The organism is Streptomyces sp. NPDC059989, from assembly GCF_042736975.1.
Taxonomy (GTDB): Bacteria; Actinomycetota; Actinomycetes; order Streptomycetales; family Streptomycetaceae; genus Streptomyces.
Map to the genome: position 1 here is coordinate 139,509 of NZ_JBHWUO010000001.1, position 56,649 is coordinate 196,157.

52 protein-coding genes and 1 riboswitch (2 of these 53 running past the window's edge) are annotated in these 56,649 nt (G+C 71.3%); of the genes, 31 read left to right on the top strand and 21 right to left on the bottom strand.

Going from position 1 to position 56,649, the window contains the following annotated elements; genetic code table 11:
* Positions 1-67, top strand: partial view of an aminopeptidase P family protein gene (locus ACFWBN_RS00700; RefSeq protein ID WP_385168321.1) — the 3' end only. The gene continues 1,400 nt to the left of window position 1, outside the view; only the last 67 of its 1,467 coding nucleotides appear in the window; its start codon lies off the left edge, out of view; it ends in the stop codon at positions 65-67.
* Between the two features lie 73 nt (positions 68-140).
* On the opposite strand, the gene ACFWBN_RS00705 is transcribed toward ACFWBN_RS00700, so the two are convergent.
* Positions 141-584: an ATP-binding protein gene (locus ACFWBN_RS00705; RefSeq protein WP_385168324.1), complete on the bottom strand. Its 444-nt coding sequence runs from the start codon at positions 582-584 to the stop codon at positions 141-143.
* Positions 585-837: 253 nt separating this feature from the next.
* Between ACFWBN_RS00705 and ACFWBN_RS00710 the strand changes: the two genes are divergently transcribed.
* The 9 genes from ACFWBN_RS00710 to ACFWBN_RS00750 all read left to right on the top strand — a co-directional run bounded on the left by ACFWBN_RS00710 (position 838) and on the right by ACFWBN_RS00750 (position 10,693).
* A complete protein-coding gene (locus ACFWBN_RS00710) occupies positions 838-1,689 on the top strand; it encodes a hypothetical protein (RefSeq protein ID WP_385168326.1) in 852 nt (283 codons plus the stop codon).
* Positions 1,690-1,799: 110 nt separating this feature from the next.
* Positions 1,800-2,531, top strand: coding sequence for a YcnI family protein (locus tag ACFWBN_RS00715; RefSeq protein WP_385168329.1), 732 nt, complete (start codon positions 1,800-1,802; stop codon positions 2,529-2,531).
* A 99-nt stretch (positions 2,532-2,630) separates the two neighbouring features.
* Positions 2,631-3,284 (top strand): SCO family protein, encoded by a 654-nt coding sequence (locus ACFWBN_RS00720; RefSeq protein WP_385168331.1) that lies wholly within the window; start codon positions 2,631-2,633, stop codon positions 3,282-3,284.
* Positions 3,281-3,772, top strand: coding sequence for a copper chaperone PCu(A)C (locus ACFWBN_RS00725; protein ID WP_385168334.1), 492 nt, complete (start codon positions 3,281-3,283; stop codon positions 3,770-3,772). The genes ACFWBN_RS00720 and ACFWBN_RS00725 overlap by 4 nt, the downstream gene beginning before the upstream one ends.
* Positions 3,773-3,794: 22 nt before the next feature.
* Positions 3,795-5,819 carry a copper resistance CopC/CopD family protein gene (locus ACFWBN_RS00730; RefSeq protein WP_385168337.1) on the top strand — a complete coding sequence of 675 codons (2,025 nt, stop codon included), beginning with the start codon at positions 3,795-3,797 and terminating at the stop codon, positions 5,817-5,819.
* Positions 5,744-7,102 (top strand): iron uptake transporter deferrochelatase/peroxidase subunit, encoded by a 1,359-nt coding sequence (gene efeB, locus ACFWBN_RS00735; RefSeq protein ID WP_385168339.1) that lies wholly within the window; start codon positions 5,744-5,746, stop codon positions 7,100-7,102. The genes ACFWBN_RS00730 and efeB overlap by 76 nt, the downstream gene beginning before the upstream one ends.
* A 42-nt stretch (positions 7,103-7,144) precedes the next feature.
* Positions 7,145-8,080, top strand: a complete 936-nt coding sequence (gene pheA / locus ACFWBN_RS00740; protein ID WP_385168342.1) for a prephenate dehydratase — start codon at positions 7,145-7,147, stop codon at positions 8,078-8,080.
* 526 nt (positions 8,081-8,606) lie between these two features.
* Positions 8,607-9,884 carry a serine--tRNA ligase gene (serS, locus tag ACFWBN_RS00745; RefSeq protein WP_385168344.1) on the top strand — a complete coding sequence of 426 codons (1,278 nt, stop codon included), beginning with the start codon at positions 8,607-8,609 and terminating at the stop codon, positions 9,882-9,884.
* A complete protein-coding gene (locus tag ACFWBN_RS00750) occupies positions 9,881-10,693 on the top strand; it encodes an HAD family hydrolase (RefSeq protein WP_385168347.1) in 813 nt (270 codons plus the stop codon). Before serS ends, ACFWBN_RS00750 begins: the two co-directional genes overlap by 4 nt.
* Before the next feature lie 136 nt (positions 10,694-10,829).
* Here the strand turns inward: ACFWBN_RS00750 and ACFWBN_RS00755 are convergent, their stop codons facing one another.
* Positions 10,830-11,411: a hypothetical protein gene (locus ACFWBN_RS00755; protein ID WP_385168350.1), complete on the bottom strand. Its 582-nt coding sequence runs from the start codon at positions 11,409-11,411 to the stop codon at positions 10,830-10,832.
* A gap of 169 nt (positions 11,412-11,580) precedes the next feature.
* On the opposite strand from ACFWBN_RS00755, the gene ACFWBN_RS00760 reads away from it, so the two are divergent.
* Both ACFWBN_RS00760 and ACFWBN_RS00765 read left to right on the top strand, forming a co-directional pair.
* Positions 11,581-12,564: a sensor histidine kinase gene (locus ACFWBN_RS00760; RefSeq protein ID WP_385168912.1), complete on the top strand. Its 984-nt coding sequence runs from the start codon at positions 11,581-11,583 to the stop codon at positions 12,562-12,564.
* 10 nt (positions 12,565-12,574) lie between these two features.
* Entirely contained in the window at positions 12,575-13,219 is a 645-nt protein-coding gene (locus tag ACFWBN_RS00765; protein ID WP_385168352.1) for a response regulator, read from the top strand.
* On the opposite strand, the gene ACFWBN_RS00770 is transcribed toward ACFWBN_RS00765, so the two are convergent.
* From ACFWBN_RS00770 to ACFWBN_RS00790, 5 genes are all read right to left on the bottom strand, one after another.
* On the bottom strand, positions 13,216-13,878 hold the full coding sequence (locus tag ACFWBN_RS00770; RefSeq protein ID WP_385168355.1) for a rhomboid-like protein: 663 nt from the start codon (positions 13,876-13,878) through the stop codon (positions 13,216-13,218). The two genes, ACFWBN_RS00765 and ACFWBN_RS00770, sit on opposite strands and share 4 nt — an antisense overlap.
* Before the next feature lie 93 nt (positions 13,879-13,971).
* On the bottom strand, positions 13,972-14,691 hold the full coding sequence (locus tag ACFWBN_RS00775; protein WP_385168357.1) for an ABC transporter permease subunit: 720 nt from the start codon (positions 14,689-14,691) through the stop codon (positions 13,972-13,974).
* A gap of 14 nt (positions 14,692-14,705) precedes the next feature.
* Positions 14,706-15,617, bottom strand: coding sequence for an ABC transporter ATP-binding protein (locus tag ACFWBN_RS00780; protein ID WP_385168360.1), 912 nt, complete (start codon positions 15,615-15,617; stop codon positions 14,706-14,708).
* Positions 15,614-16,501, bottom strand: coding sequence for an ABC transporter permease subunit (locus tag ACFWBN_RS00785; RefSeq protein WP_385168362.1), 888 nt, complete (start codon positions 16,499-16,501; stop codon positions 15,614-15,616). The genes ACFWBN_RS00780 and ACFWBN_RS00785 overlap by 4 nt, the downstream gene beginning before the upstream one ends.
* Positions 16,491-17,480, bottom strand: a complete 990-nt coding sequence (locus tag ACFWBN_RS00790) for an ABC transporter ATP-binding protein (protein WP_385168365.1) — start codon at positions 17,478-17,480, stop codon at positions 16,491-16,493. Before ACFWBN_RS00790 ends, ACFWBN_RS00785 begins: the two co-directional genes overlap by 11 nt.
* 245 nt (positions 17,481-17,725) lie before the next feature.
* Here ACFWBN_RS00790 and ACFWBN_RS00795 point away from each other — a divergent pair, with 245 nt between their 5' ends.
* The 4 genes from ACFWBN_RS00795 to ACFWBN_RS00810 all read left to right on the top strand — a co-directional run bounded on the left by ACFWBN_RS00795 (position 17,726) and on the right by ACFWBN_RS00810 (position 22,245).
* Entirely contained in the window at positions 17,726-18,583 is an 858-nt protein-coding gene (locus ACFWBN_RS00795) for a M24 family metallopeptidase (RefSeq protein ID WP_385168368.1), read from the top strand.
* Positions 18,580-20,370 carry an SDR family oxidoreductase gene (locus ACFWBN_RS00800; protein WP_385168371.1) on the top strand — a complete coding sequence of 597 codons (1,791 nt, stop codon included), beginning with the start codon at positions 18,580-18,582 and terminating at the stop codon, positions 20,368-20,370. Before ACFWBN_RS00795 ends, ACFWBN_RS00800 begins: the two co-directional genes overlap by 4 nt.
* A 62-nt stretch (positions 20,371-20,432) precedes the next feature.
* The gene (locus ACFWBN_RS00805; protein ID WP_385168914.1) at positions 20,433-21,320 is read left to right on the top strand and encodes a metal-dependent hydrolase; all 888 of its coding nucleotides are present in this window, start codon (positions 20,433-20,435) and stop codon (positions 21,318-21,320) included.
* Positions 21,321-21,330: 10 nt separating this feature from the next.
* Entirely contained in the window at positions 21,331-22,245 is a 915-nt protein-coding gene (locus ACFWBN_RS00810; RefSeq protein WP_385168373.1) for a MerR family transcriptional regulator, read from the top strand.
* Positions 22,246-22,400: 155 nt separating this feature from the next.
* Here ACFWBN_RS00810 and ACFWBN_RS00815 read toward each other — a convergent pair whose 3' ends face one another.
* The gene (locus ACFWBN_RS00815) at positions 22,401-23,189 is read right to left on the bottom strand and encodes an aquaporin (protein WP_385168376.1); all 789 of its coding nucleotides are present in this window, start codon (positions 23,187-23,189) and stop codon (positions 22,401-22,403) included.
* Between the two features lie 134 nt (positions 23,190-23,323).
* On the opposite strand from ACFWBN_RS00815, the gene ACFWBN_RS00820 reads away from it, so the two are divergent.
* The 3 genes from ACFWBN_RS00820 (at position 23,324) to ACFWBN_RS00830 (ending at position 28,951) form a co-directional block, all read left to right on the top strand.
* Positions 23,324-23,863, top strand: a complete 540-nt coding sequence (locus ACFWBN_RS00820) for an RNA 2'-phosphotransferase (protein ID WP_385168379.1) — start codon at positions 23,324-23,326, stop codon at positions 23,861-23,863.
* 193 nt (positions 23,864-24,056) lie between these two features.
* Positions 24,057-25,889 carry an HSP90 family protein gene (locus tag ACFWBN_RS00825; protein ID WP_385168381.1) on the top strand — a complete coding sequence of 611 codons (1,833 nt, stop codon included), beginning with the start codon at positions 24,057-24,059 and terminating at the stop codon, positions 25,887-25,889.
* Entirely contained in the window at positions 25,886-28,951 is a 3,066-nt protein-coding gene (locus ACFWBN_RS00830; RefSeq protein ID WP_385168384.1) for a tetratricopeptide repeat protein, read from the top strand. The genes ACFWBN_RS00825 and ACFWBN_RS00830 overlap by 4 nt, the downstream gene beginning before the upstream one ends.
* Positions 28,952-29,005: 54 nt before the next feature.
* Here the strand turns inward: ACFWBN_RS00830 and ACFWBN_RS00835 are convergent, their stop codons facing one another.
* Positions 29,006-29,911 (bottom strand): LLM class flavin-dependent oxidoreductase, encoded by a 906-nt coding sequence (locus tag ACFWBN_RS00835; protein ID WP_385168387.1) that lies wholly within the window; start codon positions 29,909-29,911, stop codon positions 29,006-29,008.
* Positions 29,912-29,988: 77 nt separating this feature from the next.
* On the opposite strand from ACFWBN_RS00835, the gene ACFWBN_RS00840 reads away from it, so the two are divergent.
* Positions 29,989-30,876: a Cof-type HAD-IIB family hydrolase gene (locus ACFWBN_RS00840; protein ID WP_385168389.1), complete on the top strand. Its 888-nt coding sequence runs from the start codon at positions 29,989-29,991 to the stop codon at positions 30,874-30,876.
* An 82-nt stretch (positions 30,877-30,958) separates the two neighbouring features.
* Here ACFWBN_RS00840 and ACFWBN_RS00845 read toward each other — a convergent pair whose 3' ends face one another.
* From ACFWBN_RS00845 to ACFWBN_RS00860, 4 genes are read right to left on the bottom strand one after another with little or no spacing between them, the layout of a single operon-like run.
* Positions 30,959-32,695, bottom strand: a complete 1,737-nt coding sequence (locus ACFWBN_RS00845; protein ID WP_385168393.1) for a GAF domain-containing sensor histidine kinase — start codon at positions 32,693-32,695, stop codon at positions 30,959-30,961.
* Positions 32,696-32,705: 10 nt separating this feature from the next.
* Positions 32,706-36,326 carry a thiol reductant ABC exporter subunit CydD gene (gene cydD / locus ACFWBN_RS00850; protein ID WP_385168397.1) on the bottom strand — a complete coding sequence of 1,207 codons (3,621 nt, stop codon included), beginning with the start codon at positions 36,324-36,326 and terminating at the stop codon, positions 32,706-32,708.
* A 43-nt stretch (positions 36,327-36,369) separates the two neighbouring features.
* Complete coding sequence (gene cydB / locus ACFWBN_RS00855; RefSeq protein WP_385168400.1) at positions 36,370-37,371, bottom strand: cytochrome d ubiquinol oxidase subunit II; 1,002 nt, start codon at positions 37,369-37,371, stop codon at positions 36,370-36,372.
* Positions 37,372-37,389: 18 nt separating this feature from the next.
* Positions 37,390-38,895 (bottom strand): cytochrome ubiquinol oxidase subunit I, encoded by a 1,506-nt coding sequence (locus tag ACFWBN_RS00860; RefSeq protein WP_385168403.1) that lies wholly within the window; start codon positions 38,893-38,895, stop codon positions 37,390-37,392.
* A gap of 190 nt (positions 38,896-39,085) precedes the next feature.
* Here ACFWBN_RS00860 and ACFWBN_RS00865 point away from each other — a divergent pair, with 190 nt between their 5' ends.
* On the top strand, positions 39,086-39,454 hold the full coding sequence (locus ACFWBN_RS00865; protein WP_385168406.1) for a cyclophilin-like fold protein: 369 nt from the start codon (positions 39,086-39,088) through the stop codon (positions 39,452-39,454).
* A gap of 8 nt (positions 39,455-39,462) precedes the next feature.
* Here ACFWBN_RS00865 and hisC read toward each other — a convergent pair whose 3' ends face one another.
* A complete protein-coding gene (gene hisC / locus ACFWBN_RS00870) occupies positions 39,463-40,542 on the bottom strand; it encodes a histidinol-phosphate transaminase (RefSeq protein ID WP_385168409.1) in 1,080 nt (359 codons plus the stop codon).
* Positions 40,543-40,903: 361 nt separating this feature from the next.
* Between hisC and ACFWBN_RS00875 the strand changes: the two genes are divergently transcribed.
* The 3 genes from ACFWBN_RS00875 to ACFWBN_RS00885 all read left to right on the top strand — a co-directional run bounded on the left by ACFWBN_RS00875 (position 40,904) and on the right by ACFWBN_RS00885 (position 44,470).
* Positions 40,904-42,019: a LacI family DNA-binding transcriptional regulator gene (locus tag ACFWBN_RS00875; protein ID WP_215013179.1), complete on the top strand. Its 1,116-nt coding sequence runs from the start codon at positions 40,904-40,906 to the stop codon at positions 42,017-42,019.
* 217 nt (positions 42,020-42,236) lie between these two features.
* Positions 42,237-43,502: a metallophosphoesterase gene (locus tag ACFWBN_RS00880; RefSeq protein WP_385168916.1), complete on the top strand. Its 1,266-nt coding sequence runs from the start codon at positions 42,237-42,239 to the stop codon at positions 43,500-43,502.
* A 149-nt stretch (positions 43,503-43,651) separates the two neighbouring features.
* Entirely contained in the window at positions 43,652-44,470 is an 819-nt protein-coding gene (locus ACFWBN_RS00885; RefSeq protein ID WP_385168413.1) for a hypothetical protein, read from the top strand.
* A 10-nt stretch (positions 44,471-44,480) separates the two neighbouring features.
* Here the strand turns inward: ACFWBN_RS00885 and thiC are convergent, their stop codons facing one another.
* Entirely contained in the window at positions 44,481-46,268 is a 1,788-nt protein-coding gene (gene thiC / locus ACFWBN_RS00890) for a phosphomethylpyrimidine synthase ThiC (RefSeq protein ID WP_385168416.1), read from the bottom strand.
* Positions 46,263-46,406: riboswitch (TPP riboswitch) on the bottom strand. (Overlaps the previous gene by 6 nt.)
* Before the next feature lie 72 nt (positions 46,407-46,478).
* On the opposite strand from thiC, the gene ACFWBN_RS00895 reads away from it, so the two are divergent.
* The gene (locus tag ACFWBN_RS00895; RefSeq protein ID WP_385168419.1) at positions 46,479-47,873 is read left to right on the top strand and encodes a YibE/F family protein; all 1,395 of its coding nucleotides are present in this window, start codon (positions 46,479-46,481) and stop codon (positions 47,871-47,873) included.
* A 172-nt stretch (positions 47,874-48,045) separates the two neighbouring features.
* Here ACFWBN_RS00895 and ACFWBN_RS00900 read toward each other — a convergent pair whose 3' ends face one another.
* The 4 genes from ACFWBN_RS00900 to ACFWBN_RS00915 form a co-directional block, all read right to left on the bottom strand.
* Positions 48,046-48,495: an SsgA family sporulation/cell division regulator gene (locus ACFWBN_RS00900; RefSeq protein ID WP_382635541.1), complete on the bottom strand. Its 450-nt coding sequence runs from the start codon at positions 48,493-48,495 to the stop codon at positions 48,046-48,048.
* 97 nt (positions 48,496-48,592) lie between these two features.
* A complete protein-coding gene (locus tag ACFWBN_RS00905; RefSeq protein WP_385168919.1) occupies positions 48,593-49,330 on the bottom strand; it encodes an IclR family transcriptional regulator in 738 nt (245 codons plus the stop codon).
* A gap of 291 nt (positions 49,331-49,621) precedes the next feature.
* Complete coding sequence (locus ACFWBN_RS00910) at positions 49,622-49,849, bottom strand: DUF5326 family protein (RefSeq protein WP_385168922.1); 228 nt, start codon at positions 49,847-49,849, stop codon at positions 49,622-49,624.
* A 184-nt stretch (positions 49,850-50,033) separates the two neighbouring features.
* On the bottom strand, positions 50,034-50,351 hold the full coding sequence (locus ACFWBN_RS00915; RefSeq protein ID WP_385168423.1) for a cupin domain-containing protein: 318 nt from the start codon (positions 50,349-50,351) through the stop codon (positions 50,034-50,036).
* Between the two features lie 89 nt (positions 50,352-50,440).
* On the opposite strand from ACFWBN_RS00915, the gene ACFWBN_RS00920 reads away from it, so the two are divergent.
* From ACFWBN_RS00920 to ACFWBN_RS00940, 5 genes are all read left to right on the top strand, one after another.
* The gene (locus ACFWBN_RS00920; protein ID WP_385168426.1) at positions 50,441-50,821 is read left to right on the top strand and encodes a phage holin family protein; all 381 of its coding nucleotides are present in this window, start codon (positions 50,441-50,443) and stop codon (positions 50,819-50,821) included.
* An 11-nt stretch (positions 50,822-50,832) separates the two neighbouring features.
* Positions 50,833-51,324, top strand: a complete 492-nt coding sequence (locus tag ACFWBN_RS00925) for a low molecular weight protein-tyrosine-phosphatase (protein WP_385168429.1) — start codon at positions 50,833-50,835, stop codon at positions 51,322-51,324.
* A complete protein-coding gene (locus ACFWBN_RS00930; protein WP_385168432.1) occupies positions 51,321-52,472 on the top strand; it encodes a cystathionine gamma-lyase in 1,152 nt (383 codons plus the stop codon). Before ACFWBN_RS00925 ends, ACFWBN_RS00930 begins: the two co-directional genes overlap by 4 nt.
* 188 nt (positions 52,473-52,660) lie before the next feature.
* A complete protein-coding gene (locus tag ACFWBN_RS00935; protein ID WP_385168434.1) occupies positions 52,661-53,566 on the top strand; it encodes a LysR family transcriptional regulator in 906 nt (301 codons plus the stop codon).
* A 72-nt stretch (positions 53,567-53,638) separates the two neighbouring features.
* On the top strand, positions 53,639-54,118 hold the full coding sequence (locus tag ACFWBN_RS00940; protein WP_385168437.1) for an NUDIX domain-containing protein: 480 nt from the start codon (positions 53,639-53,641) through the stop codon (positions 54,116-54,118).
* 36 nt (positions 54,119-54,154) lie between these two features.
* Here ACFWBN_RS00940 and ACFWBN_RS00945 read toward each other — a convergent pair whose 3' ends face one another.
* A complete protein-coding gene (locus tag ACFWBN_RS00945) occupies positions 54,155-55,342 on the bottom strand; it encodes a globin domain-containing protein (RefSeq protein WP_385168440.1) in 1,188 nt (395 codons plus the stop codon).
* Between the two features lie 142 nt (positions 55,343-55,484).
* Positions 55,485-56,135: an HAD family hydrolase gene (locus ACFWBN_RS00950; RefSeq protein WP_385168443.1), complete on the bottom strand. Its 651-nt coding sequence runs from the start codon at positions 56,133-56,135 to the stop codon at positions 55,485-55,487.
* 175 nt (positions 56,136-56,310) lie between these two features.
* On the opposite strand from ACFWBN_RS00950, the gene ACFWBN_RS00955 reads away from it, so the two are divergent.
* Positions 56,311-56,649: the beginning of a GNAT family N-acetyltransferase gene (locus ACFWBN_RS00955; protein WP_385168446.1), read on the top strand. Its footprint extends 561 nt past the window's final position; 339 of the gene's 900 nt are visible here — the first part of the coding sequence; it begins with the start codon at positions 56,311-56,313; the stop codon falls past the right edge of the window.

A 56,649-nucleotide genomic window follows, 5' to 3' on the forward strand; every position in this document is an offset into this window, starting at 1 on the left:
CCTGTCGGCCGGGCTGCCCCGCACCTCGGTCGAGGTCGAGGCCTGGATGGCGCGGCTCAAGGGCTGACGCAGGGCCGACGACAGCGCTCGCGCGTGACGAGGGGCGGGCTCCCGACAGGGGGCCCGCCCCTGCGGCGTTCCTACGACACCTTCAGCAGCGCGTCGTCGCGCCACTTCAGCATCTTGTCGAAGCTCACCACCGCGCCGCGGCCCGGCCTGTTGCGGAAGCGGACGTGGTCGGCGAGTTCCGCGATCAGGTGCAGGCCCCGGCCGTGCTCGGCCAGCGAGGGTCTGAGGCGGGCCACCGTCGCGGGCGGGAACCCCGGGCCCGAATCGGTCACCTCGATGCGGCAGCAGTCCCCGTCCAGATAGGCCGTGACGTGGTACGCCCCGGTCTCGTCCGGGAGGCCGCCGCCCCCGCCGTGCTCCACCGCGTTCGCGCACGCCTCGCTCAACGCCACCGAGAGATCGAAGGAGATGTCCGGGTCCACCCCCGCGGTCTCCATCGTCCCCAGCAGCAGTCGCCTGGCGAGCGGCACGCTCGCGGCTTCGCGCCTCAAGTGGAGAGACCACCAGATGCTCATACGGATACCTATTGCCGCCCGCGGGGGGCCGTAAGCGCCCGGGCGGCCGCCGGAGCACTCATTGCCCTCGTTCGGCCGATGCGACTCTCCCGGGCATCGGTGTATGCGGGGTGGGCAGGGCGATGCTGGTGCGTGCGGCCGTGCCCGCGGAGGCGCGTGGTGCGCCGCGTGAGGGGAAGTTCGAGGGGGACTCAAGGGACCTTCCGGACCTGCCGTATGAAAGCCCTAAGCGCAGTGCGATGATGGCCCGGCCATGACTGCCCCCCACGCGACGCACGCCGGAGCCGGCCTCCGGCTGATCCGGGCCGCGGTGTTCACCGCGGTCTGTGTCGTGCTGTCCGCGGCCGGGCACGCCCTGGCATCCTGCGCCACCGTGCCCTGGTGGTCCCTGTGCCTCGGCTTCCTCGTGGTCTTCGCGGTCGCGGCCCCGCTCGCGGGACGCCGGCGCGCGCTGCCCGGCATCGCCGCCGGGCTCACCGTCGGACAGCTCGCACTGCACGTGCTGTTCGGCCTCGGCCAGCACGACGCCGCGACGGCCCAGGTCCCGGCCGGGACCTCCGACGGCTCGCTCGCGGCGCTCGCCGCCCGGCTGGTGTGCGGGGGCAACTCCGTACCGCTCAGCCCGGCCGACGCCCGGCAGATCCTGGAGACCGCCGGCCTGGACCCGGCCGCGCTGGCCGAACAGGCCGCGCAGGCCGGACAGCTCACCGAGGCGGGGCAGATCGCGGTGCAGGGCCACGGCGCACATGCCCACCTGGCCCAGGCCGCCACCACCGCGCCCGTGACCGGCCTCTTCAGTCCGGCCATGCTGCTCGGCCATCTGCTGGCCGCGCTCGCCGCCGGCTGGCTGCTCGGCCGCGGCGACGCCGCGCTCTTCCGGCTCGTCGAGCTGTCCCGGCTGTCCGCCGAAGCCGATCCCGTACGGCCGCTGCGCGCCGCGCTGGCCTTCGTACGGGCCCTCGGCGCAGGTCTCCCGGGGGCGCCCGCCCGTACACCGCGGGCCCCGCGGGCCGATGCGGCATTCCCGGCGGCAACCGGCCGGGAGGCACTCCAGCACACGGTGATCAGGCGCGGGCCGCCCACGGCGCTCGCCCTCGCAGCCTGACGCGGCACCCTCCTCCCCGGGACACACGGTGGGAGCACCGGTGCCGCGAACTCCGCGCGCGCCCGTGCGCGGAGCCACCGTCACCACTGCTTCCGTGGAGTGTTTCTGCCATGAAGACCTCTCGCATCTCCTTCGCCGCCGCCCTCGCCGCCGGTAGCGTCCTCGTCCTGTCCGGTACCGCCTTCGCGCACGTCAGCGTGCAGCCCGGCGAGGCCACCAAGGGCGGCTACGCGACGATCAACTTCAAGGTCCCCAACGAGCGTGACAACGCCGCGACCACGCAGCTCGAGGTCAACTTCCCGGTGGACCAGCCGCTCACCTCGGTCATGCCGCAGGACATCCCCGGCTGGACGTCCAATGTCGAGAAGACCAAGCTCGACAAGCCGCTGACCGTGCACGGCAAGCAGGTCAACGAGGTCGTCACCAAGGTGACCTGGTCCGGCGGCAAGATCGAGCCCGGCAAGTTCCAGCAGTTCCCGGTCTCCGTCGGCAAGCTCCCCGACAACGCCGACCAGATGGTCTTCAAGGCGATCCAGACGTACGACAACAACGAGGTCGTCCGCTGGATCGAGGAGGCCAAGGAGGGCGCCCCGGAGCCGCAGACCCCGGCTCCGGTCCTGAAGCTGACCGCCGCCAAGGCCGCGGACGACCACCACGACGCCGGTGACAAGAAGACCGACGCCAAGAACTCCGGCACGGACGGGAACGACGGGCACGGCCACGACAAGGCCGCCGGCGACCACGGCTCCGACACGACCGCGCGCGCCCTCGGCATCGCCGGCATCGTCATCGGGCTGGGCGGTGTGGCCTTCGGCGTCGCCTCGCGCCGCCGCTCCGCCTGATCCGTCCCTCCGCCCGATCCGCCGCGCCTGCGGACCCGCAGCGCCCCGGACCCGTCGCTCAAGACCATCCGTAACATCCCCGATCCCAGGGACATTTCCATGCGCACCACACGTGTCACGGTCGCCGCTCTCCTCGCGGCGGCCGCGCTCACCCTCACCGCCTGCGGCGGCGATCCCGCCAAGACCGACTCGGTGACCCAGATCAGCGGCGGCCGCAACAACGCCAAGCCCGCGACCGTCCTGGACCGCCCCTTCACCAAGCCGGAGCTGGTCCTGACGGACACCACCGGCAAGCCGTGGAACCTGCGCGAGCAGACCAAGGGCAAGCCGACGCTCATCTACTTCGGCTACACCCACTGCCCCGACGTGTGCCCGCTGACGATGAGCAACATCGCCGTGGCCAAGAAGGCGCTCCCGAAGGCGGACCAGGACAACCTCCAGGTCGTCTTCGTCACCACCGACCCCGAAAGGGACACCCCCGCCGCCCTCGGCCCGTGGCTCAAGGCCCAGGACCCGGCCTTCATCGGACTGACCGGGGACTTCGCCACCATCCAGGCCGGCGCGCGCTCGCTCGGCATCGGCATCGAGGCCGCCAAGACGGAGGCCAACGGCGACGTCGTCTCCATGCACGGCGCCCAGGTCATCGCGTTCTCGCCCAAGACCGACGAGGGCTACGTCCTCTACGGCGAGGGCACCACCGTCGACGACTACGCCAAGGACCTGCCGAAGATCATCAAGGGGGAGAACCCGTGAACGCCCGCACCACCCGCACCCTGGCCGCCGCCCTCTCCCTGACGGCAGCCTTCGCGATATCCGGCTGCTCCGCCTCCTCGGACGACGCGGCCAAGCCCACGATGAAGGTCAGCGGCGCCTTCATGCCCCAGCCCGTCAACGACAAGATGGCCGGCGCGTTCATGGTCATCGAGAACGAGTCCAAGACCGCCGACAAGCTCACCGGCGTCACCTCCACGCTCTCCGACGATCTCCAGATCCACGAGACCAAGGACCAGAAGATGCAGCAGGTCCCGTCCCTGGACGTGCCTGCCAACGGTGAGCTCAAGCTGGCGCGCGGCGGCAGCCACGTCATGTTCATGGGACTCAAGAGCACCCCGAAGGTCGGCGACAAGGTGACCGTCGAGCTGCGCTTCGAGAAGGCCGACCCCGTGAAGGTCGAACTCGACGTGAAGGAACGGACGTACAACCCGCAGGCTTCGGCACCCACCGACGGCAACGCCCACTGACGGACCGAGGAACCGACACGCCATGACGGCCATCGCCCCCGCCCCCTCCCTGGCCCGCGCCCGCGCCACGGCACTCCTGCCGCGGCTCGCGCTGGTCCTCGCAGCCCTGCTGGCAACCCTGTTCACCGCGGCCTCCCCGGCCACGGCGCACGCCGCACTCACCGCGAGCGACCCCAAGGACGGGGCGGTGGTCGCCACGGCGCCCGCCCAGGTCACGCTCTCGTTCTCGGAGCAGGTCGCCATGGGGGACGACTCCATCCGCGTCCTGGACCCCAAGGGCAAGCGCGTGGACACCGGTGAGCTGCGCGACATGTGCAGCGGGAGCACCGTCCGCTACGGCACCGCCCTGCAGCCCGGCCTGCCCAACGGCACCTACACCGTGGCCTGGCAGGCCGTCTCCGCCGACAGCCACCCGATCTCCGGCGCCTTCACCTTCTCCGTCGGCGAGCCCTCCGCCACCGAGGTCGCCCTCCCCACCCGACAGGCGGGCGGCGGTCCGGTCGGCATCGCGTACGGGATCGCCCGCTACGTCGCCTACGCCGGCTTCACCGTCCTCGTCGGCGGCTCCGCCTTCATCCTGCTGTGCTGGCGGCGGGGCGCCGCCGAGCGGCCGCTCCAGAGGCTGGTCGTGCGCGCCTGGGTCACCCTGACCGCCGCCACCCTGGCGATGCTGGTGCTCCGCGGGCCGTACACAGGGTCCGGGAAGTTCGCCGACGCCTTCGACCTGGACGCGCTGAAGGCCGTCCTGGAGACCAAGGCCGGTGCCTCCCTGGTCTCCCGGCTGCTCCTGCTCGGCGCCGCGGCCCTCTTCATCGCGGTCCTCTTCGGCGTCTTCGCGCGGCGCGTGCAGGGCCCCGGCTCCGGATCAGGCTCCGGCTCCGGCTCCGGCTCCGGATCAGGCTCCGGATCAGGCTCCGGATCAGGCGAGGAGGGCAAGGACACCAGCGACCTCGCCTTCGGCCTGGCCATCGGCGGCGCCGTCGTGTCCGGCGGCATCGCCGCCACCTGGGCCCTGTCCGAGCACGCCTCGACCGGTATCCAGCCCGGCATCGCCATGCCCGCCGACATCCTGCACCTGCTGGCCGTCGCCGCCTGGCTGGGCGGGCTCACCGCGCTGCTCGTCGCCCTGCACAAGATCCCCGGTATCGAGCGGGCAGCCGTCCGGCGCTTCTCCCGGGTCGCCTTCATCAGTGTCCTGGTGCTCACCGTCACCGGCGTCTACCAGTCCTGGCGCCAGGTCGGCAGCTGGTCCGCCCTCACCGGCACCGACTACGGTCGGCTGCTGCTCGTGAAGGTCGGCCTGGTCGCCGTCCTCGTCGGGATCGCCGCCGTGTCCCGGAGGTGGACCGGACGGCTCTCCGAGGCCCAGGTGGTCGACGAGGCCGACGAAGCCGATGCCGGGCGGGCTCCGAAGGTCGTCGCGCAGCGCGATGTTTCACGTGAAACACAGTCCGTCACCGTCCCCGCCGACCCCAAGCGCGCCGCGCAGCTCGCCCGGCAGAACGCCGCCCGCGAGAACGCGCGCCAGAAGCAGGTCCGGGACGCCGACCCGGACCGCGCCGGACTGCGCCGCTCCGTCCTCGCCGAGGCGGGCGTCGCCGTGGTCCTGCTGGCCGTCACCACGGTCCTCACCAGCACCGAACCCGGACGCACCGTGGAACGGGAGGCCGGCCGCGGCGGCGCGGCCACCACCGCCGTTCCCGACCGCGCCGTCAAGATCACCCTGCCCTTCGACACGGGCGGCCAGAACGGCAAGGGCACCATCCGGCTCGAGCTCGACCCGGGCCGGGTCGGAGCCAACACCCTGCACCTCTGGGCCGAATCCGGCGACGGCCGGCCCTTCGACCTCCCCGAGGTCAAGGTGGCCTTCACCCTTCCGTCGAAGGACATCGGCCCCCTGCCCCTCGTCCCCGAGCAGGCCGCCCCCGGACACTGGACCGCGTCCGGGGTACAGCTGCCGCTCGCCGGCGAATGGCGCATCGACGTGACCCTCCGTACCTCCGACATCGACCAGACGACCGTCCAGAAGACCGTGAAGATCGGCTGAACAGCGTGACCGAGAGCAACCCCGACATCGAGATCTCCCGGCGCCGACTGCTGGGCACCGTCGGCGCCGCGGGCGCCGCCGGGCTCGCGCTCGGCGCCGCGGGCGGCGCCCTGGCGCACTCCGCGCTCGCCGACTCCGGGAGCGGCTCCGCCTCAGGGGCCCCCGGGAGCCTGACCTCCCTCGGCGCCACCCAGGTCGCCTTCCACGGCGACCACCAGGCCGGCATCACCACGCCCCTGCAGGCCAAGGGCCACGTCGTCGCCTTCGATCTCGTGGGCGGCGCGGGCCGCACGGAGGCCGCCGCGCTGATGCGGCGCTGGTCGGAGACCGCCCGCCGGCTCATGGCGGGCGAGCCCTCCGGTTCCTCCGACACCGGTGTCGCCCTCGACGCGGGCCCGTCCTCCCTCACGGTCACCTTCGGCTTCGGCCATTCCTTCTTCGAGCGCACCGGCCTCACCGCACGCCGCCCCGTCGCCCTGGACCCGCTGCCGGACTTCTCCTCCGACCGGCTCGACGCCCAGCGCAGCAACGGCGACCTGTGGGTCCAGATCGGCTCGAACGACGGGCTCGTCGCCTTCCACGCACTGCGCGCCCTCCAGAAGGACGCCGGGGACGCCGCCCGCGTCCGCTGGCAGATGAACGGCTTCAACCGGTCCCCCGGGGCCACCGGCACCCCGATGACCGCCCGCAACCTCATGGGCCAGATCGACGGCACCGGCAATCCGAAGCCCTCGGAACCCGACTTCGACAAGCGGATCTTCGTCCCCGGCGCGGGTCCCGGGCCGGCCGAGCACTCCTGGATGGCCGGGGGCTCGTACGCGGTGGTGCGGCGCATCCGGATGCTCCTCGACGACTGGGACAAGCAGTCCCTCGCCCAGCAGGAGCAGGTCATCGGCCGCACCAAGGCCACGGGCGCACCTTTGACCGGCGGCACCGAGACCACCGAGATGGCACTCGACAAGATCGGCACCGACGGCAAGCCGGTCATCCCGTCCAACGCCCACGCCCGGATCTCCGCCCCCGAGCAGAACGGCGGGGCCGCCATGCTGCGGCGCCCGTTCTCCTTCCACGACGGGATCGGTGCCGACGGCGCTCCGGACGCCGGGCTCCTCTTCATCTGCTGGCAGGCCGACCCGCTGCGCGGCTTCGTGCCCGTCCAGCGCAAGCTCGACCGCGGGGACGCGCTGTCGCAGTTCATCCGGCACGAGTCCAGCGGCCTGTACGCCGTCCCGCCCGGCCCCCGCACCGGGGAGTACGTGGGGCAACGCCTGCTCGAAGGATGAACAAGCGCCCCGGTGGGCACGGCCCCGGACTACGCTGATCGCATGTCGGCCACCCGCTTCACGTATCTCGGTCCCGAGGGCACTTTCACCGAAGCCGCCCTGCGCACACTGCCGGAAGCCGCCACCCGGGAGCTCATCCCGATGGTGTCGGTGCCGGCTGCCCTGGACGCCGTGCGCAACGGCGAGGCTGCGGCCGCCCTGGTGCCGATCGAGAACTCGGTGGAGGGCGGGGTCACCGCCACCCTCGACGAGCTGGCCTCCGGCGAGCCCCTGATGATCTACCGCGAGGTGCTGCTGCCCATCGCCTTCGCGCTGCTCGTCCGGCCCGGGACCACCCTGTCCGACGTCAAGACCGTCACCGGGCACCCGGTGGCCCAGCCCCAGGTGCGCAACTGGCTGCGGGCCAATCTGCCCGACGCGGTGTGGGAGTCGGCGGCCTCGAACGCCGACGGTGCCCGGCTGGTCCAGGAGGGCCGCTTCGACGCCGCCTTCGCGGGCGAGTTCGCCGCCGCCACCTACGGGCTGGTCCCGCTGGTCACCGAGATCCACGACGCGGAGAACGCCGAGACCCGGTTCGTGCTCGTCGGGCGGCCCGCCCGGCCCGCGGCCCCGACCGGCGCCGACAAGACCTCGGTCGTGCTGTGGCTCGGCGACGACCACCCCGGTGCGCTGCTGGAGCTCCTCCAGGAGTTCGCCGTGCGCGGGGTCAACCTGATGCTGATCCAGTCGCGGCCGACGGGTCAGGGCATCGGCAACTACTGCTTCGCGGTCGATGCCGAGGGCCATGTCTCCGACCGTCGGGTCAGCGAGGCGCTCATGGGCCTCAAGCGGACGTGCCCGCAGGTCCGCTTCCTCGGCTCCTATCCGCGCGCGGGCGTCGCTCAGGGTGACGTGCGCGCTCCGCGGCCGGGAACCTCCGACGGCGACTTCACGGCCGCCTCCGACTGGCTGACGCGCTGCCTCGACGGCCGGGCGTAGGACTTCTCCACTGTCCACAGAGTTATCCACAGGCCGAGATGGGGACCTGGGGACAAGTCGACACAGCGGCACGACAAGGTCGACATATCGGTCGGGGGGCCCAGGTTTCGCGCTGGGGAGCGGAAGGTGAACGGCGTCACCCCCGTATCACCGATCAACTCTTTGGAGCGAGTCATTCCCACCCGAATGAGTGTGTGAGGGTGGTTTGAACCCTGATTCGCCCGGGCGGCCCGCCGATCCGGAATGATCTATTTCCGTGTCCACAGATGCGGCACACAGCCTGTGGATAAAGTGGGGGTAGCGGGAATTCCTGTGGACAAGGAACGCCTTCCGGCCCTGCTCAGGGCCTCCTCGCCCGTCGGCCTTGTGCCCCTTTTCGGGGAATGGGCCACCTTTTATTGACCCCCCGAGAAGGCCCACTTCCGGCCGAGCGGCAATACTTATCCATTCGCCACAATTGGGACATAGCGGCACGCAGCGTGATATCGGTGTGATCCCAGGAACCCCAGCCCGGTAGCCTGGAGGGGTGATTGACCTCCGGCTGCTCCGTGAAGACCCTGACCGTGTCCGCGCCTCGCAGCGCGCCCGTGGAGAGGACGTCGAACTCGTCGACGCACTGCTCTCCGCCGACGAGCGCCGCAGGTCCTCAGGCATGCGCTTCGACGAACTGCGCAATGAGCAGAGGTCCCTCGGCAAGCTCATCCCCAAGGCCTCTCCGGAGGAGCGGGCGGAGCTGCTGAAGCGGGCCGAGCAGCTCAAGCAGAACGTCAAGGCGGCCGAGGCCGAGCAGAACGAGGCCGACGAGGCCGCCAAGCAGCTCCTGCTCCGGCTCGGCAACATCGTCCACGAGGACGTCCCGGTCGGCGGCGAGGAGGACTTCACCGTCCTGGAGACACACGGCACCATCCGCGACTTCGCCGCCGAGGGCTTCGAGCCCAAGGACCACCTGGAGCTCGGCGAGTCGCTGGGTGCCATCGACGTCGAGCGCGGCGCCAAGGTGTCGGGCTCGCGCTTCTACTACCTCACCGGCGTGGGCGCCCTGCTGGAGCTGGCCCTGGTCAACGCGGCCATCGCGCAGGCCACCGAGGCCGGCTTCATCCCGATGCTCACCCCCGCGCTGGTCCGCCCGCGCGCCATGGAGGGCACCGGCTTCCTCGGCCAGGCCGCGGAGAACGTGTACCACCTGGAGAAGGACGACTACTACCTGGTCGGCACCTCCGAGGTCCCGCTCGCCGCGTACCACATGGACGAGATCATCGACGCCGACAAGCTGCCGCTGCGGTACGCCGGCTTCTCCCCGTGCTTCCGCCGCGAGGCCGGTACGTACGGCAAGGACACCCGCGGCATCTTCCGCGTCCACCAGTTCGACAAGGTCGAGATGTTCTCGTACGTCGCGCCGGAGGAGGCCGAGGCCGAGCACCAGCGCCTCCTGGAGTGGGAGAAGCAGTGGCTGACCAGCCTGGAGCTGCCCTTCCAGGTGATCGACGTCGCCACCGGTGACCTGGGTGCCTCCGCCTCGCGCAAGTTCGACTGCGAGGCCTGGATCCCGACCCAGGGCAAGTACCGCGAGCTGACCTCGGCCTCGAACTGCGACAGCTTCCAGGCCCGCCGCCTGTCGATCCGCTACCGCGACGGCAAGAAGACCCAGCCGCTGTCCACGCTGAACGGCACGCTGTGCGCCGTGCCGCGCACGATCGTCGCGATCCTGGAGAACCACCAGCAGGCCGACGGTTCGGTACGGGTGCCCCAGGTGCTCCGTCCGTACCTCGGTGGCCGCGAGGTCCTGGAGCCGATCACCAAGTGAGCCCGGCCCCGTTCCCGTACAAGCTCGTCGCGACCGATCTCGACGGCACGCTGCTGCGTGGCGACGACACCGTCTCGGAACGCACCCGTGAAGCGCTCGTCGCGGCCACCGCGGCGGGCGCGGCACACATCATCGTCACCGGCCGCGCCGTGCCGTGGACCCGGAGCGTGCTGGACGATCTCGGCTACGAGGGGATCGCCGTGTGCGGGCAGGGCGCGCAGGTCTACGACGCGGGTGCGCACCGGCTGCTGACCTCGGTGACGCTGGACCGACAGCTGGCCGGCCTGGCGCTGTCGAAGATCGAGGCCGAGGTCGGTCCGCTGGCCCTGGCGGCCAGCCGTGACGGGGTGGACGGCGAGGTCCTGTTCGGGCCCGGCTACCAGGTGCAGGAGGGCCTCCCGGCCCTCTACCTGGAGGACACCACCGCGGTGTGGACGGCTCCGCTGAACAAGCTGTACATCCAGCACCCCGAGCTGGACGACGACGCGCTCGTCAAGGTGGCCCGGGAGACCGTGGGCAGCCTGGTCGACATCGTGATGGCCGGTCCGGGCATCGTGGAGATCCTGCCGCTCGGGCTGACCAAGGCCACCGGCCTGTCCCTGGCCGCGCGCCGGCTCGGCGTGAAGGCCGCGGAGACCATCGCCTTCGGCGACATGCCCAACGACATCCCGATGTTCGGCTGGGCGGCGCACGGGGTGGCGATGGCCAATGCCCACGCGGAACTGAAGGCAGTGGCCGACGAGGTGACGACATCCAACGAGGAGGACGGCATCGCGGTGGTGCTGGAGCGACTGCTGGGCGCGGCGTAGCCGCACGACGTACGAGAGGTCCGGGGCAGCCCGCGCCATATGGCGCGCTCGAAGTGGCTGCCCCGGACCTTTTGTTGCTCCCCGCACGACTCACTCTGCCCCTCGCGCAGTCCCCGTACCAGCGAATTTCCGCACCTCAGCCGTGAATCCGGCGGCGGCGCCAGTAGGCGACCGTGACGACCGCGAGGAGGGGGCCCCAGAGCACCAGCGGGGCGTAGCAGAGGGTCATGAGCCACCAGCCGGCCCCGGTGGGTGCTCCCGGCGCCGCCATGTTGGTGCTCCAGTGGAAGGCCGCCAGAATGGTGACCAGGGTGACGGCGATGGCGCCGAGGGCGGCGGGCACGACGGCCGCGAGGGGCGGGATCCTGCGCCCGCCCAGCCAGGGGATCCAGCTCGGCACCACCTCGCCCCAGCGCTGTACGAGGCCGAGGGTGAGCAGGCCGAGGCCTTCGGCGAAGGCACTGAGGGCCACGAGGTAGAAGGACCACTTGCCGGGGAAGAGTTCGGCCTCCAGACCGCTGCCGACTCCCCAGCCGACGGGGATGCCGACCGCTATGGCGATCCGCCACAAGCCGCTGGGCAGCAGGGTGAGGGCGGCCGCGTGGGCGGCCCAGCGGACGGGGCGGCTGACGACGGGAGCAGCGGAGGCGGCGTGGGCAGGGGGAGCGGCGTGGGCAGGGGGAGCGGCGTGGGCAGCAGGAGTGGTGAGCACGGCCATCGTCCAAGTCCTTTTCGGGAGGCGGTTGGTGATGCCTCAAGCCTGGTCCGGCGGGCGCCGCGGAACCATCGGCCGATCAGCAGGTCGGCAGCGGCCCGGTGTCGGCCGTCTCTGCCGAACGGCAGATGGCAGGCTCAGGGGATGCGCTCGTAGGGTCGGCCTCGTGACCATGAACCCGCGTGTCGTGTATGCCCCGTTGCTGGCTGCGGCTGCCGTCGTCGGGATCGTCCAGTCGTTCCTGCGGGCGCCCGCGCCGTGGGTGATGCTGTGGGCGTTCCTGCTGCTTCCGCTGCTGGCTCTGGTGGCCCGCTGGTCGCCGGCGCGTTCCGGGACGGTCGCGGGCACGCTGGGCCTGGCGGCCGTAGCCCTGTGGCCGGTCCCGCTGGTGTGGGGGAAGGGGTCGTGGCTGGAGGCCTGCGGGGCGGCCGCGTTCTGGGCGGTGCCCGCGCTGGGCGCCTTGCTGGCCGGGGGACATCTGCGCCGGCAGGCGAGCCGGCTACGGCAGGCCGTACGCGACGGACGGCGCGACCAGCAGCTGGAACTGGCCCGGGATCTGCACGACTTCGTGGCACACGATGTGAGCGCCATCGTGGTGCAGGCCCAGGCGGCCAGGTTCGTGGCGGACAGCGATCCCGAGCAGGCCATCCGCGCGCTGGAGCGGATCGAGGCCGCGGGGCTCGGCGCGCTCGCCGCGATGGACCGGACGGTGCACGCTCTGCGGGACACGGCCGGCGGGCAGGCCCCCTCCCTCCCGGGCACGTCGGAACTGCCGGGGCTGGTGGAGCGCTTCGAGGGCGGGGTGCTGGACGTCGATCCGGCATCGGTACGGGAGTTGTCCCGGGAAGCGGACACCACGGCGTACCGGGTGGCCGTCGAGGCTCTCACGAACGTACGCCGGCATGCGCCCGGGGCATCCGTGGTGCGCGTCGCCGTACGCCGGGCCGGCGCGGGCATAGAGCTCAGCGTGGCCAATTCGGCGGCGCCCCGGGGTGCGCGCGGGCTGCTGGCCCGCCGGCTGCGGAGCGGGACCGGACTGGCGGGCCTGCGCGGCCGGGTGGAGGCGGCGGGCGGCACCCTGCGGGCAGGGGCGAGTGCCGATGGCGGGTGGCTCGTTTCCGCGGTGTTCCCGGCGGCGGCGCCCCAGCAGGGGTGATCATGGCGGCGTGACCACACGCATCCTGATAGCCGACGACCAAGAGGACATCCGCAGCGGATTCCGGCTGATCCTCGACTCGCAGCCGGACATGACCGTGGTGGGGGAGGCCGCTGACGGGGAGAGCGCGGTGGCGCTGGCCCGGGAACTGCACCCGGACGTGGTGCTGGCGGACATCCGGATGCCGCGGCTGGACGGACTGGAAGTGACCCGGCTGCTGGCGCCGCAGACGCGGGTCGTCGTGGTGACCACCTTCGACCTGGACGAGTACGTGCACACCGCACTGCGCAACGGTGCCTGCGGCTTCCTGCTGAAGCGGTCTGGCCCTGCGCTGCTGATCGAGGGCGTACGGGCGGCGATGGCCGGGGACACCCTGATCAGTCCGCAGATCACCGTACGGCTGCTGAGCCGGCTGACGCAGGCGGGTCCGGTGGCCCGGCCCGCGGCGCATCCGCTGACGGAGCGGGAGCTGGAGATCGTCCGGCTGGTGGCCCGGGGGCTGACCAACGCCGAGATCGGCGCGGAGCTGTTCATCAGCGCGGGAACGGCGAAGACCCACATCGCGAACGTCCAGGCGAAGCTCGGGGTGCGGAACCGGGTGGGGATCGCGTCGTGGGCCTGGGAACACGGCGTGGCGAAAGCGGAGGACCGCTAGCGAGGTTTCACGTGAAACGGGGGCTGTGTTTCACGTGAAACAAGGTGGCGGGTGAGCGGCCAGGCAAGCAGGCCGATGGCCAGCGAGATGGCGTGGCCCAGGTCGGTGAAGGTTCCGCCGGTGGCCAGGGGGAGACCGAAGAAGGCGACCGCCCCGGCCAGGTAGAACCATCTCCAGGGGCTGGGGATCCGGTAGGTGAGGACGCCCACGGCGGCCGCGAGTCCGTAGCTGACGCCGATGTCGACGACATGCGTCATGCTCCGCGGGGCGCGATGGTCCTGGATGGCCGTCAGCAGGACCTTCTGGCTGACCAGGGTGGCCACGATGTGGGCGGTCGCGACGATCACGAGCCAGCGCAGGGTGCCGAGCCAGCGTTCGACGTTGGCGTGGAAGAGCTCGAAGAGCACGGCGTAGAGGGCGAGCGAGGCCGGGTTCTCGATCCAGAAGGCGCTGCTGAGGAGTGCCCTGACGGGGTACTTCACGAGCTGGTGGATGTTGCTGCTGTTGCGGTGGAGCAGGACGCGCTCGATCTGGTCGGGCGCGATCACGACGATGATGCTGGTGATGGCGATGATCAGCAGCCATATGTGCGTTCCGGGCGACGAGCGTATCCAGGACCTCAGGGGCCTGGACGGCTCGGGCTCGAGGTGCTCGATCATGCACCGATGATGCCCCGCGAAGCTGTGCCCCGCCCGGCCGGTGGGCCGGGCGGGGCACAGCTTCGAGCAGGGTGCGTCGGGGCCGATCCGGACCTACTCCTCACCGGCCAGGGTGAGGCGGCGCAGCTTCTGCCCCGCGTAGACGGTGGCGCCGATGGTGACCACGGAGAGCAGGACCGCGGCGGTGGGCAGGCCGACGGTGGCGTCGACGTATCCGTCGCCCGCGACCTTCTCGGCGAGGGAGAGGGACCACTGCTGGACGCTGAGGGTCTTGGCGCCGGAGACCAGGCTGCCGAAGAGCGATTCCCAGATCAGGGCGTAGACCAGGCCGAAGACGACCGCGTGTCGGCTGACGGTGCCCAGCAGCAGGAACAGCGCGCTGTAGGCGATCGAGGCGACGAGGGCGGCGACGGTGTAGGCGACGGCGATCTGCTGGCCGTTGCCGTTGAGGATGAAGCCGGCGATCAGGGTGGGGATCGCGGAGAAGGCCATGGTGACGGCGATCGCGACGATCAGCTTGGTCATGATGATCGTCGGTCGCTTCACCGGCTTGGAGAGCAGGTAGACGATCGATCCGTCGTCGATCTCGGGGCCGATGGCGCCGGTGCCGGCGATGACGCCGATCAGCGGGACCATCGTCGCGAGGGCGAAGCCGCCGAGCAGATCGGCGGCGACCTTGTCGTCCACACCCGTGAGGGCGCGGACGGCGATGGAGATGAGGATCAGCAGGGCGGGCAGCAGGAAGAGGATCAGCGCCCGGCGGCGGCCGAGCAGGGCCCGGTAGGTGAGCCGGGCAACGGTGGGGTTGTACATGGGTGCCAGCTCCTTCAGGCCGCGACGAGGTAGGAGAAGACCGACTCGAGGGACTCGTCGGAGGGCGAGACCGTCAGCAGCCGGATGCCGTGCGCGCGGGCGACCCGCGGCAGCAGCTCGGTGAAGCGCCCGAAGTCGACGGCCTGGATGCGCAGGGCGCCTTCCTTGAGGTCGACCTCGATACCGGCCGTGGACGGGTCGGCGATCAGGGCCGCGGCGAGGGCCCGGTCGTCGGAGGAGCGGATGAGGTAGCGGTGCGGGCGGTCCGTCATCAGGCGGCGGATCTTGCGGAAGTCGCCGGAGGCGGCGTGCCGGCCGGCGACGACCACCTCGATGTGGGAGGCGAGCTGCTCGACCTCCTCCAGGATGTGCGAGGAGAACAGGACGGTGCGGCCCTCGTCGCCCATGCGCCGCAGCAGGTCCATCAGCTGCATGCGCTGGCGCGGGTCCATGCCGTTGAAGGGCTCGTCGAGGAGCAGTACGGACGGATCGTGGACCAGCGCGGAGGCCATCTTCACGCGCTGGCGCATGCCCTTGGAGTACGTGGAGATCTTGCGGTCCTGGGCGTACTCCATCTCGACGGTGGCGAGCGCCCGCTGGGCCGCCGCGTCGTCGAGCCCGTGCAGCTCGGCGTTGGCGACGACGAACTCCCGGCCGGTGAGGAAGTCGTACATCGCCTCGCGCTCGGGCACGACGCCGATCTGCTTGTAGACCTCCCCGTTGCGCCAGATCGGCGCGCCGTCGAGGGTGACAGTGCCCGTGGAGGGGGCGAGGAACCCGCCCATCATGTTGATGAGCGTGGACTTGCCCGCGCCGTTGGGGCCGAGGAGTCCGGTGACGCCGGGGCCGATGCGCATGGTCACGTCGTTGACGGCGACGACGTTCCCGAACCAGCGGGAGGTGTGGTCGATGTCGATGATGGTCACAGCCCGGCCTTCCGGTAGCGGGCCATCAGGGCGGCGTAGGAGCCGGCGATGAGGCCGAGGACGACGAGCAGGTAGACGGCGCCGGTGCCGGCCGAGGGACCCTCGCCGCCGGGGAAGGCGGAGGTCGCGCCGAGGAACGCCGTCTGGACGCCGTCGATCAGGGTGATCGGGGAGAACAGGCCCAGCCAGTCGATGGCTCCGGCGTTCCCGGTGTTGTAGGAGATGCCCTGGACGGCGGTCACCGCACCGTACGGGATGAGCAGTACCGCGATGATCGCGGCGACGCCGAACCCGCGGCGGGGGGTGAGGGCGGCCATGACCAGGCCCAGTCCCGCGAAGAGCAGCGAGAGCAGCAGTACCGACACGAGTCCCTGCCCGAATCCCTTGGTCTGGTCGCCGAAGTCGAACTTCGCCAGCAGCGAGCCGATCCACATGATCAGCAGCGGGGTGGCGGTGAGGATGAACAGGGCCGAGGCCATGGCGGCGTACTTGGCCACGACGTAGTCGACCCGCTCGATGGGCCGCGAGAAGTACAGCGGCACGGTCTTGAAGCGCAGGTCGCGGGAGACCGACTGGGGCGCCTGGGAGGCGAGGTAGAGGCCGATGACCACCTGGGTGGTCAGGGCGTACGTCGTGTACTTGATCGGCAGTTCGGTGGAGCCGGGGACGGCGATGGCCACCGCGACGAGGATCAATGCGGGAACGCACATCACCGCGAAGAGGATCATCGGCAGGACCTTGGACTTGGCGGAGCGGCCGAGTCCGTAGGCGCCGCGCAGGGACTGCGAGAACAGCGACTTGCGGGCGTAGGCGCGGCCGAGCCGGGGGCCGTCGTAGGACCGGTAGCCGATGTTGTGGATCTGGGTCGAGGTGTCAGGCGCCATCGGAACCGGCTCCCTTCTGGTGGATGGGCCGCGAGGGCTGGTCGTTGTCGCGGAAGACCTCCGCGATGTGGTGGCGGCGCTGCTCCATGCGGACCAGGCCGATGCCCAGGTCGGCGACGGTGTCGCGGACGGTGTCGTACGTGTCCTCGCCCGTGGCCTCGACCAGGAGGATGTGCCCCGCGCCGGGCAGGCCCTGCTCCTCGGCGGTGTGGAGCGCGATGCCCGCCTCGGTGAGCGCCTTGCGCAGGGCGGCGGTGCCGTCCGGGTGGGCGTCGGAGTCGGTGACCTCGACGGCGAGGGTCGTGGTGATCTGGGTGAAGTCGCTGGTGGAGCTGGAGCGCAGCAGCTTGCCGCCGTCGACGACCACGACGTGGTCGCAGGTCCGCTCCAGCTCGCCGAGGAGGTGGGAGGTGACCAGGACGGAGATGCCGAAGTCCGTGTGGATACGGCGGATCAGGCCGAGCATCTCGTCGCGGCCGACCGGGTCCAGACCGTTGGTCGGCTCGTCGAGGAGGACCAGCTGGGGGTCGTGGACGAGGGCCTGGGCCAGCTTGACGCGCTGCTTCATGCCCGTGGAGTAGCCGCCGATGGGGCGGTAGCGCTCCTCGTACAGCCCCACGTGGCGCAGGGTGTCTGCGGTGCGCTCACGGGCCGCGGTCGGCGGGAGGCCGGACATGCGGGCCATGTGGACGACGAACTCGGTGGCCGAGACGTCGGGCGGCAGGCAGTCGTGCTCGGGCATGTACCCGACGCGTTCACGGATGGCGCTGCCATGCGTGGCGACGTCGAGACCGAGCACGGCGGCACTGCCCTCGGTGGCGGGGGACAGTCCCAGCAGAATCTTGATCAGCGTGGACTTGCCGGCTCCGTTGGCACCCACGAGGCCGGTCACACCAGGCCCGATGTCCAGGGAGAGCCGGTCGAGGGCGGTCACTCGGGGGTACCGCTTGCTCAGGCTTTCGGTCGCGATGACAGTCACGGGTTCGACGTTAGTGGTGCGGACCGGCCCGATCGTCAGACTTCGAGCGGGACCCCGTCTCCGCCTTGAGGACTACGGACCCTGACGTAAGGCTGATGCGGAACCGCCGCCCCGGAGCGGGTTGATGCGGACCGGACAAGTTTGTCCACAGGTCTGTGCACGGCCCTTGACGTGATCTCCAGTCATTGTCACATTCATCAGTGTCAAGTTACGGGCGCGTACGGCTATAGGGACGGACGGCTGGCATGGCTGGGGACACCAAGCAACGCACCGCGCAACTCACGGCCGACCTGCGCGGGTTCAGGGAAGTACAACGGCTCTCCTACGAGTGCGCGGAGACCGTCGCCGCGCAGCTGCGCCCCGGGGTGACCGAGCGCGAGGCGGCCCGGATGCAGCGCGAGTGGCTGCGCGAGCGCGGCGTGCGCGACTGGTTCCACCTGCCCTTCGCCTGGTTCGGGGACCGCACCGCCTTCGTGAACTTCAAGATCCCGCTCCAGTTCTTCCCGACCAACCGGAAGCTGGAGCCGGGGATGCCGTTCATCCTCGACATGGCGCCGGTCTACAAGGGGTACGCGGCCGACATCGGGTACTCGGGCAGCCTCGGGCTCAATCCGGTGCAGGACCGGCTCATGTCCGATCTGCAGGCCCACCGCGCGCTGATCCTGGACCAGGTCCGCGAGCGGCGCTCGCTGCGCGAGATCTACGAGAACGTCGAGCGGCTGATGAACCGGCAGGGGTACGCCAACCGGCACCGCGCCTACCCCTTCGGCGTGATCGCGCACAAGATCGACCGCGTCAAGGAGCGGCGCTGGTCGCCGACCGCGTTCGGATTCGGCACCCAGTCGCTGAAGGGGCTGGCCTCCGACGCCCTGCACGGGCACCGCGAGGGCTGGTCGCCGCTGTGGAGCCCGTACCACTTCTCCGACCACCCGCCGCAGCCCGGCCTGTGGGCGGTGGAGCCGCATCTGGGCTTCCGGGGCACCGGCGCCAAGTTCGAGGAGATCCTGGTCGTCACCGACTCCCGGGATCCCCTGGAGAGCGCATTCTGGCTGGACGACGATCTGCCGCACGTGCGGCGCTGGGCTGAGGAGAAGGCGGCATGACCGGCATGAGCGGGGCGGGCACGGCGGGACCGGCGGGCGGGCGCGAGCGCTGGGTGAGCACGGGCGGGGTCGAGCTGTGCGTCGTCGAACACGGCGAGGCGGACCGGCCGACCGTGGTGCTGGTGCACGGCTACCCGGACAGCAAGGAGGTCTGGTCGGAGGTCGCCGAGCGGCTGGCGGAGCGCTTCCACGTGGTGCTCTACGACGTACGCGGACACGGGCGCTCCACAGCTCCCCAGCCGCTGCGCGGAGGCTTCACGCTGGAGAAGCTGACCGACGACTTCCTGGCCGTGGCGGACGCGGTCAGCCCGGACCGGCCGGTGCACCTGGTCGGGCACGACTGGGGCTCCGTACAGGGCTGGGAGTTCGCGACCGTCGCCCGCACCGAGGGCCGGATCGCCTCCTTCACCTCGATGTCGGGGCCCTCCCTGGACCACTTCGGGCACTGGATCAAGAAACGGATGTCGCGGCCCACCCCGCGCCGGGCCGCGCAGCTGCTGAGCCAGGGCGCCAAGTCCTGGTACGTCTACATGCTCCACACGCCCGTGCTGCCGGAGCTCGCCTGGCGCGGGCCGCTCGGCAAGCGGTGGCCCGCGATCCTCCAGCGCCTCGAGAAGGTTCCGGCCGGCTCCTACCCGACGGCCTCCCTGCCGTCGGACGCGGCGCACGGTGCCTGGCTCTACCGCGACAACGTGCGGCCCCGCCTGCGCCGGCCGCGCGCCGACGCGTACGCCCACGTACCCGTGCAGCTGATCACCCCGACCGGGGACGCCTTCCTGTCCGAGCGGCTCTACGACGAGCTGGAGCTGTGGGCCCCCGATCTCGTACGCCGCACCCTGCCCGCCAAGCACTGGGTGCCGCGGACCCGGCCCGACCAGCTGGCCGCCTGGATCGGCGAGTTCGTCACCTCCCGGGAGGAGCCGGCCACGCGGGCACCGGAGCAGAAGGCTCCGGGCCGGTACGCCGACCGCTTCGGCGGGCAGCTCGTACTGGTCACCGGTGCGGCCAGCGGCATCGGCCGGGCCACCGCCTTCGCGTTCGCCGAGGCCGGCGCGCGGGTGGTGGCCGTGGACCGGGACGCCGAGGGCGCGGCGCGCACGGCCGACATGGCCCGGCTGGTCGGCGCCCCCGAGGCCTGGGGCGAGTGCGTGGACGTCAGCGACGAGCAGGCGATGGAGAAGCTCGCCGCGAAGGTCGCCGCCGAGTACGGGATCGTGGACGTGCTGGTCAACAACGCCGGGATCGGCCTGTCCGGGGCCTTCCTCGACACCACCGCCGAGGACTGGAAGAAGGTCCTCGACGTCAACCTGTGGGGCGTCATCCACGGTTGCCGGATCTTCGGGAAGCAGATGGCCGAGCGCGGCCAGGGCGGGCACATCGTCAACACCGCCTCCGCCGCGGCCTACCTGCCCTCCAGGACCCTGCCCGCCTACAGCACCTCGAAGGCCGCGGTTCTGATGCTGTCGGAGTGCCTGCGCGCGGAACTGGCGTCGAAGTCCATCGGCGTCTCCGCGATCTGCCCCGGCATCGTGAACACCAACATCACCGCCACCTCGCGCTTCGCCGGGGTGGACGAGGCCGAGGAGAAGCGCCGCCAGGAGCGCTCCTCGCGGCTGTACGGGCTGCGCAACTTCCCGCCGGAGAAGGTCGCCGACGCGATCCTGCGGGCCGTGGTGCGCAACGAGGCCGTGGTGCCGGTGACTCCGGAGTCCAGGGGCGCCCTGTGGATGTCCCGCTTCGCGCCGCGCACCCTGCGGCGCATCGCGAAGCTGGAGCCCAAGCTGTGACCCGGGCCGGCGCCGGGGCCGGGGTCGAGTCCGGAACCGGGGCCGACACCGGGGCCTCGTACGTGATCAGTCCGCGGCGGGTGGCCTTCGACTGGAAGACCACCCCGCTGCACTGGATACCCGACGAGCCCACCGCCACCCACGTCATCAACGTGCTGCACCTGCTGCTGCCCGCCGGGGAGCGGTGGTTCGTGAAGGTCTTCAAGGAGGGCCTGCCCCTGGTCACCGACCCCGAGCTGCGCAAGGACGTCAAGGGGTTCATGGGCCAGGAGGCCACGCACAGCGTGCAGCACTCCCACGTACTGGACCACCTGGCCGAGCAGCGGCTGCCGACGGAGGCGTACACGAAGCACGTGGACTTCCTCTTCGAGAAGCTGCTCGGCGAGACCCCGCCCTTCGGGGCGCCCATCACGGCCCAGGAATGGCTGCGCTTCCGGCTCGCGCTGGTCGCCGCCATAGAGCAGTTCACGGCGGTCCTCGGGGACTGGGTGCTGCGCGCCGAGGAGCTCGACGAGGCCGGCGCGGACGAGATCATGCTGGACCTGCTGCGCTGGCACGGCGCGGAGGAGGTGGAGCACCGCTCCGTCGCCTTCGACATGTACCAGCACTGCGGGGGAGCGGGCCTGCCCCGGTACGCGCGGCGCGTCGAGGGGATGGTCGTCGTCGCGCCCGTACTGGCCTGGCTGTGGGTGTGGGGGGCCTCGTACCTCATACGCAACGACCCCGAGCTGGGCGGCCGGCTGCGCTATACGCTCCGCGCGCACAACCGGGCGGTGGTCAAGGGCCTATTGCCCACCTGGAGAGAGCTCGGCATGGCCATACCCCGCTACTTCCGGCGGTCGTACCATCCCTCGCAGGAGGGCTCGCTGCGCAGGGCGGTCGAGTACCTTGCGGCTTCACCTGCCGCCCGGGCCGCGGCGGGCGCGGTCGGCCGAGCCGCGATGTCGTAGGGAGCCGGGATTGTCCGATCAGGCGGTAGCCGAGTACCGGATCGAGGATCTGGCGCACCACAGCGGGGCGACGGTGCGCACGATCCGTGCGTACCAGGACCGCGGTCTGCTGCCGAAGCCGGAGCGGCGCGGCCGCTCCAACGTCTACCGGGACACGCATCTGGCGCGGCTGCGCCAGATCGCGGACCTGCTGGACCGCGGCTACACGCTGGCCTCCATCAAGGAGCTGCTGGAGGCCTGGGACGCGGGGCGCGGACTCGGCGGCGTACTGGGGCTGGTCGCCGAGGTGCACGGGCCGTGGACCGACGAGGAGGCGGCCCGGATCAGCCGGGAGGAGCTGAACGACCGCTTCGGCGGCCGGCCCGACGACGAAGCGGTGGACGAGGCGTGCGAGCTGGGGGTGCTGGAACGGATCCCGGGCCGCCCGGACCAGTTCCTCGTGCCCTCGCCGCAGGAGCTGGCCGTGGCCGCGGAGCTCTACGCGGCCGGGGTGCCGCTGTCGGCGATCACCGGCCATCTGCGGGAGCTGCGCGGGCAGGTGGAGCACATCGCCTCGCGGTTCCTGGAGTTCACCACCGAGCACGTCTTCGCGCGCTACCTCGGGCACGTGCCGCCGACCGACGCGGACGCGGCGGAGGCGGCGACGATGGTGCGGCGGCTGCGGCCGCTGGCCCAGCAGACCGTGGACGCGGAGCTGGCGCGGGCGATGCGGCTGTTCGCGACCCGGCATCTGCAGCGGCACCTGGGAGCAGCCGGGGCGACGCAGCCGTCGGGTCCGTCCTCGGTGGCGCTGCCGGCCGGGACGGTACGGGCGGTGCAGGACCTCGTCGGCGCCGATCACGTGGCGGAGTTCGTTCGGGCCGCGACGGAGCGGGAGCTCCAGGCCCGGACGATGAACGATCTGGCCCGCCGGGGCGAGCGGTAGCCCCGGGCGGTAGCCCCGAGCGGTAGCCCCGAGCGGCAGTCCCGCGCGGTAGTCCCGAGCGGTAGTCCACAGGGCGGATCACGCGTTTGCCGTCAAAACCCACCCAAAGGGCTGTGGACAAGTCCCCTTTGCCTGTGGGCAACGGGGGCGGCGTCTCAACCGATGGTCTCGTACGCCTCCTTGTCGGGCGCGGGCAGAGCCTCCGAGGCGGGCTCCGGCAGGGCGGTCGTCAGCACCTCCGCCCGCGCGGCCTGCGCGGAGCGGGCGGTCCCGTACAGCAGGCCGGCGAGGACCAGGCCGAGGATCGCGCCCACCAGCTGGGCGGCAAGGAATCCGGGCAGGGACTCGGGGGCGATCCCGGTGAAGGAATCGCTGAAGGAGCGCGCGATGGTGCCGGCCGGGTTGCCGAAGGAGCCGGACGAGGTGAACCAGATCGCGGCGGCGAAGTACGCCCCGACCGCGGCCGGGATCAGCTTCGCGCGACCGATGCGGTCGAGGCCCTGGATGAGGACGACCAGCCCGGCGGTGGCCACGACCTCGCCGATGAGCAGGTGGCCACCCTCGCGCACCTGTGTGGCGAAGGTGCCCGGGGCCCGGCCGAACATGGCCTCCGCGACGAGGGCTCCACCGATGGCTCCGACCGTCTGGGCCGCCGTGTAGACCAGCGCCTCCCGGCCGCCGAGGCCGTCGCCGCCGGTGCGCCGGGACCACCAGGAGGTGAGGGTGACCACCGGGTTGAGGTGGCCGCCGGACAGCGGCCCGAAGAGGGTGATCATCAGCACGAGGCCGATGGCCGAGGCGAGCGAGTTGGCGATCAGGGCGACACCGATGTCACGGCTGAGTGCGGCGGCCTGGATTCCGGAGCCGATCACGAACACGAGGAGGGCGGCGGTCCCGATCAGTTCGGCAGCCGCACGGCGTGGCAGAGAGGTATGGGCTGTCATGGTTTCTCCCCCAGGGCAGAAGTGGCAGCGGAAAATGTATTCCGTATCTTGGAATAGCGATAGGGGGTGTCCACCGTCGCCCCGGGCCCGGAAAATCCCTGCAAACAGGCCGTCCGGCCGGGCACGCTGGGACCATGGACGACAGACGCACCGTGAAGGTGTCCAAATACGTCTCGAAACACCTGCGGCATCAGCCGGAACGGATCGGACTGGTGCTCGACCCCCACGGCTGGGTGGAGATCGACGATCTCCTGCGCGCGGCCGCCGCCCACGGCTTCCCCTTCAGCCGCGCCGAGCTCGACCACGTCGTCGCCGCCAACGACAAGCAGCGCTTCGCCGTGGACGGCACCCGCATCCGGGCCAGCCAGGGGCACACCGTCGCCGTCGACCTGGATCTCCCGGAAGCCGAACCGCCCGCGTACCTCTACCACGGCACCGTCGCCGCCGCCCTGGACGCGATCCGCGCCGAAGGCCTGCGCCCGATGGCCCGCCACCACGTGCACCTGTCCCCCGACCGGGAGACCGCGACCCGGGTCGGCGCGCGGCGCGGCCGGCCCGTCGTGCTCTCCGTGGATGCCGGGGCGATGCGCACCGCCGGGCACGTGTTCCGGATCAGCGCCAACGGGGTGTGGCTGGTGGATGCCGTACCGCCGGAGTTCCTTCGCTTCCAGTAATCCCTCGCCGACGCGTCCCCGGCCCCGTCTCCGAGCACGCCTCAGGGCACGTCTCCGGGAACGTCTCCGGGCACGGGAATTCGCTCAGGGATTGTCGGACCATCCCCCTAATCTGTTCCCACTCCGGGATCTGTGAGGGGGGGGGACCTCGCGATCGCCGAACCATCCCCGTACGCACGCGAGGTGACGCCCCATGACGTCCACACCCCACAGCTTCCAGGTAGATCTGCGCGGCCTGGTCGACCTGCTCTCCCACCACCTCTACTCCAGCCCGCGCGTCTACGTCCGCGAGCTCCTGCAGAACGCGGTGGACGCCGTCACCGCCCGCCAGAACCTCGACCCGGATGCGGAGATCCACATCCGGCTGTCCGCCACCGACGGCCGGGTGACCATCGAGGACAGCGGCATCGGCTTGACCGCCGACGAGGCCCACTCGCTCCTCGCCACCATCGGCCGCAGCTCCAAGCGCGGCGACCAGCACAGCCTGGAGGCCACCCGCCGGGAGTTCCTCGGCCAGTTCGGCATCGGCCTGCTCGCGTGCTTCGTCGTGGCCCGCCAGATCCGCGTGGTCACCCGCTCCGCCCGCGACCCCCGGGCCGCGCCCGTCGAATGGCTGGCCTCGGACGACGGCTCGTACACCGTTCGCGAACTGCCCCACGAGGCACGCCCGGAGCCCGGCACCACCGTCGTCCTCGAAGCCCGCCCCGGCGCCGCCGAATGGACCGTCCCGGCCAAGGTCGAGGAGCTGGCCCGCGACTACGGCTCCCTGCTGCCCTACGACATCACCTTCGACGACGGCGAGGGCGGCGAGCCGCGCCCCGTCACCGACCGGCCCGCCGTATGGGACCGGCCCTTCCCGACGCCCACCGCCCGCCGCGCCGCCCTCGCCGGGCACTGCTCCCGGCTCTTCGGCTTCACCCCGCTCGACAGCATCGACCTCGACCTGCCGGTCGCCGGCGTGCGCGGAGTCGCGTACGTCCTCCCCGAGCCGACCAGCCCCGCGCACCGGGCCGGACACCGCGTCCACCTCAAGGGGATGCTGCTGACCGACCGGGCCGACAACCTGCTGCCGGACTGGGCGTTCTTCGTCCGCGTCGTCCTCGACACGGACACGCTGCGGCCCACCGCCTCCCGCGAGAACCTCTACGACGACGAGACCCTGTCCGCCGTCCGGGAGGCCCTCGGCGCCCGCGTCCGCAGCTGGCTCGCCGAGCTCGCGGCGAGCGAGCCGGAGCGGCTGGCCGCCTTCCTGCGCGTCCACCACCTCGGCGTGAAGTCCATGGCCCGGCACGACCCCGAGCTGCTCGGACTGATGCTGCCGTGGCTGCCCTTCGAGACCAGCGACGGCCCGATGAGCCTGGAGGAGTTCACGGCCGCCCACACCGACGTCCACTTCACGCGCACGGTCGAGGAGTTCCGCCAGATAGCGCCGATCGCCGCCGCGCACGGTCTCGGCGTCATCAACGCCGGCTACACCTACGACGCGGACCTGCTGGCCCTGCTGCCCTCCGTACGGCCCGACCTGAAGGTCACCGAGCTCGACGCCGGAGCCGTCACCGAGCGGCTCGACCCGGTGCCCACCGCCGCGGAACTGGAACTCGCCCCGTTCCTGGCCACCGCGCGCACCCGCCTGGAAGCCCAGGGCTGCGACGTGGTGCTGCGCGCCTTCCAGCCCGTCGCCGTCCCCGCGCTCTACCTCGACGACCGCCAGGCCCGGCAGGAACGGGACCGGACCGCCGCCCTGGAGAGCGCCGACTCCCTGTGGAGCGGCATCCTCGGCGCGCTGCGCGGCTCCGCGCCGCGCGCCCGCCTGGTCCTCAACCACAACAACCCGCTGATCCGCCGGATCGCCACGCTCCCCGACGAGGCGCTGACCGGCACCGCCGTCGAATCGCTGTACGGGCAGGCCCTGCTGATGTCCCAGCGGCCGCTGCGCCCCGCCGACTCCACCCTGCTCAACCGGGCCTTCCTCGGGCTCCTGGAATGGGCCACCCACCCCACCGAGGCCCAGGAGGACCGGAAGTGACGATGCTGACGCGCCAGGAGATCGAGCTCGGGCTGGCGGAGAACCGCGAGGCGCCGAACGGCGCCGCGCGCAACGCGCACGCCGAGGCCCTCGTCGGCGCCGCCGAGGCGAGCGGCGACCGGGCCCTGTTCCGCGAGGCACTGGACAATCTGGTCGGCGCCTACCTCTTCAGCTCGGAGTCGTCGAAGCTGCTCGTGCCCTTCGCCCGGCTGCTCCAGGAGTACGACAAGGACCCCGGCGCCTTTTCCGAAGGGGACGCGCACTCACTGTTCTGGCAGTTCAAATGGGTGACCACGGCCATCTCCGACTCCCCCGGCATTCCGCTGGAGTCGGCCACCGGCTGGCTGGACGAGATGGAGCGCCGCTACCGGCTCGCGGGCTACAGCGAACGCCCCGTACGCGAGGCCGAGCTGTGGCTCGCCGAGGCGATGGGCGACGACGAGCGGGCCGATCGGGCCTTCAAGCGCTGGCTGGCGGCCGAGCGCGACGACATGAGCGACTGCCGCGCCTGTGAGCTCAACAGTCAGGGCCAGTACGCCGTCCTGCGCGGAGACGACGCCCGCGCCCTGAAGATCTGGACGTCGGTGCTGGCGGGCGAGCGGACCTGCGCCGAGGAACCGCACCGGGTGCTGGCCACTTCCCTGCTGCCGCTGCTGCGCCTCGGCCGGGCCGACGAGGCCCGTTCGCACCACCTGCGCGGCTACCGCATGGCCCGCGGCAACGAGAGCCTGCTGCCGTCGATCGGCAAGCACATCGAATTCTGCGCGCTCACCGGCAACGAGTCACGGGGGCTGGAGATCCTGGCCGAGCACGCCGCCCACGTGAGCCCGCTCGCCAACGTCGACGACCAGCTGGCCTTCCACGGCGGCGTCCTCGTCCTGCTGCGCCGGTTGACGGAGCTGGGGCACGGCGGGAGCCCGGCCGTCCCCTACGAGGGCACGCCGCGCACCGTCTCCGAGCTGTACGAGGTGCTGTACGCGGGCGCGCTCGACATCGCCCGGCAGTTCGACGCGCGCAACGGGACCACCCGGGTCTCGGAGCGGTTCCTGGCGCGGATCGGGCGCGAGCCGCTGCTCGACCGCCTGCCGCTCGGGGTGCGCAGTGCGGCGCTCGCCGCGACGGCCCCCGCCGTCCCCGCGCCGGTGCCGGCGCCGGCCGGGTCCACCGGGTTCGCCGAGCTGGTGGAGCGGGCCCGGCAGGCGCGCGACCAGGGGCATCCGGGCGCGGACGCGCTGTGGGCCGAGGTCGCCGTACGGGTGGACGCCCGGCCGGAGCCCGATCCGCTGGTCGCGGCCGACCTCGCGGACCACCGGGCCCTGGCCGCCGCACGGCGCGGGGCCGAAGAGGCGTCCGAGCTGCTGACGTCGGTACGGGACGGCTACCGGGCGCTCGGACAGGCGCAGCGTGCGGCGCTCGCGGAGCTGCGGCTGGCGACCCTGGCCGCCCAGTCCGGGTCAGCGCCCGCCGAGATCAGGAGGCTGCTGGGGGTGGCCGTGCGGGCAGCCGAGGGACTCGACGCCGCCGAACCGCTGCGGACCCGGCGGATCGCGCTCGCGGAACTGTCGGCGATCCGGGTGGAGTCGTACCTGCGCTCGGTCGAAGCGACCGGCGACGACCACGGGCACCACCACGGGCACGACCACGGGCACGACCACGGGCACGACCACGCCGAGGATCACGCCCAGGCGCACGGCCACGGTGAGCTGGCCGCCGAGTTGACCGCCTTCGTCGCCGCCTACGCGCGGACGGTGCCGGATCTGGCGGCGGAGGCCGAGGAGATGCTGGGTCGGGTGTCGCTGTCCCAGGGCGACCAGGACCGGGCCGTGGCGCTGCTGGATGAGGCCGCCGTACGAGCGGTCGCGGCGGGGCGGCCCTGGCAGGCGGTGGATCCGCTGGTGCTGCGGGCCGGGGTGCTGATGGCCCTGGACCGGCCCGGGGAGGCGGAGCAGGCCGCGCGCTCCGCGCTGGAGCACGCCGTCGAGGTGACCGACTCCGAGACGCAGGGCGTCGTACGGCTGACCCTCGCCGACATCCTGCTGCGGCGGGGTGACGCGGGCGCGGAGGCGGCCGGGCACGCGATGGAGGGAGCCCACTGGTTCGACCTGGCCGGTCTCACCGCGGACGGCGGGGCGCAGGCCCGGCTGGTGCTGGCCCGGGCCTATGTGCAGGACGACCTTGCGGCCGAGGCGGCCGAGGTGCTGCAGTCGGCGTTGCCCGACCTGCTGGAGCACGGCGACCGGCAGGCCGTGTTCGTACGGGAGTTCCTGGGCGATCTGCTGCGCCGGCTGAACGAGCCGCGCCAGGCGGCCGAGCAGTACCTGCTGGCGGCGGAGACGGCCAAGGACTGGGAGGATCCGCGGGCGCAGGCGAGCCTCGCGCAGTCGGCGGCCGACACCCTGTCCGACGCCGGGCTGGCCGTCGAGGCGGTCGCCGCCTACGAGAGGGCTCTGGAGCTGCACCGCCTGACGGGGGAGGCCCCGATCGCCGAGGTGCGCATCCTGCGCTCCCTGGCCTGGCTGCGGCTGCGCGAAGGGATCGATGACGCCGCCGTGGCCCGGGCCCGGGCCCTGATGGACGAGGCTGCCGGGGTCCTGGAGGCCGCCCTGGCAGCGCAGCCCGGCTCCGTCGAGCTGCGCTCCGAGCTCGCCCAGACCTGGCACCAGCAGGCGCAGGTGCTCGACCGGCGCGTCGGCACGCAGGAGGAGCACGACGACGAGTACGACGACGAGGACGACAACGGGAACGGGAACGGCGGCGAGGACGGCGCGGCCCCGACGGCGGAGCGGCTGGGCGAGGCGGAGATCGACGCGCTGCGGCTGGAGGAGATCGAACTCTGGGACCGGGCCGCCGCAACCTATGCGGAACTCGGCCCCGGCCATCTCCAGGACCGGTTCCAGTGCCTGAACAACGCCGCCTGGACGGAACAGGAGCGGGGCCGCGGGGAGGCCGGCGCCGCACGGATCTCCGCACTGGTCGAGGAGGTCCGGGACCTGCCCGAGGACGCCGTGCCCGACTGGCTGCTGCCGTCCGCCGAGCGTCTGATCAAGCAGCTGACGGCCTGAACCCGCCGCCTGCCGCCGCCGCTCCTCCGTGGGAGCGGCGGCGGAGGGCGCGGATCAGTCGTCCAACTGGGCCAGGGCCTCGGTGGCGATCTTCTCGAAGACCGACTCGTCCGCGGCGAAGTCGGAGTCCGGGATCGGAGCGTGGATCACGAGTTCGGTGAAGCCGAGCTGGCGGTGGCGGCCCGCGAAGTCGACGAACGCGTCCACGGACTCCAGCATGGTGCTGCGCTCGGGCGTGAAGCCCGTCAGCAGGATCTTCTCCATCGGCCCGGAGTCCCGGCCGATCTCCGCACAGGCCGCCTCCAGCCGGCCGAGCTGCCCGCGCATGGCTTCGAGCGACTGCTCGGGCGTGCCCTCCTCGAACAGCTTCGGGTCACCCGTGGTCACCCAGGCCTGGCCGTGCTGCGCGGCGAGCTTCAGGCCGCGCGGCCCGTTCGCGGCGACCGCGAAGGGCAGTCGCGGACGCTGCACACAGCCGGGGATGTTGCGGGCCTCCTCGGCGGAGTAGAAGGTGCCGCGGCGGCTCACCGCGCCCTCGGTCAGCAGCTCGCCCAGCAGCGGCACGAACTCGGCGAAGCGGTCCGCCCGCTCCCTCGGGGTCCAGGCCTCCTGGCCCAGCGCGGTCGCGTCGAAGCCGTTGCCACCCGCGCCGATGCCGAGGGTGAAGCGCCCGCCCGAGATGTCGTCCAGGGTGATGAGCTCCTTGGCGAGCGTCACCGGATGGCGGAAGTTCGGGGACGTGACGAGCGTCCCCAGACGCAGCCGCTCGGTGGCCGCGGCCGCCGCCGTCAGGGTGGGCAGCGCACCGAACCAGGGCCCGTCGCGGAAGGTCCGCCAGGACAGGTGGTCGTAGGTGTAGGCCGTGTGGAAGCCGAGCAGCTCGGCCCGCAGCCACTGGTCGCGACCTCCCTCGTGCCATCGACGTACCGGAAGGATCACCGTGCTCAAACGCAGACTCATGTCTTCGAGCGTACGGGGGTCGGGCGATGTTTCACGTGAAACATCGCCACCGGCCGTGGTCCGGCCACCAGGGGGCGATGGGCGAAGATGGAGCCGTGACCTCGGCTCCCCAGTGCCCGGACGGGCCAACCCCCGCGCCCCGACTCATCGCCACCGACCTCGACGGGACCCTGCTGCGCGACGACAAATCCGTCTCGCTGCGCACCGTCGCCGCGCTCGCCGCCGCCGAGGAGGCCGGGATCGAGGTCTTCTTCGTCACCGGCCGCCCGGCCCGCTGGATGGACGTGGTCAGCGACCACGTCCACGGCCACGGCCTGGCGATCTGCGCGAACGGCGCCGCGGTCGTCGACCTGCACGCCGGGCGGGAGTTCGTGCAGGTCAGAGCCCTTCCGCGGGAGGCAGCCCTGGCCGTCGTCGATGCCCTGCGGACCGCGGCACCCGGCACGTCCTTCGCGGTCGAGCTGACCACCGGCATCAACTACGAGCCGACGTACCCGCCGTTCTTCCAGGACCCGGGCGCCAATGTCGCCACCGCCGAGAAGCTGCTGGCGGAGGACACGGACGAGAGCGCCGCGCCCGTGCTCAAGCTGCTCGCGCACCACGCCGAGCTGGCCCCGGACGAGTTCCTGGCCCTGGCACGGTCCGCTGCCGGTGCACACGCCTCGATCACCCGCTCCAGCCCGACCGCCCTGCTGGAGATCAGCGGGCCGGGCGTCTCCAAGGCGAGCACCCTGGCGCTGTGCTGCGCCGAGCGGGGCATCTCCCCGGCCGAGGTCGTCGCCTTCGGGGACATGCCGAACGACGTGGAGATGCTCAGCTGGGCGGGCACGTCCTACGCGATGGGCAACGCCCACCCGGATGTGATCGCGGCCGCGTCCGGCCGTACGACCGCCAACAACGAGGACGGGGTCGCCGTCGTCATCGAGCGCATCGTGGCCGACCGCATCGCCCGGCAGCAGTCCTAGGGGACCTCCGGGAAACGGGTGGAAGCGACCGCCGCCCTACCGGCGCGACGCCTCCCAGAGCGGGCCTCCCAGAGCGGGCCTCCTAAAGCGGGGCCTCCCACACCAGGGTGGTCCCGCCGCCGTCCTCGCCGATGCCCGGGCCGTAGGAGCTGGAGCCGCCCAGGGCCTCGGCCCGCCGACGAAGGTTCCGCAGCCCGCTGCGCCGTCCGCCCTCGGGGATGCCCACCCCGTCGTCGGCGACCTCCAGCCGGACCCCGGGGCGCCCGTCCGTCAGCGTGACGGTGGAGTCCACGACCACCTCGATCCGGGCCGCGTCGGCGTGCCGGAACGCGTTGGACAGGGCCTCGCGCAGCGCGGCGATCAGGTTCTTGCCCACCAGTTCGCCGACGACCGCGTCGATCGGGCCGAGGAAGCGGTGCGCGGGCTTGAAGCCCAGCGGCACGGCGGCCATGTTGATCTCCCGCAGCACCCGGGTGCGCAGCCCCGACGGGGCCTCCGCCGGGCCCTGCTGGAGGGCGAAGATCGCGGTGCGGATCTCCTGGATCGTCACGTCCAGCTCGTCCACGGCCTTGCCGACCCCGTCGCGGACCTCGGGGACGACGGACCGGCGCTGCGCGCCCTCCAGCATCATCCCGGTGGCGAACAGCCGTTGGATGACCAGGTCGTGCAGGTCGCGGGCGATGCGGTCGCGGTCCTCGAACACGGCGAGCCGCTCCCGGTCGCGCTGTGCCTCGGCCATCATCAGCGCGAGCGCCGCCTGGGAGGCGAACTGCGTGGCCAGGGTCCGCTCGGCCTCGCTGAACGGGCGCTTGCCGCGGGCCCGTGGGGTGACCAGGGCGCCCAGGACCCGCCCGCCGCTGTGCAGCGGCAGCATCATGCAGGGCCCGTACTGGCTGGTGAGCTTGCTGATCATGCGGGGGTCGGTGGCGGCGTCGTCCACGAAGACCGGCTCTCCCTGGAGCAGCCGGTCCACGACCGGACTCTCGGCGGGGATCACCACTCCGAGGGAGGTCGCCACGCTCTCGGCGGAGACCGCGACGATCTCCATCCCGCCCTCCTCGGCCGGGAGCATCACGATCCCGGCGGCGGAGTCGGCCAGGTGGCGGGCCTGTTCGGCCACCACCGCCAGGGCGTCGTCCGCGTCCCCGCCGGACAGCAGGGCGGTGGTGACGGCCACCGAGCCGTCGATCCAGCGCTCGCGCTGGGTGGCCGCCTCGTACAGGCGGGCGTTGCCGATGGCGATGCCCGCCTCGGTGGCCAGTACCCGGACCATGTGCAGGTCGTAGTCGTTGAACTCGCCGCCGCCGTGCTTCTCGGCGAGGTACAGATTGCCGAAGATCTCCCCCTGCACCCGGATGGGGACACCGAGGAAGGTCTTCATGGGCGGGTGGTGCGGCGGGAATCCGGCCGAGCGCGGATCCTTCGTCAGATCGGCGAGCTGCACGGTGTCGGGGTGCGAGATCAATGCTCCGAGCAGGCCCCGCTTGCCGTCCGGACGGTGCCCGATCTCGCGGGCCAGCTCGGCACTGATCCCGTAGGTGACGAAGTCCGAGAGCCCGCGGCCCTCCGTGTCGACGACGCCGATCGCCGCGTAGCGGGCGTCCGCCAGCTCGGCGGCGGTCTCGCAGATGCGGTCGAGCGTGGAATGCAGCTCAAGGCCCGTCCCGACCGACCTCATGGCTTCCAGCAGTTGCGGTACCCGGGCCGTGAGCTCGGTGGACAGGCCTTGCAGACTCCTGGTGGCCTGGGTGGCCGCCTCCAGTGGGTCCGGTGTTCCCGATGACGGATCCGGCGATTCCTGCGACTCCTGCACTGACATGCTCTTGAGACTAGTTAGTCCCGTTTAGTAGGGAAAGTTGCGTGTAGGGAAAGTTGCGAGTAGGGGAAGTCGCGGCTTCAGGAAGTCGGCCGAATCCGTCCGCTTCCCTCTCCCGCTCCAGCAGCCGGAGCAGGGGTCCTTCGACGGACGCCAGCTCCGCGTACGGGCCCCGCTGCACGACCTCGCCGCGGTCCAGCACCAGCACCTCGTCGACCGCCTCCAGCCCGGCCAGCCGGTGCGTGATCAGCACGGTGGTACGGCCCTCGGTCGCGGCCAGCAGGTCCGCCGTCAGCGCGTCCGCCGTGGCGAGGTCCAGGTGCTCGGCCGGCTCGTCCAGGACCAGCACGGGGAAGTCCGCCAGCAGGGCGCGGGCCAGGGCGAGCCGCTGTCGCTGGCCGCCCGAGATCCGCTCGCCGTGCTCGCCGACCAGCGTGTCCAGCCCGTCCGGAAGCCCGTCGGCCCATTCCAGCAGCCGGGCCGCGGCCAGCGCCTCCCGCAGTTCCTCCTCGCTCGCCCCGGTCCGGGCCAGCCGCAGGTTCTCCCGTACCGAGCTGTCGAAGAGGTGGGCGTCCTGGGCGCACAGGCCCACGAGCGCGCGTACGTGGTCTCCGTCGAGCGTGCGGGCGTCGGTCCCGGCCAGGGTGTACGCGCCTTCGCGCAGGTCCAGGAACCGGAGCAGGACCTGGGCCAGGGTGGTCTTGCCGGAGCCCGAGGGGCCGACGACGGCGATGCGCCGGCCGGCTTCCAGGGTGAGGTCCAGGTCGCGCAGCGCGTCGCGCTCCTGACCGGGGTGCCGGGCGGTGAGCCCCGTCAGCCGCAGCGGGAAGGGCGAGGCGGGGGCCGCGCCGGGCCGCTCCGGTTCGACGACCGGAACGGGCGCGTCGATGACCTCGTAGACCCGCTCGGCGCTGCGGCGCACCCGTTGGCGGTACTGGACGGCGAGCGGCAGGCCGTTGACCGCCTCGAAGGCGGCGAGCGGGGTCAGCACGGCAACCGCCATGGCCACCCCGGACAGCCGTCCGTCCTGGACCGCATGGGCGGCGGCGGCAGCGGACGCCACGACGGTCAGCCCGCACACCAGAGCGGACAGTCCGCTGCCCAGGCCGTTGGCGGCCGCGCCCCGCGCGGTGATGGCCGTCAGCAGGCCGTCGCTCTCCCGTGTGCGCCGCTTGCGGTCCTCCAGGGCGCCGGCGACGGTCAGCTCGGCGGTACCGGTGAGGAGATCGGCCACCCGGGTGGCGAGCTCGCCCCGGGCGGGGGCGAGCCGGCGCTCGGCACGCCGCGCGCACGCCCCGCTGACGAGCGGCACCCCGACGCCGGCGGCGAGCAGCCCGACGGCGAGCGCGGCTCCGGCCTCGGGCAGCAGCCAGGTGGTGAAGGCGACCGAGCCGGTGCCGACCAGCACCGCGGTGCCGACGGGCAGCAGCCAGCGCAGCCAGTAGTCCTGCAGCGCGTCGGCGTCGGCCACCAGCCGGGCCAGCAGATCCCCGCGCCGGTGCTCGCGCAGCCCGGCGGGGGCGATGCGCTCCAGCCGCCGGTACACGGAGACCCGCAGATCGGCGAGCATCCGCAGCACGGCGTCGTGGGACACGAGCCGCTCGGCGTAGCGGAAGACGGCCCGCCCCATGCCGAAGGCACGGGTGGCGGTGACGGCCACCATCAGGTAGAGCACGGGCGGCTGTTCGGAAGCCCGCGAGATCAGCCAGCCGGACACGGCCATCAGCCCGACGCTGCACCCGACGGCGAGGGCCCCGAGGAACAGCCCGAGCCTGAACCGCCCTTGCCAGGCCTTGGCGGCGGCCCGCACCCGAGCGAGGGGGTGTTCCCCCGAGACTCCCTTCCACGAGGCCGCGGGCTGTGCCGTCCCCGGATCCCCTTCCGCCGCCCGCTCCGCGCCCGCCACCCCGTCGAAGTCCGGGGCCGGGCCCCGGTGGGCGTCCTTGGGCCGAAGCCCCGCAGACTCGGGGCGGGGCAGGTCGGGGGAGAGCCCCGCGGGGCGCACCTCCACCACCCGGTCGGCGATGGCCAGGAGGGCCGGGCGGTGCACGACCAGCAGCACGGTGCGACCCACCGCCAGGCGCCGTACGGCATCGACCACGGCCGCCTCGGTCTCCCCGTCCAGCGCCGCCGTCGGCTCGTCCAGCAGCAGGACGGGCCGGTCGGCCAGGAAGGCCCGCGCCAGGGCCAGCCGCTGTCGCTGCCCGGCGGACAGTCCCGCGCCGCCCTCACCCAGCAGGGTCTCCACCCCGCGCGGCAGGGCCGAGACGAACTCCCGGGCCCCCGCGTCCCGCAGCGCCTCGGCCACCTCCGTCTCGGAGGCCTCCGGCCGGGCCAGCCGTACGTTCTCGGCGATGGTCCCGGCGAAGAGGTGGGGCCGCTGCGGCACCCACGCGATCCGCTCCCGCCACTGCGCCGGGGACAGCTCGGCCAGATCCACACCCGCGACCCTTACCCGGCCGGCGGTCGGCGCCACGAATCCCAGCAGCACCTGGAGCAGGGTGGACTTCCCCGCCCCGCTCGGGCCGGTGAGGGCCACGCACTCCCCCGGCTCGACGGTCAGCGAGACGGGCCCGGGCGAGTCCTCGCCCCGGCCTTCGTACCGTACGGCGACCCCCTCGATCTCGATCCGCAGGGGAGCGCCGGCGGGCAGTCCGGCCCCGGCCGCCGCATCCCCGACAGGGGTCTCCAAAACCTCGAAGATCTCCTCCGCTGCCGCCAGCCCCTCGGCAGCCGCGTGGTACTGCGCGCCCACCTGCCGCAGCGGCAGATAGGCCTCGGGCGCCAGGATCAGGATGACCAGCCCCGTGTAGAGGTCCAGGCCCCCGTGGACCAGCCGCATCCCGATGGTCACCGCCACCAGCGCCACCGACAGGGTCGCCAGCAGTTCCAGCGCGAAGGAGGAGAGGAAGGCGATGCGCAGGGTCCGCATCGTCGCGCGCCGGTAGTCGTCGGTGATCTTCCGGATGGACTCGGCCTGCGCCTTGGCCCGCCCGAAGACCTTCAGTGTCGGCAGTCCGGCCACCACGTCCAGGAAATGCCCCGACAGCCGGGACAGCAGCCGCCACTGGCGTTCCATCCGGGACTGGGTGGCCATGCCGATCAGAACCATGAACAGGGGGATCAGGGGCAGGGTGACCACGATGATGGCCGCCGAGACCCAGTCCTCGGTGACGATCCGGGCGAGCACCGCCACGGGCACGACCACCGCGAGGCCCAGCTGGGGCAGGTAGCGGGAGAAGTAGTCGTCGAGCGCGTCCACCCCCCGGGTGGCCAGTGCCACGAGCGACCCCGTGCGCTGCCCGGTCAGCCAACCGGGCCCGAGGTCCGCGGCCCGCTCCAGCAGCCGGCGGCGCAGTTCCGACTTGACCACCGCACCGGCCCGGTGCGCGGCCAGTTCCGTCAGCCAGGCCAGCAGGCCGCGCCCCAGCGCCACTGCCGCGAGCAGCAGCAGTGGCGTCCGGAGCGCTTCGCCGTCCAGACCCTCCTCGAAGGCGCCGACCACGATCTCGGCGATCAGCATCGCCTGACCGACGACCAGCCCCGCCCCGGCAAGACCCAGGGCCACCACCGCCCCCAGGAAGAGGCGGGTGGAGCGGGCGTACCGCAGCAGGCGCGGGTCGATCGGTTTCACGTGAAACATCCCCCAGGGCAGGGTCCAGCCGAACGGTGAGGCGTCAGTGCGCGTCGACGATGTGCTGCGTGCCGATGCGCTTGCGGAACACCCAGTACGTCCAGCCCTGGTAGAGCAGGACGAGCGGAGTGGCCACTCCCGCGCACCAGGTCATGATCTTCAGGGTGTACGGGCTGGACGAGGCATTGGTGACCGTGAGGCTCCACGCGTCGTCCAGCGAGGACGGCATGACGTTCGGGAAGAGCGTCAGGAAGAGCATCGCGACGGCTGCCGCGATGGTGACCCCGGACAGTGCGAACGACCAGCCCTCGCGGCCCGCCCGGATGCATCCGAGGGCCCCGACCAGCGCGATCACCGCGATGGCCATCGCGACCAGGCTCTTGGCGTCGCCGCGCGTGAACTGGGTCCAGGTCAGGAAGAGCAGGGCCAGTACGGCGGTGGCCACGCCCAGCCGGGTCGCGAGCTTGCGCGAGCGGTCCCGGATGTCACCGACCGTCTTGAGCGAGGTGAACACCGCGCCGTGGAAGGTGAACAGGGTGAGGGTGACCAGGCCGCCGAGGATCGAGTAGACGTTGAGCAGGTCGAGGAAGGTGCCGACGTACTCCTTGTTCTGGTCGATCTTCACACCGCGCACGATGTTGGCGAAGGCCACGCCCCAGAGGAACGCCGGGATCAGCGAGGTCCAGAAGATCGCGTGTTCCCAGTTGGTCTGCCACGCCTCCTCGTCCCGCTTGTGCCGGTACTCGAAGGCGACACCGCGGATGATCAGGCAGACCAGGATGAGGAGCAGCGGCAGGTAGAAGCCGGAGAAGAGGGTGGCGTACCAGTCGGGGAACGCGGCGAAGGTCGCCCCGCCCGCGGTGAGCAGCCAGACCTCGTTGCCGTCCCACACGGGCCCGATCGTGTTGATCAGGACCCGCTTCTCGGTGCGGTCGCGGGCGAGCAGCTTGGTCAGTACGCCGACTCCGAAGTCGAAGCCCTCCAGGAAGAAGTAGCCGGTCCACAGGACGGCGATGAGTACGAACCAGACGTCGTGAAGTTGCATGGTGTGGTCTCCTCAGCCTCAGTACGAGAAGGCCATCGGCCGGTCGGGGTTCTTGTCGTCCCCGCCGATCTTGGTGGGCGGGTTGAGGTCGGCCTCGGTGAGCTCGGGCGGACCGGCCTTGACGTACTTGACGAGGAGCTTGACCTCGATCACGGCGAGCACGGCGTAGAGCAGCGTGAAGCCGATCATCGAGGTGAGGACCTCGCCCTGGGAGACGTTCGGCGAGACCGCGTCCCGGGTGCGCAGGACTCCGTAGACCACCCAGGGCTGGCGGCCCATCTCGGTGAAGATCCAGCCCCAGGAGTTGGCGATGAGCGGGAAGCCCATGGTCCACAGGGCGACGACCCAGTACAGCTGGCCGAACTTGGGGCTCAGCGCCTTCTTGAAGAGGACCAGGTTCGGCACCTCGTCCTCCGAGGTGCGCAGCCCCGGCGGCAGCATGAACTTCTTGCGGGTCAGCCACAGCCCCAGCACGCCGACGCCGAGGGAGGCCATGCCGAAGCCGATCATCCAGCGGAAGCCCCAGTAGGCGACCGGGATGTTGGGCCGGTAGTCGCCGGGGCCGAACTTCTCCTGCTCGGCCTTGTTGACGTCGTTGATGCCCGGGACGAACGAGGTGAAGTCGTCGTTGGCCAGGAAGGACAGCAGTCCCGGGATCTCTATGGCGACCTTGTTGTGGCCCTTCTCGACGTCGCCGTAGGCGAAGACGGAGAACGGGGCCGGCGCCTCGCCGTCCCAGAGCGCCTCGGCCGCGGCCATCTTCATGGGCTGCTGCTTGAACATCACCTTGCCGAGCAGGTCACCGCTGATGGCGGTGCCGAGTCCCGCGATGATCATGACGACCAGGCCGAGCCGCAGCGAGCTGCGCATCACCGGGATGTGCTTCTTGCGCGCCAGGTGGAAGGCGGCGATGCCGACCATGAAGGCGCCGCCGACCAGGAAGGCGGCCGTGATGGTGTGGAAGAACTGGGTGAGGGCGGTGTTCTGGGTGAGCACATGCCAGAAGTCGGTGAGCTCGGCCCGGCCCCGCTCCTCGTTGATGCGGTAGCCGACCGGGTGCTGCATCCAGGAGTTGGCCGCGAGGATGAAGTAGGCCGACAGGACGGTTCCGAGGGAGACCATCCAGATGCAGGCCAGGTGGATCTTCTTCGGGAGCTTGTCCCAGCCGAAGATCCACAGACCGATGAAGGTCGACTCGAAGAAGAAGGCGATCAGCGCTTCGAAGGCCAGCGGGGCTCCGAAGATGTCACCGACGAAGCGCGAGTAGTCGGACCAGTTCATGCCGAACTGGAACTCCTGGACGATGCCGGTGACGACGCCCATCGCGATATTGATCAAGAAAAGCTTTCCCCAGAACTTGGTGGCCCTGAGGTACTTCTCCTTCTCCGTCCGCACCCACGCGGTCTGCAGCCCGGCGGTGAGCGCCGCGAGCGAGATCGTGAGGGGAACGAAGAGGAAGTGGTAGACGGTGGTAATGCCGAACTGCCAGCGCGCCAATGTCTCAGGCGCCAAAGCTAGTTCCACGTCGTCTTCTCCTTGTCGTCGCCGTGGTCACAGCGGGCAGTCTGCCTGGCGGGTTCCCTCCATACCGGGAGGAAGCAGGACACGCTTGTGAACGCGTTCACATTCACAAGCATTATGGCGCACCCGTTTTCGACCCCTTCAGGCGGGGTCCCTCTAGCCAAGAAATTCAACAGATTGTTGAATACGACCCATGAAGATTCGTATCTCCTGGCCCGCCGGCCAGCTCACAGCGACCCTGGACGAAACTCCGACCGCCAAGGCCCTGGCCGAAGCGCTCCCCATATCCGCCAGTGCCAACACCTGGGGCGAGGAGGTCTACTTCGACACCGGCGTCTCCGTGGCCCTGGAGCACGACGCCCAGCAGGTCGTCGACCCGGGCACGGTCGCGTTCTGGACCGAGGGCGACGCGCTCGCGCTGCCCTACGGCCCCACGCCCATCTCGCGCGGAGGCGAGAGCCGCCTGGCGAGCCCGTGCAACGTGCTCGGCTCGTTCGACGGCGACCCCCGCCTGCTGGCCACCGTCCGCGCCGGCGACCCCATCCGCGTGGAACTCGCGTAGCTCCGGAGCTACAGCTCCTTGAAGAAGGCCTCCGCCGTGTGCAGGAAGAGGTCGTTCGCCTCGGTCTCACCGATCGTGACCCGCAGGCCCTCGCCCGCGAAGGGCCGGACCACCACACCGGCCTTCTCGCAGGCCGCCGCGAACTCGGCGGTCCGCTCCCCCAGCCGCATCCACACGAAGTTCGCTTGCGTGTCCGGCACGGTCCAGCCCTGCGCGAGCAGCGTCTCGTGGACCCGCGCACGCTCGCCCACCAGCGCCCCGACGCGCCCCATCAGCTCGTCCTCGGCGCGCAGCGAGGCCACCGCCGCGTCCTGGGCGAGCTGGCTGACGCCGAAGGGCACCGCCGTCTTGCGCAGCGCCGCGGCCACCGGCTCGTGCGCCACCGCGAAGCCGACGCGCAGGCCGGCGAGCCCGTACGCCTTGGAGAACGTACGCAGCACCGCGACGTTCGGGCGGTTGCGGTAGATCTCGATGCCGTCCGGGACGTCCGTGTCGCGCACGAACTCGCGGTACGCCTCGTCCAGCACCACCAGGACGTCCGAGGGCACCCGGTCCAGGAAGCGCTCCAGCTCGGCGCGGCGGACGGCGGTGCCGGTGGGGTTGTTCGGGTTGCAGACGAAGATCAGCCGGGTCCGGTCGGTGATCGCCTCGGCCATGGCGTCCAGGTCGTGCACGTCGCCCTCGGTGAGCGGGACCTGCACGGAGGTCGCGCCCGAGATCTGCGTGATGATCGGGTACGCCTCGAAGGAGCGCCAGGCGTAGATGACCTCGTCGCCCGGGCCGGCCGTCGACTGGATCAGCGACTGGGCCACGCCCACCGAGCCGGTGCCGGTGGCGACGTGCTCGACCGGCACCCCGAACCGCTCCGCGATCTCGTTCACCAGACCGGTGCAGGCCATGTCCGGGTACCGGTTGAAGGACCCGGCCGCCGCGACCGCGCTCTCCAGCACCCCGGACAGCGGCGGGTACGGGTTCTCGTTCGACGACAGCTTGTACGCGACGGGCCCGCCCGCGGCAGCCGGCTTGCCGGGCTTGTATGTCGGAATGCCGTCCAGCTCGGCGCGCAGCTTCGGGCTCTTCTCGCTCACCGCAGGTCCTCCTCGACCGTCCCGTACGACGTCGCCGTCGACTCAATACTGCTCACCTTATGAGGATTCCGCTCTCCCGAGAATGGGGGCGCCTGGAATGCGGGGGAGCGCGCGCATATATGCGCGCGCCGGTGGCCTGCGCCGTGGCGCGCGTCCCTCGTACAGGTGAGTTGAGACCGGCCCGAGACCACACCGCTTTGGCATGCCCGTACCCGCCGACGGGCTCCACGACAGCCATATGAGCCCAAATACCTTTGTTTCCAAGGTCATTGGGGGTGGCGAACCATGCAGAATCGTGCCTGTCAACGCGTGCATATGCACACGGACCACCCACCCCGCCGAGCCCTACTATCGGCTCGCCATGACAGCAGCAGGGAAGCATCAGGTGAGCCGGACCGAGACCACCCGGCGGGCCGCCGGCCGACAGGGCCGGGCCGGCATCAGGGACGTGGCCGCCGCGGCGGGCGTCTCCATCACAACCGTCTCCGACGCGCTCAATGGCAAGGGACGGCTGCCCGACGCCACCCGCCGCCACGTTCGCGAGGTCGCCGATCGGCTGGGCTACCGCCCGTCCGCCGCCGCCCGCACCCTCCGTACCGGCAAGTCGGGCCTCATCGGCCTGACCGTGACGACGTACGGGGATGAACCTTTCACCTTCACCGAATTCGCCTACTTCGCCGAGATGGCCAGGGCCGCCACCTCCGCCGCGCTCGCCCGCGGCTACGCCCTCGTCATCCTCCCCGCCACCTCCCGACACGACGTGTGGTCCAACGTCGCCCTCGACGGCACCGTCGTCATCGACCCCTCCGACCACGATCCCGTCGTCACCGAACTGGTCCGCCAGGGCCTGCCCGTGGTCTCCGACGGCCGCCCCGCAGGCTCCCTCCCCGTCACCGCCTGGGTCGACAACGACCACGAGGCCGCCGTCCTGGGCCTCCTCGACCACCTCGCGGCCGCCGGCGCCCGCCGGATCGGACTGCTGACCGGCACCACCACCGACACCTACACCCGGCTCTCCACCACCGCCTACCTCAGCTGGTGCGAGCGCGTCGGCCAGGACCCCGTCTACGAGTCCTACCCCGCCCACGACCCCTGCGCGGGCGCCGTCGCCGCCGACCGGCTCCTCGCCCGCCCCGACCGGCCCGACGCCGTCTACGGACTCTTCGACCCCAACGGCACCGACCTGCTCGCCGCCGCCCGGCGCTACGGCCTGCGCGTCCCCGAGGACCTGCTGCTCGTGTGCTGCAGCGAGTCCACCGTCTACGCCAACACCGAACCGCCCATCACCACCCTCTCCCTCAAACCGCGCCGCATCGGGACCGCCGTGGTCCAGCTGCTCATCGACGCGATCGAGGGCGTGGACACCGGACGCCCCGTCGAACAGGTCGTCCCGACCGAACTGATCATCCGCACCTCGTCACAGCGCAGGCAGCCCCGTACGACCGTCAGTCCACCCCGGTCCCCGGCACAGGACTGACGCGCCACACCGCCCCACCGGCGGGGCCGCCGGCCCCGCCGAGGATTTCAGCAACACCGATATCGGGAGAAAGCGTCAGGAACGATCGGCTCCGGACAGGATTCACCACCCCTGGTGCGTCACAGAGCGCGAGCCGCATTCCTATGATGGGCGCACGACATCACGGACCCTCCTCCCCGGAGGTCAGGAGGGTCCGCAGGTGTACGGCAGCGCGACGGTGGTGGAGGGGTCGATGACTCAGGGGGCCGGTCAGGGACCCGCGATGCGGACGGACACGCTGCGGGACTTCCGGGTTCCGGTCACCGAACCCGGCCTGCACTCCGTATCCACCGGGCTTCCCGGTGACGCCCCCGTGTACGGCGAGTACCCCGCGTACTACGAGAACGGCACGCCGGCCGTGCCCCCGCAGCCCGGCTACGCGCCGCAGACGGGCGGCACGCCGCCGCACGCCGAGCCCGGCGCAGGTCCCGCTCCCGGCGCAGGTCCCGGCGCAGGTCCCGGCGCAGGTCCCGCCCACGCTCCCGCCGAGCCCGACGACGACCTCGACGGCTACACCCCGACCCAGCGCGACCTGCCCGTCATCGGCCGCGGCGCCCTCGGCGGACCCGGCGACACCGTCCAGGTCCAGTACGTCCCCCAGGACCCGGCGGCGGCCGGGCCCGGGCCGCTCTACGTGGTCGGCGACGTCCACGGCTACCTCGACGAGCTCGTCACCGAACTCCACGCCCAGGGCCTGATCGACGCCGAGCGCCGCTGGTCCGCCGGCAACGCCCGCCTCTGGTTCCTCGGCGACTTCACCGACCGCGGCCCGGACGGCATCGGCGTGATCGACCTCGTCATGCGGCTGTCCGCCGAGGCCGCGGCCGCCGGCGGCTACTGCAAGGCGCTCATGGGCAACCACGAGCTGCTGCTCATCGGCGCCAAGCGGTTCGGCGACACCCCCGTCCAGTCCGGCGCCGGCACCGCCACCTTCCAGGCCGCCTGGCTCCTCAACGGCGGCCAGCGCCACGACATGGAGCGGCTCCAGGACGTACACCTCCAGTGGATGTCGCGCCTCGACGCGGCCGTCCTGGAGGAGGGCCACCTGCTGCTCCACTCCGACACCACGGCCTACCTGGACTACGGCGACTCCATCGAGGACGTCAACGACACCATCCACGAGCTGCTCAACCGCAACGACGCCGACATCACCTGGGACCTCTTCCGCAAGTTCACCAAGCGGTTCGCCTTCCGCGACGAGGAGACCGGCCCGCAGGCCGTGCGCGAACTGCTCGGCACCTACGGCGGCAGCCGCGTCGTGCACGGGCACAGCCCCATCCCGTACCTGCTCGGCGAAGTGGGCACCGAGGACGGCGACGAGGCACGCGGCCCGGAGGCCGTGGACGGCCCCCACGTGTACGCGGAAGGGCTCGCCATCGCGATGGACGGCGGAGTCACGATGGCGGGCAAGCTGCTTGTCGTACAACTTCCCTTGAACGACTGAGGATTGTCACCAAGGGGGTATTTCCGCAAAGCCCCTGTCAACCTGCGGTGTAGGCGCTCTACCATCGCCCTATCCGTAGCAGGCTCTCCTCCGTTTGTGCCGGCGCCCGGGTCTACGCGGGCAAACCGGCTTCTACGGAGCATCGGGGGATGCACATGACCAGCGCTCCGCACCTGCTGACCGAAGACCGACCCGAGTTCGAACGGCTCCTCGACGAGGCGCTGCGCACCGCACACGAACGGCCGGAGCTCGCCACCCTCGGCGAACGACTGAACGCCGAACAGCTGCGCACCATGGCCCTGGGCGCCAGCGCACTGCTGACGGCCGCGGCGGCCGCCGAGTACGACCACTACGTGAAGCTCCGCGAGGAGCGCCGCGACGAGGTCCTGTCCACTCCGGGGACCGCGGCGGAGGAGAACTACGGCGGTCAGGGCAGCGCCGCCGGCGCGGGCGTCAGCGCCGTGGTCGCGGTCCTCGCACCCGTCCTGGCGGGCACCGCCATGCTGATCTTCCTACTGGTGGGCTACATCCTGAAGATGGTCGAGCCCGAACCGGCCTTCGCCGAGACCATGCTGACGGCGGGCTGGCTCTTCGGCGCGCTCACCGCGGTCGCCCTGCTCTGCGCGGTGGTGGGGCTGCTGGTGACGGCCGTACGCAACAGCGCGACCGAGGTGGCGGCGGACGAGGACGGGGCGATGCCCGACGAGGTCGCACAGGCCAGGGAGGCCTGGCGGTACGCCCTGCTGGAGCGCGGGATCATGCCGTTCCTGCGCGCCGCCCTCGCCGATCCGAACGCGGGACCGGGCCTGCCGCCCCCGCGCGGACGCGGGGGCCGGATGCCCAACCTGGGATACACCGCACCCGATTTCACCAGCCCGGGGTCCCCTTCCGAGGGACCCCGGCCCGGCTACACGCCTCCGGACTTCACGAGCCCGGACTTCGGCGGCCCGGAACACCGGCCGGACTGACGGAGCCGCGTCAGTCGGCCAGCGGCAGGTAGACGCGGTTGCCGGAGGCCGCGAACTCGGCGGACTTCTCCGCCATGCCCGCCTCGATCTCGTCGGCCTTCAGGTCGCCGCCGTGTTCGCGGCGGATGTCCTGCGAGATCTTCATCGAGCAGAACTTCGGACCGCACATGGAGCAGAAGTGCGCGGTCTTGGCCGGCTCGGCGGGCAGGGTCTCGTCGTGGAACTCGCGCGCCGTGTCGGGGTCGAGGGCCAGGTTGAACTGGTCCTCCCAGCGGAACTCGAAGCGGGCGTCCGACAGGGCGTCGTCCCACTCCTGGGCTCCGGGGTGCCCCTTGGCCAGGTCCGCCGCGTGCGCCGCGATCTTGTACGTGATGACGCCGGTCTTGACGTCGTCCCGGTTGGGCAGGCCCAGGTGCTCCTTGGGCGTGACGTAGCAGAGCATCGCGGTGCCCCACCAGGCGATCATCGCGGCGCCGATGCCCGAGGTGATGTGGTCGTACGCGGGCGCGACGTCCGTGGTCAGCGGGCCGAGCGTGTAGAACGGCGCCTCCTCGCAGATCTCCTGCTGGAGGTCGATGTTCTCCTTGATCTTGTGCATCGGGACGTGGCCCGGGCCCTCGATCATGGTCTGGACGTTGTGCCGCTTGGCGATCGTGTTCAGCTCGCCCAGCGTCTTCAGCTCCGCGAACTGCGCCGCGTCGTTGGCGTCCGCGATGGAGCCGGGGCGCAGGCCGTCACCCAGCGAGTACGTGACGTCGTACGTCGCGAGGATCTCGCAGAGCTCCTCGAAGTTCGTGTAGAGGAAGTTCTCCTTGTGGTGCGCCAGGCACCACGCGGCCATGATCGAGCCGCCGCGGGAGACGATGCCGGTCTTGCGGCGGGCGGTCAGCGGCACGTACGGCAGCAGCACGCCGGCGTGGACCGTCATGTAGTCGACGCCCTGCTCGGCCTGCTCGATGACCGTGTCCTTGTAGATCTCCCAGGTCAGGTCCTCGGCGCGGCCGTCGACCTTCTCCAGCGCCTGGTAGAGCGGCACGGTGCCGATCGGGACCGGGGAGTTGCGCAGCACCCACTCGCGGGTGGTGTGGATGTTGCGGCCGGTGGAGAGGTCCATAACCGTGTCGGCGCCCCACTTGGTCGCCCAGGTCATCTTGTCGACCTCCTCCTCGATGGAGGAGGTGACCGCGGAGTTGCCGATGTTGGCGTTGACCTTCACCAGGAACCGCTTGCCGATGATCATCGGCTCGATCTCGGGATGGTTCACGTTCGCGGGAAGCACCGCGCGACCTGCGGCGATCTCCTCGCGGACGACCTCGGGGGAGACGTTCTCGCGGATCGCGACGTACTCCATCTCCGGGGTGATCTCGCCCCGGCGGGCGTACGCGAGCTGCGTGACGGCGGCGCCGCCACGGCCCCGGCGGGGCTGGCGGGGGCGGCCCGGGAAGACCGCGTCGAGGTTCTTGAGCCCGCCGCGCGGCGAGGTGTGCTTGATCCCGTCGTCCTCGGGGCGCACGGGACGGCCCGCGTACTCCTCGGTGTCGCCCCGGCCGATGATCCAGTTCTCGCGCAGCGGCGCGAGGCCCCGGCGGACGTCGGTCTCGATCTGGGGGTCGGTGTACGGCCCGGACGTGTCGTAGAGCGTCACGTCCTTGCCGTTGGTGAGGTGGACCTGGCGGACCGGCACCCGGATGTCGGGGCGGGAGCCCGCCACATACCCCTTGTGCCAGCCCGGCTGGCGCTCGGTCTGGCCGTCGGCGTTCTGGTCGGCGGCAGGCGTGCGTGCGTCCTGAATGGTCATGAGACCTGATCTCCCTACGCCGGCATTACCCGGTAACAGGTTCGGCGGTCGGCGCAGCCTCTTCCCGTACGCATTACTTGCGCGTACGGTGATCAGCGCCCTCTCAGCCCGGTGCTCCGAGCTCCCGCGTTGTGCAAAGGTGCCCCCACGCTAGCGTCATCTATGGCGTGCTGAACAGTGGGCCCCCTCATCTCTTGCGATGATCTGCCGGTGACGTCCTCGCCGCAGCCCCCCAACGAGCCCAACCGTTCCAGTGAGCACACCGGCCACTCGGGCCACGCCCACGCAGACCACGGGCACGCTTCGGGCCCTTCCCACGGTCACAGCCACGGGCACGGCCCGGCGGCCCCCGTCTCGAAGCACCTGCGCAAGGTCATCGCGGCCGTACTGATCCCCTTCGCCGCCGCCGTCTTCATCGGCATGGTGGTGCTCTGGCCGGGCGGCGCCCCCGCCCACGAGCGCACGGGGGTCGGCTTCGACCGGCAGACGCAGCAGGGCACGGTCGTCTCGCTGGAACGTGTCGACTGCAAATCCGTGAACGCCTCGCAGGTGCCGCCGACCGGCGACACGTCCACCCCCGAGGGGCGCGAGGCCCAGGCCGCGCAGACCGGCGAGTGCAAGAAGGCCACCGTCGAGGTCGGCACCGGCTCGGACAAGGGCCGCACCTTCGTGGAGATCGTCCAGCCGGGTGCGCCACGGCAGTTGGAGCAGGGCCAGGAGGTGGTGGTCGCGTACGCGCCGGACGCCCCCCGGGACCTCCAGTACTCGGTGATCGACGTGAACCGCAAGTTCCCGATGGCGCTGCTGGCCGGCATCTTCGCCGTCGCGGTCGTGGTCGTCGGCCGGATGCGGGGGCTGTTCGCGCTGATCGCACTGGTCGTCAGCTTCGGCGTACTGACCCTCTTCATCCTCCCGGCCATCCTGCAGGGTTCGAACCCGCTGGTCGTGGCGGTCATCGGGGCGAGCGCCATCATGCTCATCGCCCTGTACATGTGCCACGGCCTGACCGCCCGCACCTCGGTCGCCGTCCTCGGCACGGTCGTCTCGCTGCTGCTGATCGGGCTGCTGGGCTCGCTGTTCATCGACTGGGCGTTCCTCAGCGGCAACACCGACGACAACACCGGGCTGATCCACGGGCTCTACCCGGACATCGACATGAGCGGTTTGCTGCTCGCAGGTGTGATCATCGGATCGCTTGGCGTACTCGACGATGTGACGGTCACCCAGACGTCGGCGGTCTGGGAACTCCATCAGGCGGACCCTTCGATGGGGCCGCGCGCCCTCTACAGGGCTGCCATCCGGATCGGCCGCGACCACATCGCGTCGGTGGTCAACACCCTGGTCCTGGCCTACGCGGGCGCCGCGCTGCCCCTGCTCCTGCTGTTCTCGATCGCGAACAGCAGCATGGGTTCGGTGGCCAACAGCGAGCTGGTGGCGGAGGAGATCGTACGGACGCTCGTGGGCTCGATCGGACTGGTCGCCTCGGTTCCGGTGACGACGGCACTGGCCGCGCTGGTCGTCTCCGCCGACCGGCCGGGATCCCCGGCCGCAGCTCCGGCCTCGGGACCGGTCCGCGGCGGCCGGGGCCGGCGGCGCAAGCGCTGAAGGGCGTTCCGAAGGGGTGGGGCGGCGGGCGCTTCTGGTCGGGAAGCGCGCGGTTCCGGCCCGCGAGGGGGCGGGACGTGGCGCTCAGCGCGTCGGCACGCTGAGCCGGTGGTGCGGTGGTGCGGTGGTGCGGTGGTGCGGTGGTGCGGTCGTCCGGCGGTGCGGTGGTGCGTCAGCCCGCGTTCTGCTCGTTCTGCTGCGATTCGGCCAGGATCTTGCCGAGCGCCTCGTCGAGGTTCTCTTCGAAGTCGCCGAGGTTGCGCTCCTGGCCGAGCGGAACAAGCCGGTCGGTCCGGTCGAGGAACGCGACGAGCGGCGCCGCGCTGGCGCGGAACAGGGCCCGGTCGCCACCGACCTGGAGACGGATGTGGACATCGGACAGCTCCTCGGGATCGGTGGGCGCGATGTGCACATCGCCGTCACCGCACGGCTTGTTGATGCCGTCGAGGAGGAGTTCCCGGCCGAACGCCCAGGTCACGGGCGCGTCTCCGGGAAGGTGGAAGGTCAGGCGGACTGCGTAGGGGTCACGAGCGTCGTACCGGAGTTCCACCGGAATCCGGAACGAGAGCTCCTCGGAAACGAGGAAGCTCATCATGACCTCTGCCTGTACCGACTCGCGCATTGCCTACCCCGCTGTAGTGGAAGTGGCCAGGAATGATCCCCCAGGGCCCTCTTGACAAGAGTGGTGGAAGCGCTAGCAGATCACAAGGAGTGAGTTTTCAGATACTGATAGAGAACGAGAGGGTGCTCAACAGCGCGCCTACTTCACTCCGTAGTCGATCGACCGCATACAGCAATCGGTCTTCATGGTGCACGGGAAGGGAAATCGCCATGGTCGCGGCGGTATCGCCCGCAGTGATGGGGATTGCGGCACAGACTGTGCCCAAGGCATATTCCTGGCGTTCGGTTACAGGCTGCATCCGCTCCAGGGATCCGATCCGCTGTTCCAGGGACCGCAGATCCCGCACGGTATAAGGGGTGATGGCCTCGACCGGATGACGGTCGTAATAGTCCCTGCGCGTCTTCTCGTCGAGCTGGCCCAGCAGACACTGCCCGATGGCGTGCGCGTGCCCGGTCTCGCGGAAATCGGCCCATTCCTCGCAGGCCGGGTTGGCGGGGGTGTCCGAGACACCGACGACCTCGATCTCACCCTCGCGGAAAACCGCGAAGTAGACGGGGGCCCCGACCGCGTCGCGGAAGTGCGCGAGGGAGTCGAGGATCATGCTGCGACGTTTCTGCTGGATCCCTCCGCCGGCGAGCCGCCCGGCCGCGTCGCCCAGCACGAACACTCCGCTCTCCCGGCGCAGATATCCCTCGTGGGTCAGAGTGCGCAGCAGGTGGTACGCGGTGGGAAGCGGGAGCCCGGCCTCTCGTGCCAGCTGTTTCGCCGGGGCTCCCTCACTATGGGAGCCCACCGCTTCGAGCAGCCTCAGCGCCCGCTGCACCGAACCGATCAGAGTCGGCACACCGGCGTTGTGAACCGAAGACAAAGCTCACCCCCAGGCGTGGCGGCAGGCCTTGGGGTGGCCCGCCCTGCGGGGGCCGCCCCCGCGTATGCCGTCGCTCCTGGGGGTCGTGCTCGGCGGCTGGTTTGCGTGACCGCGGGTCAGAGCGGTGCGAAACCGACTTTCGGTGCCCAGGGAACGGCACAGATTGCCACTCTATCCGCCGATTCCCGAGCTGTGAGCGGTTTCGCGCGTCACGTTCCCTCGCCTGGCGCAATCGCGGAACCGCCCGGTCCGAATCCCCTACCACTCACCGGAGGAGGACTTCGAAGCTCCGCCGGTCACCTTCTTCACGACGAAGATCAGGCCGCCGACGAGGCCGACGAAGAGCAGCAGCTTGAAGACGAGCCCGATCAGCGTGCCCAGGACGCTCGTGATCACACCGCCGAAGACGAACAGCGCCAAGAGCGGAACGGCCACCCACTTGACCCACCAGGGCATGCCCGCGAATATCCCTCGGATGCTGTCCATGTCCACGACCTCTTCCTCGTCATCGTCCGTTGTTTCCTGGTCTCGATGCTAGGAGTCCGCGGTCTCTGACGGGGGCCCGCGAGCCCCCGGAGTCCCCTGATCCACCCCCTAGGGGGACCAGGGGCACGACCCTCAGCCGGCGCGACCCTCGGCCGGCCGGAGCCGCCGGGCCCGCGCGGGCGGCTCAGCCCTCCGGCGGGGAGAACACCACCATCACCCGCAGGTCCTCGGTGATGTGGTGGAACTTGTGCGGCACCCCTGCCGGAACGTAGACCACACTGCCCCGCGCCACCGTGGTGGTCTCCTCCCCGACCGTGATCGAGGCGCGGCCGCTCACGACGAAGTACACCTCGTCCTGACGGTGCGGCTGCTGCGGGTCGGTCTGTCCGGCATCGAGCGCGTACAGCCCGACCGACATGTTCCGCTCACGCACGAACTGCAGATAGGCGCCCTCATTGGCGGCCCGCTCCGCTTCGAGCTCGTCAAGCCGGAAGGCTTTCATCGTCCTTGTGCCCCTTGTACTCGATCGTTCCCTCGCATCCGCTGATCTGCGGATGTCCCACCGGGATCTTCTCTGCCACGATCAGACACATGACGAATTTCGTAGTCAAGACGCTCGCCAATGCGGCAGCCCTGGCCGTCGCCATCTGGCTCCTCGCCGGCATCACCCTGGACGACGGCAGCAGCATGGGCCGCCGGACGCTGACCCTCATTCTGGTCGCCCTGGTGTTCGGCCTGGTCAACTTCATCGTCAAGCCCGTGGTGAAGCTGCTCTCGCTGCCGCTGTTCATCATCACCCTCGGCCTGTTCACCCTCGTCGTGAACGCCCTGATGCTGCTGCTGACCTCGTGGCTGGCCGGGAAGCTCGACCTCAGCTTCCACGTCGACGGCTTCTGGACCGCGGTCCTCGGCGGTCTGATCATCTCCATCGTCTCCTGGGCCGTGAACATGGTCCTGCCCGACAAGAACTGAACGGGCCTCCCATGTACCGCGTGTGCTTCGTCTGCACGGGCAACATATGCCGCTCGCCCATGGCCGAGTCCGTCTTCCGCGCCCACGTCACCGCGGCCGGGCTCGACGGCCTGGTCGAGGTGGACAGCGCCGGAACCGGCGGCTGGCACGAGGGCGACGGCGCCGACCCGCGCACCGTCGCCGTCCTGGAGGCCGCCGGATACGAGCAGGGCCACCGGGCCCGGCAGTTCAGGGCGTCCTGGTTCGCCGGCCTCGACCTCGTCATCGCGCTCGACGCCGGGCACCTGCGGGACCTGCGGGCACTCGCGCCCACCGCCGGGGACGCCGCCAAGGTCCGGCTGCTGCGGTCCTACGATCCGGCGGCCACGGCCGCGGACACCGATGTACCGGATCCCTACTACGGCTCGCTCGACGGGTTCGAGGAGTGCCTGGAGCTGGTCGAGGCGGCGAGCCCCGGCCTGCTGGACGCCGTACGCGAGGCCATCAAGGAGCACACCGCGTGAACCACGACGACCACGACACCCGCGAGGTCGGCGACGGCACCCGGGCCGTCCGGGCCGGACTGCCCGAGCCCGTCAAGAACGAGCCGCCGCTGCCCGGACCGGTGTTCGCCGCCCACTTCCACCTCCCCGGCGACGTGGAGGGCCCGTACACCTACGGCCGCGACACCAACCCCACCTGGACCCTGCTGGAACGGGCCATCGGGGAACTGGAAGCCCCCGGCCAGGACGTGCACACCGTCGTCTTCGCCTCCGGCATGGCGGCGGTCTCCGCCGTCCTGCTCTCCCAGGCGCGCACCGGCGACACCGTCGTCCTGCCCGACGACGGCTACCAGGCGCTGCCCCTGGTGCGGGAGCAGCTCCAGGCGTACGGGATCCACGTACGCACCGCCCCGACCGGGGACGACGCCCAGCTCGCGGTCCTCGGGGGAGCCCGGCTGCTGTGGATCGAGACCCCCTCCAACCCCGGGCTCGACGTGTGCGACGTACGGCGCCTCGTGGACGCCGCGCACGCCGACGGGACCCTGGTCGCCGTCGACAACACCCTGGCGACCCCGCTCGGCCAGCGGCCCCTCGAACTCGGCGCGGACTTCTCCGTCGCCAGCGGCACCAAGGGGCTCACCGGCCACGGCGACCTGTTGCTCGGGTACGTCGTCTGCCGCGACGCCGAACTCGCCGCCCGCGTCCGGCAGTGGCGCAAGATCGTCGGAGCCATCCCCGGTCCGATGGAGGCCTGGCTCGCCCACCGCTCACTGGCCACCATCCAGCTGCGCGCACAGCGCCAGTGGGCCAACGCGCTGGCCGTCGCCGAGGCACTGGGCGACCGCGCCGAGGTGACCGGGCTGCGCTATCCGGGCCTGGCCTCGGATCCGTCGCACAAGACGGCCGCCCGCCAGATGCGCGGCTTCGGCTCGGTGGTCTCCTTCACCCTGCCCGACCGCGCGCACGCCGAGCGGTTCATGACGGCCCTGCGTCTGGTCGAGGACGCCACGAGCTTCGGTGGAGTGCGGTCCACCGCCGAGCGGCGCGGCCGGTGGGGCGGCGACGCCGTGCCGGAGGGATTCATCCGCTTCTCCGCGGGGGCCGAGGACACCGAGGACCTCGTGGCGGACGTGCTGCGGGCCCTCGGCCACGCAGGTGACGGCGGCTGAACGAGCTGCCGAACGGGCTGTGGAAAAGCGGTCCGAGCCTCCCCCCTGGTGGCTCGGACCGCCCCGGGTTCCGCGCGCGAAGAACCACGTGACAAGGCTAGTTGACCCTGCGTCAGAGTCCAATCACGGTAACGACAGGAGGGTATCGGCATATTTATAGTTGAAGGCCCCCACCGAGAGGGGCCGCCATGGACCTGGCCCTGCTGCGCACCTTCGTCGCCGTTCACCGGGCAGGCTCCTTCACCCGGGCCGCCGCCCTGCTGGGGCTCTCCCAGCCGGCCGTGACCTCGCAGATCCGCACCCTCGAACGCCAGTTGGGCCGGCCGCTCTTCCACCGCCGGGCCCGCGGGGTCACCCCCACCGCCGTGGGCGACGAGCTCGCCCACCAGGCCGCCCCGCACCTCGACGCCCTGCTGCGGATCACGGAGGCGGGGCGGGAGGCCGCCGGTGCGCTGCGCACCCTCCACATCGCAGGGCCCCCCGAGTTCCTGTGCCTGCGCGTGCTCCCCGCGCTCGCGCCCCTCGTCGGCCAGGGGCACACCCTGCGCGTGGCCCTGCAGGCCGACGCCGAGGAGACCTTCGACGGGCTCGCCGCCGGCCACCACGACCTCGTCGTCACCACCGCGCGCCCCCGGGGCGGCCTGTTCACCGCCACCGCCCTGTGCGACGAGGAGCACGTCCTGGTCGCCGCGCCCTACTGGGCCGGCCTCGTCGATCCGGACCACCTGCGGGAGCAGGGGGCCGCCGCGCTCGACGGCATCCCGCTCGTCGAGGTCCACGAGAGCCTCCCGCTCGTCACCCGCTACTGGGCCACGGTCTTCGACACCCGGCCCGATGCCGGGCGCGCCACCGCCACCGTGGTCGCCCCCGACCTGCGGGCCGTCCTGGAGTGCGTCCGGGCCGGGGCCGGACTCGCCGTCCTGCCCCGCTACCTCTGCCGGGACGCCCTCGCCGACGGCCGCGTCGTGGCATTGGCGGATCCGCCCGTACCGCCGCTGCGGACCTGGTTCGCCGTCGTCAGGACCGGCAGCCTCGCCCTCGCCCACCTCGCCCGGGCCCATGACCGGCTGCTGCACGCGGCCGCTCTCTGGTGAACCGCCGTTCCCCGCCCGTCTTTCCGGCCGCTGGCGCGTTTCAGAAGCGGAGCAGTGGGCCACTCTTCTCCCATGACCGAACGTCCCGTGGTCAAACGCACCGCCCGCGCGATCCTGCTCGACGGTGACGACCTGATCCTCATCAAGCGCACCAAGCCCGGCATCGATCCCTACTGGCTCACCCCCGGAGGGGGAGTGGAGGCCTCGGACGCCACCGTCGTCGACGCCCTTCACCGGGAGATCCACGAAGAACTCGGCGCGAAGATCACCGATGTGGTCCCCTGCTTCGTCGACACCGTCGAACACATCGCGGACGGGGGAGTGACCGGTGTGAAGGTGCAGCACTTCTTCGTCTGCCACCTCGAATCGATGGACCCCAGCCAACGTCACGGCCCCGAGGTCGACCAGCCCGAAGGGGAGTACGAGATCGTCCGCGTGCCCTTCAGCCGCGTCGGCATCGCCGCCGTCCACCTCGTTCCCCTGTCCCTACGCCACTACCTCGACGGGAACATCGAGGGCGTCCGCGCCATGCACGCCCCCGACCTGGGCTGAGGATCCCGGAGGAGACCGGCGGCACGCGCGCCGGTCTCAGCCGGCGACGCCCGCCAGCTCCTCCACCGCGTCGTGCCGGATCCGCTCGCCCGGGATCCCGATCCGCAGGAGCTCGTCCACTCCGCTGCGGATCATCGCGGGCGGGCCGGAGATGAAGGCGTCGTACGAGCTCCACGGCCCGTGCTCGCCGATCGCCTGCGGCAGCTGCCCGGCCAGCCCGTCGCCCACCACCGGGCGCACCGACAGCCACGGATGGGACCGCTGGAGCCCCAGCAGGGTGTCCTTGTCGTACAGGTCGTTGTCGCTGCGCGCCCCGAAGAACACCTCCACCGGCCGCCGCTCGCCATGCTCAGCCACGTCTTCGATCAGCGCCTTGATCGGGGCGATTCCGGTGCCCCCGCCCAGGCACAGCATCCCGTTGTCCGTCGTGTGGTCCACCACCATCGAGCCGGCCGGCGGCCCGAGGCGCAGCACGTCTCCCGGACGGGCGTGGCGCACCAGCGCGTTGGAGACCCAGCCCGCGGGAACGGCCTTGACGTGGAAGGACAGCAGCCCGTCGGTGCGCGGGGCCGAGGCGAAGGAGTAGTGCCGCCACACCCGGGGCCACCAGGGGGTTTCCAGGCTGGCGTACTGGCCGGCCAGGAAGGCGTACGGCTGGTCGGGGCGGACCGTCAGCACCGCGATGTCCGAGGTGCGCAGATCGTGGGAGACCACCTCCGCATGCCACCAGGCCGGGGCCTTCACCTCGTCCTCGGCCGCCGCGTCGATCATGGTCTGGGAGATCGCGGTGTAGGCCCGCACCCAGGCGGCCTGGGTCTCCGGCCCCCAGCTCTGCACCGCATAGCGGGCCAGCGCACCGATGAGGGCCTCGCCCACCGCGGGATAGTGGCCGGCCATGGTGCCGTACTTGCGGTGGCCGGTCCCCAGCCGGCGCAGGTACGGGATGAGCACGGCGGGGTTGTCGATGTGCTCGGCGGCGGTCAGCAGCGCCTTCAGCAGCCGGTCGCGCTGGGCGTCCATGGCGGCGGGGAACATGCCCCGGACATCCGGGTGCCCGGTGAACACCAGGGCGTAGAAGTACGAGGTCACCTTGTCGGCAACCGGTGCGATCTCCGCGAGGGTCCTGCGGATGAGCACGGCGTCCGGCGAGGGCTCCGTCGTGCCGCCCTCGGCGGGTATCCGGGTCGTATCCCGTCTGGCCGATCTGGTGGGCGGAGCGTCCATGCGGTGCCTCGCTTCGAGCAACTCGGTCGGTCTGCACACGCCACGGCCTGTGAATCCGTGGTTCCGGGTTCTACAGCGTGCCAGCCGGGTCAGAGGCCTGTGGGGAAATGCGGAAAAACCGCGTTTCGAACCCACTTTCCTCTTAAGATGCCTCAACTCCCGGGCGTGCCACCCCTACGAGCTGGTATGCCTCCCGCAGGTCCCGGCCCTCGTAGACGTGGGTCGCACGCTCCGCCAGATAGGGACGCGCGTTGACCGCCACGGAGACCGGCACCGCCTCAAAGAGCACCGCGTCGGTCACCGAATCCCCGTACGCGACACAGTCGTCCAGGGTCAGCCCGAACCGTGCGCACAGCCGGTCCGCCACCGTGACCTTGCCCTCGGGCGTCAGGATCCCGGACACCTCCACGGGCCGCGTGAACGGCACCTCCGGGAAGACCGACCCGTGCGCGGCGTGCGCGCCCCACTCCAGCAGCAGCTCCACGAAGAAGGACGGCGACAGGGAGATCACCGCGCAGTAGTCCCCGCGCTCGCGGATCTCCCGCCACACCTCCTGGATGCCGGCGAGCCACGGTGATCCGTCGAAGGCAGCTCGCACGTGCGCGGGCGTCAGGTCCGCCCACAGTGCGTGCACGGCCACCGAGAACTCCTGCGGTCCGATCTCCGCCGCGCCGAAGGACCGCTCCAGCTCGGCGATCTCGGCGCTCAGCCCGAGCTGTCGGGAGATCTCGACCGGCGCCGCCGAGCCGAACATCAGGGTCCCGTCGAGGTCGAAGAGGTGCAGGCGAGTCATAAGCGTCGAGGCTAGCTCGTCGGTTTCACGTGAAACAGCGTGTTTCACGTGAAACATCGCCCACGCTTCACCGGGTACCTCCCGACGCCGGCCGGGGAAGCGGTAGTCGAGAGAAAACGTGCTCCTTGCCCCAAATCCTCTGGACGGCCCCCCAGCGATGATCCAGTCTGGGCCGGTGACACCACCACACCTCAATGATCTGCCGATCCGGGCGCTGACCGCGGACGATCTCCGCCACTGCGCCAACCTGTCCGAGGACCGCGGCTGGCCCCGCGAGGACCACAAGTGGGGACTGCTCCTGGCCGCCGGAAAGGGGTACGGGGTCGATGCTCCGGACGGAGAGGGACTCGCCGCAGCCTGCGTCGTCACCCGGTACGGGTACTCCCCCGCCGAGCCGGATCTCGCGGCCATCGGAATGGTCCTCGTCGCCGACCGCTACGCCCGCCAGGGCCTGGGTCGCCGGCTGATGACGTCCATCTGCGACGACGTACTCAAGGGCGTCCCCCTCACCCTG

Bases quoted from the DNA above. Each gene is read 5' to 3' on its own strand.
- ACFWBN_RS00705 (WP_385168324.1), bottom strand. From the start codon at position 584: ATGAGCATCTGGTGGTCTCTCCACTTGAGGCGCGAAGCCGCGAGCGTG.
- ACFWBN_RS00710 (WP_385168326.1), top strand. From the start codon at position 838: ATGACTGCCCCCCACGCGACGCACGCCGGAGCCGGCCTCCGGCTGATC.
- ACFWBN_RS00715 (WP_385168329.1), top strand. From the start codon at position 1,800: ATGAAGACCTCTCGCATCTCCTTCGCCGCCGCCCTCGCCGCCGGTAGC.
- ACFWBN_RS00720 (WP_385168331.1), top strand. From the start codon at position 2,631: ATGCGCACCACACGTGTCACGGTCGCCGCTCTCCTCGCGGCGGCCGCG.
- ACFWBN_RS00730 (WP_385168337.1), top strand. From the start codon at position 3,795: ATGACGGCCATCGCCCCCGCCCCCTCCCTGGCCCGCGCCCGCGCCACG.
- efeB (WP_385168339.1), top strand. From the start codon at position 5,744: ATGGCGCATCGACGTGACCCTCCGTACCTCCGACATCGACCAGACGAC.
- pheA (WP_385168342.1), top strand. From the start codon at position 7,145: ATGTCGGCCACCCGCTTCACGTATCTCGGTCCCGAGGGCACTTTCACC.
- ACFWBN_RS00755 (WP_385168350.1), bottom strand. From the start codon at position 11,411: ATGGCCGTGCTCACCACTCCTGCTGCCCACGCCGCTCCCCCTGCCCAC.
- ACFWBN_RS00760 (WP_385168912.1), top strand. From the start codon at position 11,581: ATGAACCCGCGTGTCGTGTATGCCCCGTTGCTGGCTGCGGCTGCCGTC.
- ACFWBN_RS00770 (WP_385168355.1), bottom strand. From the start codon at position 13,878: ATGATCGAGCACCTCGAGCCCGAGCCGTCCAGGCCCCTGAGGTCCTGG.
- ACFWBN_RS00775 (WP_385168357.1), bottom strand. From the start codon at position 14,691: ATGTACAACCCCACCGTTGCCCGGCTCACCTACCGGGCCCTGCTCGGC.
- ACFWBN_RS00785 (WP_385168362.1), bottom strand. From the start codon at position 16,501: ATGGCGCCTGACACCTCGACCCAGATCCACAACATCGGCTACCGGTCC.
- ACFWBN_RS00795 (WP_385168368.1), top strand. From the start codon at position 17,726: ATGGCTGGGGACACCAAGCAACGCACCGCGCAACTCACGGCCGACCTG.
- ACFWBN_RS00800 (WP_385168371.1), top strand. From the start codon at position 18,580: ATGACCGGCATGAGCGGGGCGGGCACGGCGGGACCGGCGGGCGGGCGC.
- ACFWBN_RS00815 (WP_385168376.1), bottom strand. From the start codon at position 23,189: ATGACAGCCCATACCTCTCTGCCACGCCGTGCGGCTGCCGAACTGATC.
- ACFWBN_RS00820 (WP_385168379.1), top strand. From the start codon at position 23,324: ATGGACGACAGACGCACCGTGAAGGTGTCCAAATACGTCTCGAAACAC.
- ACFWBN_RS00825 (WP_385168381.1), top strand. From the start codon at position 24,057: ATGACGTCCACACCCCACAGCTTCCAGGTAGATCTGCGCGGCCTGGTC.
- ACFWBN_RS00835 (WP_385168387.1), bottom strand. From the start codon at position 29,911: ATGAGTCTGCGTTTGAGCACGGTGATCCTTCCGGTACGTCGATGGCAC.
- ACFWBN_RS00840 (WP_385168389.1), top strand. From the start codon at position 29,989: ATGGGCGAAGATGGAGCCGTGACCTCGGCTCCCCAGTGCCCGGACGGG.
- ACFWBN_RS00845 (WP_385168393.1), bottom strand. From the start codon at position 32,695: ATGTCAGTGCAGGAGTCGCAGGAATCGCCGGATCCGTCATCGGGAACA.
- cydB (WP_385168400.1), bottom strand. From the start codon at position 37,371: ATGCAACTTCACGACGTCTGGTTCGTACTCATCGCCGTCCTGTGGACC.
- ACFWBN_RS00865 (WP_385168406.1), top strand. From the start codon at position 39,086: ATGAAGATTCGTATCTCCTGGCCCGCCGGCCAGCTCACAGCGACCCTG.
- ACFWBN_RS00875 (WP_215013179.1), top strand. From the start codon at position 40,904: ATGACAGCAGCAGGGAAGCATCAGGTGAGCCGGACCGAGACCACCCGG.
- ACFWBN_RS00885 (WP_385168413.1), top strand. From the start codon at position 43,652: ATGCACATGACCAGCGCTCCGCACCTGCTGACCGAAGACCGACCCGAG.
- thiC (WP_385168416.1), bottom strand. From the start codon at position 46,268: ATGACCATTCAGGACGCACGCACGCCTGCCGCCGACCAGAACGCCGAC.
- ACFWBN_RS00900 (WP_382635541.1), bottom strand. From the start codon at position 48,495: ATGCGCGAGTCGGTACAGGCAGAGGTCATGATGAGCTTCCTCGTTTCC.
- ACFWBN_RS00910 (WP_385168922.1), bottom strand. From the start codon at position 49,849: ATGGACAGCATCCGAGGGATATTCGCGGGCATGCCCTGGTGGGTCAAG.
- ACFWBN_RS00915 (WP_385168423.1), bottom strand. From the start codon at position 50,351: ATGAAAGCCTTCCGGCTTGACGAGCTCGAAGCGGAGCGGGCCGCCAAT.
- ACFWBN_RS00920 (WP_385168426.1), top strand. From the start codon at position 50,441: ATGACGAATTTCGTAGTCAAGACGCTCGCCAATGCGGCAGCCCTGGCC.
- ACFWBN_RS00925 (WP_385168429.1), top strand. From the start codon at position 50,833: ATGTACCGCGTGTGCTTCGTCTGCACGGGCAACATATGCCGCTCGCCC.
- ACFWBN_RS00935 (WP_385168434.1), top strand. From the start codon at position 52,661: ATGGACCTGGCCCTGCTGCGCACCTTCGTCGCCGTTCACCGGGCAGGC.
- ACFWBN_RS00940 (WP_385168437.1), top strand. From the start codon at position 53,639: ATGACCGAACGTCCCGTGGTCAAACGCACCGCCCGCGCGATCCTGCTC.
- ACFWBN_RS00945 (WP_385168440.1), bottom strand. From the start codon at position 55,342: ATGGACGCTCCGCCCACCAGATCGGCCAGACGGGATACGACCCGGATA.
- ACFWBN_RS00950 (WP_385168443.1), bottom strand. From the start codon at position 56,135: ATGACTCGCCTGCACCTCTTCGACCTCGACGGGACCCTGATGTTCGGC.